54 protein-coding genes (1 of these 54 only partly in view) are annotated in these 57090 nt (G+C 69.1%); 27 read left to right on the top strand and 27 right to left on the bottom strand.

Going from position 1 to position 57090, the window contains the following annotated elements:
* Window positions 1-190: the 3' portion of a GNAT family N-acetyltransferase gene (locus tag ABFX36_RS16785; protein WP_346077481.1), read on the top strand. The gene continues 320 nt to the left of window position 1, outside the view; only the last 190 of its 510 coding nucleotides appear in the window; its start codon lies beyond the left edge, outside the window; the stop codon is at window positions 188-190.
* A gap of 258 nt (window positions 191-448) precedes the next feature.
* Window positions 449-1009: a hypothetical protein gene (locus ABFX36_RS16780; RefSeq protein ID WP_231875765.1), complete on the top strand. Its 561-nt coding sequence runs from the start codon at window positions 449-451 to the stop codon at window positions 1007-1009.
* On the opposite strand, the gene ABFX36_RS16775 is transcribed toward ABFX36_RS16780, so the two are convergent.
* Both ABFX36_RS16775 and ABFX36_RS16770 read right to left on the bottom strand, forming a co-directional pair.
* The gene (locus ABFX36_RS16775; RefSeq protein WP_346077479.1) at window positions 981-1916 is read right to left on the bottom strand and encodes an FUSC family protein; all 936 of its coding nucleotides are present in this window, start codon (window positions 1914-1916) and stop codon (window positions 981-983) included. The two genes, ABFX36_RS16780 and ABFX36_RS16775, sit on opposite strands and share 29 nt — an antisense overlap.
* 314 nt (window positions 1917-2230) lie before the next feature.
* Window positions 2231-2917, bottom strand: coding sequence for an FUSC family membrane protein (locus tag ABFX36_RS16770; protein ID WP_346077477.1), 687 nt, complete (start codon window positions 2915-2917; stop codon window positions 2231-2233).
* A 131-nt stretch (window positions 2918-3048) separates the two neighbouring features.
* Between ABFX36_RS16770 and ABFX36_RS16765 the strand changes: the two genes are divergently transcribed.
* The 4 genes from ABFX36_RS16765 (at window position 3049) to arsB (ending at window position 5027) form a co-directional block, all read left to right on the top strand.
* Complete coding sequence (locus tag ABFX36_RS16765; RefSeq protein WP_346077475.1) at window positions 3049-3360, top strand: AAA family ATPase; 312 nt, start codon at window positions 3049-3051, stop codon at window positions 3358-3360.
* Window positions 3335-3478 (top strand): hypothetical protein, encoded by a 144-nt coding sequence (locus ABFX36_RS16760; protein ID WP_346077473.1) that lies wholly within the window; start codon window positions 3335-3337, stop codon window positions 3476-3478. Before ABFX36_RS16765 ends, ABFX36_RS16760 begins: the two co-directional genes overlap by 26 nt.
* Window positions 3479-3555: 77 nt before the next feature.
* Entirely contained in the window at window positions 3556-3939 is a 384-nt protein-coding gene (locus tag ABFX36_RS16755; RefSeq protein WP_045538211.1) for an ArsR/SmtB family transcription factor, read from the top strand.
* Window positions 3936-5027 carry an ACR3 family arsenite efflux transporter gene (gene arsB, locus ABFX36_RS16750; protein WP_346077470.1) on the top strand — a complete coding sequence of 364 codons (1092 nt, stop codon included), beginning with the start codon at window positions 3936-3938 and terminating at the stop codon, window positions 5025-5027. The genes ABFX36_RS16755 and arsB overlap by 4 nt, the downstream gene beginning before the upstream one ends.
* 54 nt (window positions 5028-5081) lie before the next feature.
* Here arsB and aztD read toward each other — a convergent pair whose 3' ends face one another.
* The 4 genes from aztD to aztB are packed head-to-tail and all read right to left on the bottom strand — an operon-like array spanning window position 5082 to window position 9360.
* Entirely contained in the window at window positions 5082-6284 is a 1203-nt protein-coding gene (gene aztD / locus ABFX36_RS16745; protein WP_346077468.1) for a zinc metallochaperone AztD, read from the bottom strand.
* 49 nt (window positions 6285-6333) lie between these two features.
* The gene (gene aztC / locus ABFX36_RS16740; RefSeq protein WP_346077466.1) at window positions 6334-7266 is read right to left on the bottom strand and encodes a zinc ABC transporter substrate-binding protein AztC; all 933 of its coding nucleotides are present in this window, start codon (window positions 7264-7266) and stop codon (window positions 6334-6336) included.
* Entirely contained in the window at window positions 7263-8456 is a 1194-nt protein-coding gene (locus ABFX36_RS16735; protein WP_045538210.1) for a hypothetical protein, read from the bottom strand. Before ABFX36_RS16735 ends, aztC begins: the two co-directional genes overlap by 4 nt.
* Window positions 8457-8502: 46 nt before the next feature.
* Entirely contained in the window at window positions 8503-9360 is an 858-nt protein-coding gene (gene aztB / locus ABFX36_RS16730) for a zinc ABC transporter permease AztB (RefSeq protein ID WP_052692401.1), read from the bottom strand.
* A gap of 48 nt (window positions 9361-9408) precedes the next feature.
* On the opposite strand from aztB, the gene aztA reads away from it, so the two are divergent.
* From aztA to ABFX36_RS16715, 3 genes are all read left to right on the top strand, one after another.
* A complete protein-coding gene (gene aztA, locus ABFX36_RS16725) occupies window positions 9409-10041 on the top strand; it encodes a zinc ABC transporter ATP-binding protein AztA (protein ID WP_346077463.1) in 633 nt (210 codons plus the stop codon).
* Window positions 10042-10116: 75 nt separating this feature from the next.
* Window positions 10117-11031, top strand: a complete 915-nt coding sequence (metA, locus tag ABFX36_RS16720) for a homoserine O-acetyltransferase MetA (RefSeq protein WP_045538208.1) — start codon at window positions 10117-10119, stop codon at window positions 11029-11031.
* A gap of 172 nt (window positions 11032-11203) precedes the next feature.
* Window positions 11204-12322, top strand: a complete 1119-nt coding sequence (locus ABFX36_RS16715) for a linear amide C-N hydrolase (RefSeq protein ID WP_045538207.1) — start codon at window positions 11204-11206, stop codon at window positions 12320-12322.
* Window positions 12323-12353: 31 nt separating this feature from the next.
* On the opposite strand, the gene ABFX36_RS16710 is transcribed toward ABFX36_RS16715, so the two are convergent.
* The 5 genes from ABFX36_RS16710 to ABFX36_RS16690 form a co-directional block, all read right to left on the bottom strand.
* A complete protein-coding gene (locus tag ABFX36_RS16710) occupies window positions 12354-12725 on the bottom strand; it encodes a hypothetical protein (protein WP_375004041.1) in 372 nt (123 codons plus the stop codon).
* A gap of 49 nt (window positions 12726-12774) precedes the next feature.
* The gene (locus ABFX36_RS16705; RefSeq protein WP_039866831.1) at window positions 12775-13377 is read right to left on the bottom strand and encodes a TetR/AcrR family transcriptional regulator; all 603 of its coding nucleotides are present in this window, start codon (window positions 13375-13377) and stop codon (window positions 12775-12777) included.
* Between the two features lie 125 nt (window positions 13378-13502).
* A complete protein-coding gene (locus ABFX36_RS16700) occupies window positions 13503-15014 on the bottom strand; it encodes an MFS transporter (protein ID WP_346077460.1) in 1512 nt (503 codons plus the stop codon).
* A gap of 35 nt (window positions 15015-15049) precedes the next feature.
* Window positions 15050-16081 (bottom strand): Atu2307/SP_0267 family LLM class monooxygenase, encoded by a 1032-nt coding sequence (locus ABFX36_RS16695; RefSeq protein WP_039866829.1) that lies wholly within the window; start codon window positions 16079-16081, stop codon window positions 15050-15052.
* A 42-nt stretch (window positions 16082-16123) separates the two neighbouring features.
* Window positions 16124-16960: a mycofactocin-coupled SDR family oxidoreductase gene (locus tag ABFX36_RS16690; protein ID WP_346077458.1), complete on the bottom strand. Its 837-nt coding sequence runs from the start codon at window positions 16958-16960 to the stop codon at window positions 16124-16126.
* 207 nt (window positions 16961-17167) lie between these two features.
* On the opposite strand from ABFX36_RS16690, the gene ABFX36_RS16685 reads away from it, so the two are divergent.
* The 5 genes from ABFX36_RS16685 to ABFX36_RS16665 all read left to right on the top strand — a co-directional run bounded on the left by ABFX36_RS16685 (window position 17168) and on the right by ABFX36_RS16665 (window position 26818).
* Complete coding sequence (locus ABFX36_RS16685; protein WP_346077456.1) at window positions 17168-20428, top strand: arabinosyltransferase domain-containing protein; 3261 nt, start codon at window positions 17168-17170, stop codon at window positions 20426-20428.
* On the top strand, window positions 20421-23753 hold the full coding sequence (locus ABFX36_RS16680; protein ID WP_062367854.1) for an arabinosyltransferase domain-containing protein: 3333 nt from the start codon (window positions 20421-20423) through the stop codon (window positions 23751-23753). Before ABFX36_RS16685 ends, ABFX36_RS16680 begins: the two co-directional genes overlap by 8 nt.
* Window positions 23754-23790: 37 nt before the next feature.
* Window positions 23791-24870, top strand: coding sequence for an NADH:flavin oxidoreductase (locus ABFX36_RS16675; protein ID WP_346077453.1), 1080 nt, complete (start codon window positions 23791-23793; stop codon window positions 24868-24870).
* 108 nt (window positions 24871-24978) lie between these two features.
* Complete coding sequence (locus ABFX36_RS16670; protein ID WP_006894990.1) at window positions 24979-25485, top strand: hypothetical protein; 507 nt, start codon at window positions 24979-24981, stop codon at window positions 25483-25485.
* Window positions 25486-25534: 49 nt separating this feature from the next.
* Window positions 25535-26818, top strand: coding sequence for a flotillin family protein (locus ABFX36_RS16665; RefSeq protein ID WP_346077451.1), 1284 nt, complete (start codon window positions 25535-25537; stop codon window positions 26816-26818).
* A gap of 68 nt (window positions 26819-26886) precedes the next feature.
* Here ABFX36_RS16665 and ABFX36_RS16660 read toward each other — a convergent pair whose 3' ends face one another.
* Genes ABFX36_RS16660 through ABFX36_RS16650 form a run of 3 tightly spaced genes read right to left on the bottom strand, consistent with a single transcriptional unit; the run spans window position 26887 to window position 28849 of the window.
* On the bottom strand, window positions 26887-27216 hold the full coding sequence (locus ABFX36_RS16660; protein ID WP_346077449.1) for a GNAT family N-acetyltransferase: 330 nt from the start codon (window positions 27214-27216) through the stop codon (window positions 26887-26889).
* 16 nt (window positions 27217-27232) lie between these two features.
* A complete protein-coding gene (locus tag ABFX36_RS16655; protein WP_346077447.1) occupies window positions 27233-28219 on the bottom strand; it encodes a pirin family protein in 987 nt (328 codons plus the stop codon).
* A gap of 3 nt (window positions 28220-28222) precedes the next feature.
* The gene (locus ABFX36_RS16650; protein WP_346077484.1) at window positions 28223-28849 is read right to left on the bottom strand and encodes an LON peptidase substrate-binding domain-containing protein; all 627 of its coding nucleotides are present in this window, start codon (window positions 28847-28849) and stop codon (window positions 28223-28225) included.
* A 220-nt stretch (window positions 28850-29069) separates the two neighbouring features.
* Here ABFX36_RS16650 and sfnG point away from each other — a divergent pair, with 220 nt between their 5' ends.
* The 5 genes from sfnG to ABFX36_RS16625 are packed head-to-tail and all read left to right on the top strand — an operon-like array spanning window position 29070 to window position 34559.
* Window positions 29070-30242 carry a dimethylsulfone monooxygenase SfnG gene (gene sfnG / locus ABFX36_RS16645; protein WP_006894983.1) on the top strand — a complete coding sequence of 391 codons (1173 nt, stop codon included), beginning with the start codon at window positions 29070-29072 and terminating at the stop codon, window positions 30240-30242.
* Between the two features lie 43 nt (window positions 30243-30285).
* Window positions 30286-31503 (top strand): acyl-CoA dehydrogenase family protein, encoded by a 1218-nt coding sequence (locus ABFX36_RS16640; protein WP_346077444.1) that lies wholly within the window; start codon window positions 30286-30288, stop codon window positions 31501-31503.
* Between the two features lie 42 nt (window positions 31504-31545).
* A complete protein-coding gene (locus ABFX36_RS16635; RefSeq protein ID WP_062367849.1) occupies window positions 31546-32748 on the top strand; it encodes an acyl-CoA dehydrogenase family protein in 1203 nt (400 codons plus the stop codon).
* A gap of 19 nt (window positions 32749-32767) precedes the next feature.
* Window positions 32768-34039, top strand: a complete 1272-nt coding sequence (locus tag ABFX36_RS16630) for an LLM class flavin-dependent oxidoreductase (RefSeq protein ID WP_231875762.1) — start codon at window positions 32768-32770, stop codon at window positions 34037-34039.
* A gap of 22 nt (window positions 34040-34061) precedes the next feature.
* Window positions 34062-34559, top strand: a complete 498-nt coding sequence (locus tag ABFX36_RS16625; protein ID WP_062367848.1) for a flavin reductase family protein — start codon at window positions 34062-34064, stop codon at window positions 34557-34559.
* Between the two features lie 61 nt (window positions 34560-34620).
* On the opposite strand, the gene ABFX36_RS16620 is transcribed toward ABFX36_RS16625, so the two are convergent.
* The gene (locus ABFX36_RS16620) at window positions 34621-35322 is read right to left on the bottom strand and encodes a VOC family protein (protein ID WP_231875761.1); all 702 of its coding nucleotides are present in this window, start codon (window positions 35320-35322) and stop codon (window positions 34621-34623) included.
* An 80-nt stretch (window positions 35323-35402) separates the two neighbouring features.
* On the opposite strand from ABFX36_RS16620, the gene ABFX36_RS16615 reads away from it, so the two are divergent.
* Together ABFX36_RS16615 and ABFX36_RS16610 are read left to right on the top strand one after the other, a co-directional pair.
* On the top strand, window positions 35403-37169 hold the full coding sequence (locus ABFX36_RS16615; protein WP_346077441.1) for an alpha/beta hydrolase: 1767 nt from the start codon (window positions 35403-35405) through the stop codon (window positions 37167-37169).
* 60 nt (window positions 37170-37229) lie between these two features.
* Window positions 37230-38093, top strand: a complete 864-nt coding sequence (locus ABFX36_RS16610; RefSeq protein WP_278127351.1) for a crotonase/enoyl-CoA hydratase family protein — start codon at window positions 37230-37232, stop codon at window positions 38091-38093.
* Between the two features lie 21 nt (window positions 38094-38114).
* Here ABFX36_RS16610 and ABFX36_RS16605 read toward each other — a convergent pair whose 3' ends face one another.
* The 3 genes from ABFX36_RS16605 to ABFX36_RS16595 form a co-directional block, all read right to left on the bottom strand.
* On the bottom strand, window positions 38115-38399 hold the full coding sequence (locus ABFX36_RS16605; protein ID WP_006894968.1) for a hypothetical protein: 285 nt from the start codon (window positions 38397-38399) through the stop codon (window positions 38115-38117).
* Window positions 38400-38401: 2 nt separating this feature from the next.
* On the bottom strand, window positions 38402-39202 hold the full coding sequence (locus ABFX36_RS16600) for an adenylate/guanylate cyclase domain-containing protein (RefSeq protein WP_346077439.1): 801 nt from the start codon (window positions 39200-39202) through the stop codon (window positions 38402-38404).
* An 81-nt stretch (window positions 39203-39283) separates the two neighbouring features.
* The gene (locus ABFX36_RS16595; RefSeq protein WP_006894965.1) at window positions 39284-39565 is read right to left on the bottom strand and encodes a hypothetical protein; all 282 of its coding nucleotides are present in this window, start codon (window positions 39563-39565) and stop codon (window positions 39284-39286) included.
* Window positions 39566-39737: 172 nt separating this feature from the next.
* Here ABFX36_RS16595 and ABFX36_RS16590 point away from each other — a divergent pair, with 172 nt between their 5' ends.
* Complete coding sequence (locus ABFX36_RS16590) at window positions 39738-40082, top strand: RNA polymerase-binding protein RbpA (protein WP_006894962.1); 345 nt, start codon at window positions 39738-39740, stop codon at window positions 40080-40082.
* Between the two features lie 84 nt (window positions 40083-40166).
* Here ABFX36_RS16590 and ABFX36_RS16585 read toward each other — a convergent pair whose 3' ends face one another.
* The 5 genes from ABFX36_RS16585 to cobN all read right to left on the bottom strand — a co-directional run bounded on the left by ABFX36_RS16585 (window position 40167) and on the right by cobN (window position 48502).
* On the bottom strand, window positions 40167-40943 hold the full coding sequence (locus tag ABFX36_RS16585; protein ID WP_006894961.1) for a polyprenol monophosphomannose synthase: 777 nt from the start codon (window positions 40941-40943) through the stop codon (window positions 40167-40169).
* Window positions 40924-42543, bottom strand: a complete 1620-nt coding sequence (lnt, locus tag ABFX36_RS16580; RefSeq protein ID WP_045537364.1) for an apolipoprotein N-acyltransferase — start codon at window positions 42541-42543, stop codon at window positions 40924-40926. The genes ABFX36_RS16585 and lnt overlap by 20 nt, the downstream gene beginning before the upstream one ends.
* Window positions 42540-44156 carry an amidohydrolase gene (locus ABFX36_RS16575; RefSeq protein WP_346077436.1) on the bottom strand — a complete coding sequence of 539 codons (1617 nt, stop codon included), beginning with the start codon at window positions 44154-44156 and terminating at the stop codon, window positions 42540-42542. Before ABFX36_RS16575 ends, lnt begins: the two co-directional genes overlap by 4 nt.
* 64 nt (window positions 44157-44220) lie before the next feature.
* Window positions 44221-44760, bottom strand: a complete 540-nt coding sequence (locus tag ABFX36_RS16570) for an FxsA family protein (RefSeq protein WP_045537368.1) — start codon at window positions 44758-44760, stop codon at window positions 44221-44223.
* 106 nt (window positions 44761-44866) lie between these two features.
* Window positions 44867-48502, bottom strand: a complete 3636-nt coding sequence (gene cobN / locus ABFX36_RS16565) for a cobaltochelatase subunit CobN (RefSeq protein WP_346077434.1) — start codon at window positions 48500-48502, stop codon at window positions 44867-44869.
* Window positions 48503-48709: 207 nt separating this feature from the next.
* Between cobN and cobG the strand changes: the two genes are divergently transcribed.
* The 3 genes from cobG to ABFX36_RS16550 all read left to right on the top strand — a co-directional run bounded on the left by cobG (window position 48710) and on the right by ABFX36_RS16550 (window position 52104).
* Complete coding sequence (cobG, locus tag ABFX36_RS16560; RefSeq protein WP_045537372.1) at window positions 48710-49882, top strand: precorrin-3B synthase; 1173 nt, start codon at window positions 48710-48712, stop codon at window positions 49880-49882.
* 72 nt (window positions 49883-49954) lie between these two features.
* Window positions 49955-50578 (top strand): precorrin-8X methylmutase, encoded by a 624-nt coding sequence (locus tag ABFX36_RS16555; protein ID WP_006894954.1) that lies wholly within the window; start codon window positions 49955-49957, stop codon window positions 50576-50578.
* 11 nt (window positions 50579-50589) lie between these two features.
* Window positions 50590-52104, top strand: a complete 1515-nt coding sequence (locus ABFX36_RS16550) for a precorrin-2 C(20)-methyltransferase (RefSeq protein ID WP_346077483.1) — start codon at window positions 50590-50592, stop codon at window positions 52102-52104.
* On the opposite strand, the gene ABFX36_RS16545 is transcribed toward ABFX36_RS16550, so the two are convergent.
* From ABFX36_RS16545 to dprE2, 4 genes are read right to left on the bottom strand one after another with little or no spacing between them, the layout of a single operon-like run.
* On the bottom strand, window positions 52101-52865 hold the full coding sequence (locus ABFX36_RS16545; protein WP_006894952.1) for a cobalt-precorrin-6A reductase: 765 nt from the start codon (window positions 52863-52865) through the stop codon (window positions 52101-52103). The genes ABFX36_RS16550 and ABFX36_RS16545 overlap by 4 nt on opposite strands.
* Window positions 52858-53631 carry a precorrin-4 C(11)-methyltransferase gene (gene cobM, locus ABFX36_RS16540; protein ID WP_346077431.1) on the bottom strand — a complete coding sequence of 258 codons (774 nt, stop codon included), beginning with the start codon at window positions 53629-53631 and terminating at the stop codon, window positions 52858-52860. Before cobM ends, ABFX36_RS16545 begins: the two co-directional genes overlap by 8 nt.
* Window positions 53628-54872 carry a precorrin-6y C5,15-methyltransferase (decarboxylating) subunit CbiE gene (gene cbiE, locus ABFX36_RS16535; protein ID WP_346077429.1) on the bottom strand — a complete coding sequence of 415 codons (1245 nt, stop codon included), beginning with the start codon at window positions 54870-54872 and terminating at the stop codon, window positions 53628-53630. Before cbiE ends, cobM begins: the two co-directional genes overlap by 4 nt.
* The gene (gene dprE2, locus ABFX36_RS16530) at window positions 54869-55618 is read right to left on the bottom strand and encodes a decaprenylphospho-beta-D-erythro-pentofuranosid-2-ulose 2-reductase (protein ID WP_433820935.1); all 750 of its coding nucleotides are present in this window, start codon (window positions 55616-55618) and stop codon (window positions 54869-54871) included. The genes cbiE and dprE2 overlap by 4 nt, the downstream gene beginning before the upstream one ends.
* A gap of 80 nt (window positions 55619-55698) precedes the next feature.
* On the opposite strand from dprE2, the gene ABFX36_RS16525 reads away from it, so the two are divergent.
* Both ABFX36_RS16525 and ABFX36_RS16520 read left to right on the top strand, forming a co-directional pair.
* Window positions 55699-56115: a TIGR03618 family F420-dependent PPOX class oxidoreductase gene (locus tag ABFX36_RS16525; protein WP_346077428.1), complete on the top strand. Its 417-nt coding sequence runs from the start codon at window positions 55699-55701 to the stop codon at window positions 56113-56115.
* Window positions 56116-56807: 692 nt separating this feature from the next.
* Window positions 56808-56984 carry a hypothetical protein gene (locus tag ABFX36_RS16520; protein ID WP_346077426.1) on the top strand — a complete coding sequence of 59 codons (177 nt, stop codon included), beginning with the start codon at window positions 56808-56810 and terminating at the stop codon, window positions 56982-56984.
* Window positions 56985-57090: the final 106 nt, after the last annotated feature.

Raw genomic sequence — 57090 nt, 5'->3', positions numbered from 1 at the left:
AGCGCTCATCGACTCCACCGAAACCGCAGGAGTGTGGACCATCGAAACAGGAATCTTCCCCGAGAACCACGCCAGCCTCGCACTGCACCACGCCCACGGATTCCGCACCGTCGGAACACGAGAACGCATCGGCCAACACAACGGCCACTGGCGAGACGTCGTCCTCATCGAACGCCGCAGCAACGCCTAACATCGCCGGATACGCGCAATTTCGAGCGCACCAACCACAGCAATACGCATCGAAGTGATACGCAGGGTATCCAGTAGAATCCGGCAGCCCATACGACACGAGTCAACATCCGGCTTGGCACTTACGGGTCGGACTTCGAAGCCGAGTGGACCTCTAATACCCTCCTGCCCATCTTCTTTCGGGAGGTCGTACGACGGCTGGTCCATCAAGCCACGCGATGCCCGCTTGCACAACGCCCATGGCGGCTACGCTGGCCGCATGCGGGTGTCCCGATTGAACGACCTCGGGCTGGTTATCGGGCCGGCACTGTTCGCACTGTCGCCGGCATTCTGGAAGGACGGACACTACGGCGCGGTGGGCGGCATGCTGATCGCAGTGTCGACGGTGCCGTGGGTGTTCGGACTCATCGGCCAGTACGACCGGGTACGCTCGCGACTTCCTCTGGCGGCCGGACTGTGGCTCCTGCTGGTGCTGATCGGCATGTTCGGGACAGTCGCGTTCGGGTTGCAGGGGTTCTTCGAGGACGTGTTCGGAGTCGACGACGCATCCGCTCTCGCGGCATTCGACGGCTACCCGGCGGCTGGTACGGTGATGTTCCTACTGGCGGGACCGACGTTCCCGCTCGCACTCCTGCTACTCGGAATGATGTTGTGGCACACGAGACTGTCGCCCCGAGCGTGTTCAGGACTGCTCGTGATCGCCGCGATCGCGTTCCCGATTGCACGGGTGTCTCTCGATGACCGAGCATCGTGCGACTTAGACGAACGTCTCATGACGGACAGCGACCGGGTCAGCGTCCGTGCGGAACCAGCCCCATGACTTCAGCGAGTCTGTCGACAATCGCACCCAGACCGTCGCCTGTACGCAGATTCTGCTGATCGACAGCACTGGCGCGGGGGTCGCTCCCCTGTTCTGGGATCCGCCCGGCGGCTCGGACGGCGTCGGCGACATCGCGTGCACCGTCGGGATTCGCCGGCGCACGGTTGGAGAGCCTGTCGGCGGCGTACCGGGCGACCTCGTCGGCCAACTGCTGCGCCGCATCGACGGCCGGCAACCAGGCCGCGGCCACGGCGTCGCTCGGCGGTGGCTCAGCCAGCGCTCGGTGGAGCCGAGCGCTCAGCTCGGTGAGCGAGGCGGCGGCCGCACGTCGAGCACGGACAACGCCGTCGTGCCGTCGTCCGACAGGACCCGCATCGTCACGCGGAATCGGAGTTCCGGCATAGGTCAGTTCGGTCGCGATGGATCCCATCGCTTCGGCGAAGACCTGGTGCACCCACACTCTCCTGGAGTGCGGCCAGAGAAGGTAGCCGAAGACGATGACAACAGCTCCGCCGATGGCGGTCGCCGCGATGCGTTGTGCAGAGTAGTTGTCCTGTTCTGCGGGAGTGATCGCGGCGACGAGAAGAATCACCACCGGCGTGATGGCGACTGCCTGTAGAGAGTACGAGCGCATCATCAGCCACGGAATGAACACGGAGATCAGCAGGATGGCGATGCCGAAGCCGACGCCCTTCGGTACCAGCACGATGATCACGGTGGCAACGCCGGCACCGATGAGAGTCCCGATGATACGCAGGATCGCGCGCGAGAACACCGAACCGAAGTCCGGTTTCATCACGAGACAGACCGTCAGCGGCACCCAGAACCAGTGACTGAACGGGAAGTACCACTTGGCCCCGACGGCGATACCGAAGCACAGTGCCAGCCTGACCGCAGCGCGGATCACCTCGGAATCGATCGTCGCCGAGACCGGCGTGACCAGGCGACGCGGCTCTGTGCGCTGCGCTGCGGTGCGGTCAGCGCGTCCTGCAACCGGTCGATGCGCAGCGTGAGCGCCGACGCGCCGTCGGTGCGCACCGGCACCGGTGTCGAGATCGACTCGTGGCGGGTGATGCCGTCGGCAAACGCTTCGAGGCGTCGCGCAGCGGCCTCCGCGACGTCCGGGTCCTCTTCGCCGACCAGAAGAGCCTGAATCCCCTCCGCTGCGTCGAGGACGTCGTCAGTGAGCGACCACCACCTCGTGCGCCGGCGCAGCGGGAGTTACGCAAGTCGGTCACGCGCGGCATAGTAGGCGGCGTCGGTGCGGATACGTGCATCCGTGGTCTGCGCGCCCCCGACCAGCAGATCGCCGTGCCGAGCCCGGGCGAGTTCCGCCAGAGCTTCCAAGAGCGGTTGTAGCCCTTTGCGCTGCGGTCGGTCTGGGACGATCAGCGCCTCCAGCCCGAGCAGTACGGCATAGAGCGCTGCGCCGGCGAAGTACAGCCCCAGCGGCACCCACCAATTGTGAATCCCGTCGACACCGATCGCGATCGAAGAGGTGAGCAAGAATTGCATTCCGCCCACCGAGAAAGCAGGCCCGAGTCCTGCCAGCAGACCCATCAGGAGTGCGAGCATCGCCATGAGGATGGCGAGCGCGACGAGTGGCATGTCCTGCGAGTATCCGAGGATGTATCCGGCCGCCGCGATCGGTGTCGATACCGCGATGATCGTGAAGTTCAGCCGGTAGGTTCCTTCGCGCTCGCCCGCTGCGAGAAGCAGACAGGCCAGACCGATCCACATCCCGGTGACGATGTGGTCGGTGAGCGCTCCGACGATGAACGGCACGCCGACCGCCGCTCCGGACCGGATCGCATGTCCCACGGGGAATTCCGCCGGACGAACGCGTACGGTTTCGCGCATCCAGGACCATCGAGGATCGTCGGCGAGCGAACGCATCGGGGACAGCACCGGGACTCCTTGTGCCGAGCAGCACGGGGTGTGAACTGACTCTATCGGTGGTGTCAGACCCTTCAGTGCCATGGCGGACTCCGTTCCGTGCCAAGACGAAGTCCAAGCGAATTCAGAGCAGAGGAGAAGACATGTACGGCCGTCAATCGCGCGCAGTGGTTCTGTCGGGGTGCTCGGGTGGAGGCAAATCCACCGTGCTCGAGCATCTGGCGGCTCACGGATACCGCACAGTCGACGAGCCCGGTCGCCGAATCGTCCGGCAAGAACTCCGCACCGGCGGGCACGCCTTGCCGTGGGAGGACGCAGACCGGTTCGCGCGAGCGTGCATCGACCTCGCGCGCTGGGATCGCGAGGACGTCGTCGCCGACCGGTGGACCTTCTTCGATCGCGGGCTGGTCAGCGGACGACGAACGGCAGTTGGGGCTCGACGAGGCAGTCAGTGAATACGGCCGTCTACTGCGCAGGTACGACGAACTCGGTTACAGCGTCACCGTCCTGCCGAAAGTGGGCGTCGCCGAGCGCGCCGAGTTGATTCTCGCTGAGCTCGGTCTGCGTGGTTGATCGGTCGGCCCGGCCGGAGCTTCCGGGGAGCGCTCACCCGACTTGCCCACAGTATCGATGGACGTCAATATCGAAGTATGTCGAATCAGTCAACGGCCGCCGTCGGGACCGGAACGATGCAGCGGTGCTCCCCTCTCGTCCGCGAGCCGCTTTGCGTCGAGGACGCCGGCGAGGTGTCGTCGGTGTTCAAGGCGCTCGCCGACCCGATACGGTTGCGCCTCTTCAGCTTGATCGCCAGCCACGCCGGCGGCGAAGCGTGCGTCTGTGACATCTCCCCCGCCGTCGATGTCGCGCAGCCGACGATCTCGCATCACCTCAAGGTGCTCAAGGCGGCCGGCCTCGTGGCATCCGAGCGCCGCGCCTCCTGGGTGTACTACCGCGTCGTCCCCGAAGCGCTGGCGACGCTTACCGCGGTCCTCTCTCCGGTGGACCAGCCCACCGGCACCCCGTGCGCGTCATGACCGGCACCTCTACGGAACCGGTGGCCGCACGGCTCTCCGGACTCGATCGCTTTCTGCCGATCTGGATCGGGGCGGCCATGGCCGCGGGGTTGTTGCTCGGCCGCGCGGTCCCGGGGCTCGGCACGGCCATCGAGAAGATACAGATCGATGGCGTGTCCCTGCCGATCGCTGTCGGACTGCTGATCATGATGTATCCGGTGCTGGCCAAGGTCCGCTACGACCGGCTCGACACCGTGACCGGCGATCGCAAGCTCCTCGTCGCCTCGCTGCTCCTCAACTGGGTGGCCGGGCCGGCGTTGATGTTCGCCCTCGCGTGGCTGATGCTGCCCGACCTCCCCGAATACCGCACCGGCCTGATCATCGTCGGCCTGGCGCGCTGCATCGCCATGGTGATCATCTGGAACGACCTCGCGTGCGGCGACCGCGAAGCCGCCGCGGTCCTGGTGGCGATCAACTCGGTGTTCCAAGTGGTCATGTTCGCTGTGCTCGGTTGGTTCTATCTGTCGGTCTTACCCGGCTGGCTCGGACTGCCGCAGACGCGAATCGACAGCTCGCCGTGGCAGATCGCTCAATCGGTTCTGGTATTCCTCGGCATCCCGCTGGTGGCCGGCTACCTCTCTCGCCGGATCGGCGAACGCCGACGAGGTCGTCAGTGGTACGAGGAGTCCTTTCTCCCGAAGGCCGGACCGTGGGCTCTCTACGGTCTGCTGTTCACGATCGTGATCCTCTTCGCCCTCCAAGGCGACCAGATCACCTCCAAGCCGTGGGACGTCGCTCGGATCGCCCTGCCGCTGCTGGCCTACTTCGCGATCATGTGGGGCGGCGGCTACCTTCTCGGCGCGGCCATGCGACTGGGGTACGCGCGGACCACCACGCTGGCCTTCACCGCGGCAGGCAACAATTTCGAGCTCGCCATCGCGGTGGCCATCGGCACGTACAGCGCCACATCGGGCCAAGCTCTCGCGGGCGTCGTCGGCCCGCTGATCGAGGTCCCGGTCCTCGTCGCACTCGTGTACGTATCTCTCGCACTGCGCAGACGGTTCGCCGCCGACTCTCCCGGGGACGGAGACGGAGCCGAAAACGCTTGAGGCCCCGGCTGTTCCGAGACCGGAACAGCCGGGGCGTCGAGGCTCACACCACGGTCAGTGCTTGTGGAGTGTTCCGCTGATCTCGTTCGGTGTCACGTCGAGCGACGCCTCGGCACTCACCGTGCCGGTCGACAACGACACCCGCTTGATCGTCTTCGTCGCGGGATCGGTCACATAGGCGGTGTCGTCACGGACGAACAGGGACGGCCGCGGCTCCTGCCAGTCCATCGGTTCCTGCCACTTGCCGACCACCGGAATCGACTTGACGTTCGCGCCGGAGACGACGTCGAAGACATGCAGATGTCCGTCGGTGCCCAGGATCAGAGCTTCGCCGCCGGGTCCACGGCCGAGCGAGCGGAAGCTGTAACTGGCGCCGCCCGGCATCTGGATCAACCGCTGCTTCTGGGCAGCGGTATCGATCAGAGCGAACTGCGTGGGGAATTCGCGCTCGGCATCCGGGTCGGTCTTGTAGTCGCCGACGAGCACCGGCGACGCGTCGCTGCCGACCTGAGTGGACGTGGCGCCGTACTCCGGATCGACGGAGGGCACCTTCACGAACGCGCCGTTCTTGAACAGGAGGACCCCGTCCTTGCAGCCGAGCCCGACCACCTCTCCGGACGCCACCGCCTCTCCGTGGACTCCCGGGCACTGATCACTGTGAGCGATCTGTCTGCCCTGAGCGTCGACGGCCCGCGCTCCGCGCCGGTTCTCCTCGTCGCCCACCGAGGCGACGATAGTCCCGTCGGTGAGTTCCACGGCGACGCCGTGATGCGGACTCGCACTCGTGTATTCGCGTGTGGTCGGTGCGCCGTCCGACAGTTCGTGCGGATCGAACGAGAGCGCCGACCCCGTGGAGTCGGTGAACAGCACGGTCTTACCGCCGTGCAGCACGACGTGACCCGGCTTCTCCCCGGGATAGACGAGATCGGTCAATTCGGCATGGGAGGCGTCCATCACCGTGAACCCCTTCTCGTCGGAGACGATGAGATGGTCGTCATCTCCCGCCGGATTGACGCGAGTGAATCCGTCCATCGGAACCTTGCTCACCACGTCGAGGCTGGTGCCGTCGAGGAGCGCGATGCCTCCGTCGTAGGTGACGGCGATCGGTTCGGCGACTTCGGTTCCGTCGGGAGGCGTGCTCGACGACGCCGACTCGTCATCGGCCGACGAGCACGCGGTCATCGTGAGGGCGGCCGCGGCCGCCAGCGTGAGCACTACCCTGCTGTGCCGCACCCACTCTCGGTTGCTGAGCATCATTCACTGTCACCTTTCATTCACATGGGTGTCCGTCGAGGCCCGGGACGGGTCAACGCGACAGACCTGAACTGATACGAGAAGCGTTGGTTCGCATCATGGCGATGTAGCTGTCTGCCTCGGTGCCCCGCTCGTCGAGAGACTCCGAGTACAGCGGAACGATGGCGACCGCCGTCCGGGTCTCGGCTGCGAGGGCCTTCGCGAGGCGGTCGGGCTGGGACGTGTCGACGAAGATCGCCGACACCGCGGTGGTCCGGATGGCCGTCGCGAGCGATGCCAGGTCGGAGCTGCTCGGCGACGCGAGGGTGGTACCGCTCGGCACGACGGCGCCGATCACCTCGAAGCCGTAGCGATCAGCGAGATAGCCGAATACGTGGTGATTCGTCACCAGCTTGCGGCGATCCTGGGGAATCGCCGCGAAGAGCCCGCGCATCCACTCGTCCAGATCGTTCAGCTCCGAGAGATACGCCTCGGTGTTCGCGCTCAGCCGGGCCCGGTCGACGCCATCGATCTCCGCGAGCCGGTGCGAGACGGCACGGACCGCGTCGCGCATCCGGGTCGGGTCGGTCCAGAAGTGCGGGTCCGCGGCTCCGGAGGTCTCACCGGTGCGGAACGTGATCGGTCGGGCGGCCCCGCCGGCTTCGACGATCGGGACCCCGTCGTCGTGCGCGGCGCGCACATGATGCTCGATGCCTTCTTCCAGGCCCAGCCCGTTGTAGACGATCAGGTCCGCATTGCGCATGGCGCCCGCCTCGCGGGCCGAGACGGCGAACGAATGCGGGTCCGCGTTCGGCTTCATCAGGGTCGTCACCGTCGCCTGATCACCCACCAGCCGACCGACGACGTCACCCAGAATGTTGGTGGTCGCCACCACCTGCGGCTGGTCGTCGTGCGCGATGCCGCAGCCGGTGAGCGCCACTGTCCCGAGCAGGGTCCCGATCACCGCTGCGAGCAGTGTCGCCACGAGGCGACGCGGCGGCGTCATCGACCGACCTCGACCATGAGCTCGGGCTCGACGTCGACCGGGAGGGTGCGTGTCCTGCGCAGGGAGTCGCCGTAGTCGAACTCGTGAACGGCTCGGGCCGTGGGCTCGGAGAGGTACGCCCGGCCGGTGTCGGCGGTCAGCACCTTCCCGGCCATGCCCGCAGACGCACCGGCTGTCGCGACCGGCCGCCCGGCGCCGGTTGCGGGGTCGACGGCCAGGGTGCGCAGTTCACCGTCGTCGGTGAGCACGATCAGCGTCTCGTCGCGCCCCGGGGCCAGAGCGGCGGACAGCCGGTCGGCCGAGGGCACCCACCGAAGCGACCCTGCCGAGGAGTCGAGCAGCCACGAGCCGGCCGCGGTGGCCGCGACGGCCCGGTTGCTGCGTGGCCGAACGCCGAACGCACCCGCCCGCGGTCCCCTGCGTCCGTAGTCGAGTACCTGTGCGGCGACCTCGCCGCCCCTGTCGGTGAAGAGGATGATCGCCTCGGCGCAGGACACCGCGACCGCGTTGCGCAGCAGCGCCGGGCCCTGCGGGTCGACGCAGGGCTGGGCCGGTCGGCGGGGATTTCCGTCCCGATCGGTGAAGACGACTCTTGAGGCGGGGCGGTCCGGACCGTCGCCCAAGCCCAGCACCAGGCCATCTGCGTAGGGCACGGCGAAACCCGCACTGCTGCGGGTGTCGATGGTCGAGATCGGGCGCGGGGCCGAACCGTTCTCCAGACCCCGCCGGTCCAGCACGGTCACCGAGCCTCCGCGCGCGCCCACCGCGGTGATCTCGTCCGCTCCCGACACGGTCGTGACGGCCGCGGGCACGGTCAGCGTGCCGAGCGGCTCGGTCGTCGCCCGGTAGTAGTGAACGTGATCGCCGTGATCGACGGTCCAGCCGCCGCTGTCCACCACTTCCAGGGTGTCGCCGTCGATCACGTAGACGAAACGGCCGTCCTCGTCCAGGCGCTGCGCCTCCGTGGTCAGGTCCACCGTCACGGTGCTCTCCTCCGCCGGGTCGAGGAAGCTCAGCTTCTTCCCGTTCCGGGCGGCGACGGCGAGCGCGATCTGGGGTTCGGACTTCTCTTTGGCTCCTTCGACGTAGCCGTGCGGGCGGTCGCTGCCGGCTGACCCGTTCTGCGGAGCCGGTTCGTCGGCGCCGCAGCCGGCGGCCAGGATGACAGTCGACGTCGCGAGCGCCGTCATCGCTGTTCGGACTGTTCGCGTTCGATTGGGCAAAAGTGTTCGCCTTTCATGTCGTCGGGTCGGCGATGCCACGGGCACGCCGCAGCACCGCGCGTCCGATGGTGCGGAGTGCGAGGGTGAGGAAGAACAGGACGACCGCGGTCGCGGCGATGGTGGCACCGGCCGCCGTGGCCCGATGCCAGGAGACGAGCAGCCCGACGAAAGTGGCGAGGGCGCCGAATCCGAACGCCACGAGCATGGCCGCGGGAACCCGGCGCACGATCAGCAGTGCGGACGCCGACGGCGCCACCAGCATGCCGAAGGCCAGCAGGGTGCCGACCACGCTGAAGGCGCCCGCCATCGCGACGGCGAGTGTCAGGACCATCAGCAGATTGGTCGCGGTCGGCCGCAGACCGAGCGTGCGCGCCTTGCGGACATCGAAGGTCACCGCGAGGAATCCCCGGTAGGACAGCGTTGTCACCGCCAGGACCGCCGCGACGAGTACGCACAGCCGCACGAGGTCGCCGTCGTCGACGGCCAGCACGTCACCGAATAGGAAGCCGGTCAGGTCGGTCGCGAACGACGAGGAGTGCGAGACGATGATGACCCCGACCGCCAGCAGTCCGACGAACAGCAAGCCGATGCTCGTGTCCCGGCCGAAGTCGCGGTGGGTGCGCATGGACTCGACCCCGAGCACCATCACCACCGCGCTCGCCGCCGCGCCGACGATCAGGTCGACCCCCGTCAGCGCCGCGACCGCGACCCCGGGAAGCATGGCGTGTCCCATCGCCTCGCCGAGGAAGGTCATGCCGCGGGCGATCACCCACACCCCGACGAGTGCGCACAGCGCCGACAGCACCACGCCGGCCCACAGCGCGCGCGCCATGAACGCGACCGAGAACGGCTCCAGTATCGTTGGGATCACGCGTTAACAGTAACGGTTATCAATTTCATTAACTCGAAGGGGTCCCGATTGACTGCCACCGGCTACACCGTGCGCGGGCTGAGCTTCAGCTATGGCGCGACGACGGTCCTCGAGAATCTGACGACGACTCTGCAGCCGGGGGCGGTCACCGCCCTCGTCGGCGCCAACGGCACGGGCAAGAGCACGCTGCTGGAACTGATCGCCGGAGTGCGCACACCGGACGCCGGCGAGATCACGCCCCGACCGCGACGCCCCGCTCTGCTGACACAGCGCAGCGAGCACATCGACGGACTGCCGTTGACCGTCCGGGACTGCGTGCGAATCGGGACCTTCGGACAGGTGCCGTGCTGGCGCCCGATGGCACGGCGTGAGCGGCGCGCGGCAGAGGAGATGATCGAACGAGTCGGCATGACGCCGTTGCGGGAGTCTCGGATGCGCGACCTCTCGGGTGGGCAGCGCCAGCGGGTGTTGATCGCGCAGACGCTGGTTCAGCCGGCTGATCTCTATCTCCTCGACGAGCCCTCGACGGCGCTGGACGCCGGGACGCGAGAGCTCCTCTGCACCCTGCTGCGGGAACACGCGGACGCCGGTAAGACGGTGGTCGTGGCGTCGCATGATCGCGACGAGATTCGATTCGCCGACACGGTCATCGAGCTCGCGAGCCCGTCGATGTCGCGATGACCGTCGGGGCCGGCGCGGTCGGCTCCCGCACCGGTCCGGGGCGCGCCACGGGCATCCAGACTAGACTTATCGGCTATGCCCGTCACAGTGCCGCACGATCTCCCCGCCCGGGCCGTCCTGGAGGCGGAGAAGGTCTTCGTCATGTCCGACGAGCGCGCGGGGCATCAGGACATCCGCCCGATGCGGATCGCGATCTTGAATCTGATGCCGATGAAGGTCGCGACCGAGACACAGTTGCTGAGACTGCTGAGCAACAGCCCGCTGCAGGTCGAGATCACCTTGCTGCACATGTCCAGCCACGTCTCGCGGAACACGCCGCCCGGTCATCTCGAGTCGTTCTATTCGACCTTCGACGATGTGGCAGACAAGCACTTCGACGGATTGATCGTCACCGGGGCCCCGATCGAGAGGCTCGACTTCGAGGACGTCGACTACTGGCCCGAGATGACCAGAATCCTGGATTGGACACGCAGCAACGTGCAGTCGACGCTGCACATCTGCTGGGGCGCGCAGGCTGCGCTCTACCGGCACTACGGGGTCGGCAAGTACGAAGTGCGCCAGAAGATCTCCGGCGTGTTCACCCATCGCCTCACCGGCGCGAAGTCGCCGCTCGTCACAGGTTTCGACGAGGAGTTCCTGGCCCCGCATTCCCGGCACACCGACGTCCACGCCCGTGACATCGAGGCGACCGGTGCGGTCGAGGTGCTGGCCGTGAGCGACGAGGCAGGCGTCTTCCTGGCGGCCACTCCCGACGGTCGCGAGGTCTTCGTCACCGGGCATCCCGAGTACGACGCGGACACGCTGGCCCGCGAGTATCGGCGCGACAGTGACCAGCAGAGCGACGTCGCGGTGCCCGCACACTACTTCCCGGGCGACGACCCGACCGCGCTCCCGCTCAACCGCTGGCGCGGACACGGTCACCTCCTGTACACCAACTGGCTCAACTACTGCGTCTACCAGGAGACGCCGTTCGATCCGAACGGCGTCTGAGACCCGATCGATCGCCGACTTCGGCGCAGGGGCTCCGCTCTGTGCAGAAACCGGACTGATCCGTGCCGCCACGGCCTTGCGCGACGCGGGCCCCGCGGGGGCACCTTAGGCTGACAGTGACGCCTGAGCCCACTGCTCACCGCGCCTGAACTGCGACGAAAGCGATTGACGTATGTGTACACGTGTTATGTGGCCGGACGCGGGTGGTTCGGTGGTCGTCGGACGCAACATGGACTTCGCGCGCGATCTGCACACCAACCTCTGGAAGCTCCCCCGCGGTGTGAAGCGCGACGACCGGGTCGGCGGAGGCCTCTCGTGGACCGCGAAGTACGGCAGCGTGGTCGCCGGAGTGTACGACATCATCTCCGCCGACGGGGTCAACGAGAAGGGTCTGGCCGGACACGTCCTGTGGCTGGCGGAGTCGGATTACGGCACGCCCGATCCGGCGCGCCCGCAGCTCGCCATGTCCGTGTGGATGCAGTACTACCTGGACAACTTCGCCACCGTGGCCGAGGCCGTCGAGTGGACCCGGGCCAACGACCCCCAGGTGGTTCCGATGGCCGACCCGACCGGAGGCAGCAAGCCCGCGATCCACCTCGCGCTCGACGACGCCGACGGCGACTCGGTGATCTTCGAGTACATCGACGGGAAGCTGAACGTCTTCCACAGCAGGGATTACTGGGTGATGACGAACTCACCGTCATACGACCGGCAACTCGAGCTCGTCGAGAAGTACGAGGGACTCGGCGGTGAGGATCCGATCCCCGGCACCTGCCGCGCCGAGGACCGCTTCGCACGTGCCCTGTACTACGTGCGGAATCAGCCGCGGCCGTCCTCGCGGCTGGAAGCCGTCGCCGCGATGGGCAGCATCATCCGGAACTGTGCGCAACCCTTCCGGAACCCCGAGCCGGGGAAGCCGGACGCCTCCACCACCCTCTGGCAGGTGGTGATCGATCTGACGAATCTCCGCTATGTCTTCGAATCGACCACGCGACCGAACACCGTCTGGGTCGATCTGGCGGAGCTCGACTTCAGTGAGGGTTCGGGTGAGTGGAAGCTGAACCTGGTCGACCACCTCGAAGTGGAACACGGCCTCTCCGGCAACGTCACCAAGAAGTTCAAGAAGCACCGCAAGTTTCACCTCGTCTCGGTGAAGCAGAGTGAGCTGATCGGCGAACTCGTAGCGGAGGCTGCGAAGACCATCGATCCGCTCAAGTCGGCGGAGACGCGGGCGGAGCGGATCCAGGAGAAGGTGGAGGCGAAGATCGCCGAGTTCATCGCCTCAGAGTAGGAATCTCGACGAACCCCGTGGTTGTGTCCGGTCAGCGGTGGGGCGTGAGAGTGATCGCGCCGATGACGGCGCCGCCGAAATAGGCCGGGCCCCGGTAGCCGCCGTGACCGTCGCTGTTGAGAATGACGCGATGTCCCGGGAAGAGGTCGACATAGCCGCCGGTGGCAGTCCGATGAATCGGGTACCGCCCGATGAGTACCAGTTGATCGCCCTCGACGCGGGCATCACGTTGCAGAAGGACGATCCCGGACGACGAGGTCGTTGACGTGTAGGAGCCCGGAGCGACATCCGCGGCCGCCTGGCCGGCGGAGCCGAAGAGCGCCATGGCTCCGATCCCCGCCGCGATCGCGGCGGTCCGAACGACAGCGGTCCGAACGACAGTGGGGCTGGGGCGCATCGACATCGTCGTCTCCTGGCTGCTCGGGCCTATCAGCGTACGCCTCGCCGGTCGCTCAGCGCGAGCGAAGCCCGTCGGCGACGGTGGCGATGTACGTCGCGAGCAATCGGTCGAGCCGATCGTGGTCGGCACGCAGCGCCCCGGGACGCCAGGCCAGTGCCAGCAGTCCGTTGAGGGTGGCCCAGAAGGCTGTCGCCAGATCGTCCGGATCGAGATCGGAGCGTGCGCTGCCGTCGGCCATGCCCGCGCGGATGGTCGCCGCGAGCTTGGCGTTCTGCTCCCCCGTCAGCTCTGCGATGTGGGCGACGGCGTCCGGCTCGTCGGGCGGCTCCACAAGGATGCGAAACTCGTGCGGCCGTTCCCTGGCGAACTTGGCGTAGGCGGCGGCCGCCAGCAGGAGGCGTTCCTCTGCGGTCCCCTCCGCGTCGTAGGCGGCGTCCATGTAGACCCGGCTCTCCCTCATCGCCTGCTCAGCCACCGCCGTGAGCAACGCCGACCGCCCGCCGACCCTGTTGTAGATGGTCTGGACTGCGACGTCCGCGCTTTCGGAGACCGCATCGAGGGTCAGCGCATCGGTGCCGCGGGTGGCGACGAGTTCGCGCGCGGCGTCGACGATCGCCTGACGCGTCGCCGCGGCGCGCCGCTGGGTACGCGTCATCGGCGCCTGCCCGTCCCCCGGCTTCGACGCCGACTGCTTCCGTACGCCACTGGGAGTCACGGACCCACCCTATCGACTTCCAACGGTGGAATCGATTCCAAGTCGGCGGCGGCCCTGCGGCCCGCTCAGACCGGTGCGGCGGCCGGTTCCGGACTCGCGGTGTTCAGCCCGAGCGGGTGTCGGACGTTGATCAGCAATCCCGCCACGACTGCCACGAACGCGAGGATGGCGGCCGCGACATAGAAACCGACACTGTCGCCGTGCACCATGGCGAGAGCCTGGAAATGAGGAATGTCCGCGGGGCCGCGGACCGAGTCCCGGTGATCGGTGATGTAGCGCGCGGCCGCGTTCGCGGCGATCGTGTTCAGCAACGCCGTCCCGACGGCGCCGCCGACCTGCTGCGAGGTGTTCACCATCGCCGAAGCGACACCCGCGTCGTACGGTGCGACTCCGAAGGTCGCCAGGTTCATCGACGTCATGAACACCGTTCCCATGCCGAAGCCGAGAATGAGCAGACCGGGGAAGATCACGCTCCAGTATCGGGTGGAGTCGGCCGAGACCTGCGCGAGGATCAGCATGGCGCACGACCCGAGCAAGGCGCCGGGCACCAGCAGGTACCGTGGCGGGACGCGGGTGATCAAGCGGGCCGCCACCTGCGTGGACCCGATGAGCATGCCGAACACCATGGGCAGGAACGCGAACCCGGCACTCAGCGGAGTGTAGTGATGCACAGTCTGCATGTAGAGGGTCAGGAACAGGAACGATCCGAACATCGCGATCACGGACAGCGCGACGGTCAGGTACGCGCCGCCGCGCGAACGGTCTGCGACCACGCGCAGCGGAAGCAGCGGATACGAGTACCTCCACTGCCAGCCGACGAACAGAGCGAGCAGCACCACCGCCGCCACCAGACAGGTCAGCGTCCCGCCGTCGGCCCAGCCCTTCTCCGCGGCCCGGCTGAAGCCGTACACCACCAGCGCCAGCCCGGAGCCGCCCAGCACCACGCCGAGTACGTCGAGCTTGACGACGTGGTCGGTGTTCCTCGGCGGCTCCTTGATTTCGAAGACCGCGCCGAGCAGCGCGACGGCCGCGATCGCGACGTTGATGTACATCGTCCAGCGCCAGTCGAGCACCTGCGTCAGCAGGCCGCCGAGGAGCAGGCCGACGGCGGCGCCGCCGCCGGCGATCGCGCCGAAGACGCCGAACGCGCGTGCACGTTCCTTCGGTTGCGTGAACATCACGGTCAGGAGGGAGAGCGCCGCGGGCGCCAGCAGGGCTCCGAAGGCCCCCTGCACGGCTCGCGCGGCGAAGAGCATCGCCTCATTGACCGCCGCGCCGCCGACCGCGGATGCGCAGGCGAATCCGACCAGGCCGATCATCAGCGCCCGGCGGCGGCCCCACATGTCCGCCACGCGGCCGCCGAACAACAGCAGTCCGCCGAAGGCGAGGGCGTACGCGGTGATCACCCACTGCTGGTTCGCGGTGCTGATTCCCAGATCCCGCTTGGCATCGGGCAGGGCGATGTTGACCACCGTGCCGTCGAGAACCACCATCAACTGTGCGAGACAGATGAAGACCAGGGCCTTCCAGCGGCGGGGATCGGGTTCGGTGACGGGTTCGGCTGCGGGCACTGACATCGGGTCGCTCGATTCGTCGTCGCTATCGTGCAATCTCAGGCAAGGTCAGCCAGAATCCTACGCACCGCGGGCACCACCTTCTCGCCGTACAGCCGGATGGACTCCTGCTGGTCGTCATGGGTGACCGGTTGGTCGTATTTGAGGTCGAAGCGGTCGACCTTCAACGTGTGAACAGTCGCCGCGATCTTCTCTGCGACCGTCTCGGGGGAGCCGACGTACAGCGATCCGGTCTCGATCTCGCGCTCGAAGTCGCCCGCGGCCGGCGGCGGCCATCCCCGCTCACGCCCCATCCGTTCCCGCATCTCGAACCAGCCGTCGCGCACCAGATTCCGGGCCGCTTGGTCCGTATCGGCGATCAGGCCCGGCGAGTGGACCGCCACCGGCCTGCGTGGAACGCCGAACTGATCCTGCGCGCGCTCGAACAGGTCGACGTAACCGGCGAAGCGGTCGGCGGGTCCGCCGATGATCGCCAGGAACAGGCCGAAGCCGTATCGTGCGGTCCGGACCACCGATTCGGGACTGCCGCCGACGCCCACCCACGCGGTGATGCCGTGGGCGGTGGCCGGGTAGACGCGCTGGTCCGACAGCGAGGCGCGGGTGCTGCCCGACCAGGTCACCGGCTCCTCGGTCAAGAGCGCCGAGAGCAGGGCGAGCTTCTCCTCGAACAGCACCTCGTAATCGCGGAGGTCGTACCCGAAGAGCGGGAACGACTCGGTGAAGGACCCGCGGCCGGCGACGATCTCGGCTCGGCCGTTCGAGACCGCGTCGAGCGTCGCGAACCGCTCGAAGACGCGGACCGGATCGTCGGAGCTCAGCACCGTCACGGCCGAACCCAGCCGGATCCGTTCGGTCCGCGAAGCGATGGCGGCCAGGACCATCTCCGGACTCGACACCGCGAAGTCGGGCCGGTGATGTTCACCGACGCCGAAGAAGTCCAGGCCCGCTGCATCGGCGACCACCGCATCGTCCACCAGATCACGGATCACCTGCGGGTGGGGCACCGGCTCTCCGTGTGCGTCGCGGGTCACTCCGCCGAAGGTGTCCAGGCCGAATTCGATGTGGTTCACGGTTGGGTCAACGATCACCGTGGACCGAATGATTCCCGCACGTCAGCTCGAGACCCGGGCGGCGGCGCCCGCGTCGACGGGAAGCACGGTGCCGGTGATGTGGGCGCTGGCCTCCGCGGCGAAGAACAGGACCGCGCGAGTGACCTCCTCGGGTTCGAGGAAGGCGATCGGCTGCGCGTGCAGCATCGCCATCACCGGCTCCACATCCGCGCGCGTGGGTGCGTCCAGGTCTGGCCGCACCACCGAGTACAGCGCGTCGTTGTGCACCATCGGCGTCGAGATATTGCCCGGCGCAATGGCGTTCACCGTGATCCCGTGAGCGGCGAGATCGAGCGCCACGCTCTTGGTCATGCCGATGACGCCCCATTTTGACGCGCCGTACGCGGCCTGACCCTGTGCCGCGCTCCGCCCGAGCATCGAGGAGATGGTGACGATGCGCCCGTAGCCGCGCGCGATCATTCCGGGCGCTACCGCGGCGAGCGTGTTGTACACACCGGTCAGGTTGCTGCCGATGACCTCCTCCCAGACGGCCGCGGACGCCTCGGTGATCGGCGACGTGCCGGAGACGCCTGCGTTGGCGACTGCGACGTCGACGCGGCCCAGCTCGTTCTCGGCGCGCACGACCAGCGCCTCCATCGCCGCCCGATCTGCGGTGTCCGCCTTCACCGCGATGCATCGCCGCCCGGTGGCCTCCACCAGTCGGACCGTCTCGGCGAGATCCTCCTCGGTGCCCATCGGGTAGGCGATCGCGGGGCTGTCCGCACACCGATCGCAGACGACGACGTCCGCGCCCCGTTCGGCGAACGCGATCGCGTGCGCACGTCCCTGACCACGTGCGGCTCCGGTCACCAATGCCACGCGATTGCTGAAGTCGTCCATGCCGTCTCCTTGCCGCCGGACGTGCGTCCGGATCGTCGATCGAAACTCGTCTGTCCAGAGGACACACCACATCTATCAGTCGCGGCGAGTCCGTGCGCCCACTGAGCGGGATCGCGTCCCGCGACAGTGCCTTCGGCCGCACCGCCGGTGCGGCTCGCCCCGCGGCTCTTGGTGAAGGTTAAGAGACAGCGCCTATCCTCACTCCCGATGAGTACTTCACACAGGGTGACCGCGCGCGGGTACGCGGTCATCGCCGCCGTCGCGGGTCTGGTCGCCCTCGTAGCTGCCATCGCCACACCGTTCCTGCCGGTCACCGAGCGGACATCGTCGTTCGACTGGCCGCGGGGCCAGAGCATCTCCGCCGACAATGCGTCGGTCACGGCGCCCCTGGCGACGCAGACCGCCCGGCGGCTCGACGTCACGGTGAATTGCCGGGTGCTCCGGGAGGCGGGGGCGGAGGGCTCCACCGCGGTCGTCGTGTCGACGGTTCCCGCTTCGGCACCGCGCGACATCCGCGACACCGCCCTCGTGGTCACGTCCGGTTCTTCCGGTGCGACGGTCAACGTGCGCGGATCGGCGTTGACGAGCATCGACCGCGCGGGCCTGAACAACTGTTCGCAGCTGCGCTTCTGGGCGTCGGAGGACTCCTTGGGAGCTCAGTTCGTCGGGGCCGGCGCAACGGTGCACGGTGATCCCGCCACCCGGCCGGCGGTCGCCGGAGTCTTCACCGATCTGTCCGGGGACACCGTGCGACGGGCACAGCAGGGTCTGACCGTGCACGTCGACGTCGACAACGCCTTCGACGTCGCCCGAACCGCGCTCAAGACCGCGGTCATCGTCATCGGTGTTCTGGCCGCCCTGGTGGCGCTGTTCGCGTTGAGCCGCCTCGACGCCGTGTCGCGCTTCCGGGCGCCGACCGCCGGGCGCCGACCGCTCCGCAGGCTCGTCGCACCGAGCGTCACCGATCTCACCGTCACCGCCGCCCTGCTGATCTGGCACGTCCTCGGAGCGGGCACCGCCGACGACGGCTACGTGATGGTGATGGGCCGCAACGCGACCGACGCCGGGTATCTGTCCGACTACTATCGCTACTTAGGTGTCTCCGAGGCGCCGTTCGACTGGTACTACTCCTTCCTCTCCCACTGGGCCACGGTGAGTTCCGCGGGCGTCTGGATGCGTCTGCCGGGCCTGGTGGCCGGGCTGGTGTCGTGGTTCATCCTCAGCCGCGTCCTGCTACCCCGTCTGGGCGCCGCCGTCCGGTCCTCACGGTGGGCGGTGTTCAGCGCCGCCGCGGTGTTCGTCGCGTTCTGGATCGCCTTCTGCAGCGGCCTGCGGCCGGAGCCGATCATCGTCGCGGGATCGCTCGCGACCTGGTGGCTGGTCGAGACGTCGATCGCGACGCGCAGGCTGCTGCCCGCGGCGCTCGCGACGTTCGTCGCGTTGCTTACACTCGCCACCGGACCGCAGGGCGTCATCGCCGTCGCCGTTCTGATCGTCGGCTCCCGGCCGATGCTGCGAGTGGTCCGGACACTGCGCGGGCAGTACCGTCTGCTGCCGCTGTTCGCGCCCGTCGCCGCGGCCGTCTCCCTCATCTGCTTTCTGGTCTTCCGCACCCAGACCCTGGGCGCGGTCGTCGAGGCGATCCGGGTCCGGTACGTCGTCGGCCCGACGCTGTCCTGGTACCAGGAGTTGATGCGGTACTACTTCCTCACGCTGGGGACCCCGGACGGTTCCCTCGCCCGTCGTGTACCGGTGCTGCTCCTGCTCGCCACACTGGGGTTGACGACCGCGGTCATGATGCGGCGCGGCCGCCTGCCGGGCTTCGCACGCGGCCCGGTGTGGCGACTGATCGGCAGCGTCCTCCTCACGATGGGTCTGCTCTCGTTCGTGCCCATGAAGTGGACCGTCCAGTTCGGGATCTTCGCCGGGTTGGCCGCCGCCTGTGCCGCCGTTGCCACCGCGGCGATGATCCGGGTGTCGGCGCATGCGCCGCGCACCCTCTGGACGTACGTCACCGTGCTGGTCGGCGCGTGTGCCGTCGCGACGGCCGGCGACAACGCCTGGGGATGGTCGTACGACTACGGCATCCCGTGGTTCGACAAGGCTCCCGTCCTCGCCGGACGACCGGTGTCGACGCTGTTCCTCGTGCTGACCGCGCTCTCGTTCCTCATGCTGGTCTGGGTCAGCGTGCGGCCGCACACCGCACGTCCCCCGTCGGCCGCAGCGGTCCGCCGGCGCCGCATCGTATCGGCGGTGCCGGTCCTGCTGATCGCCGCAGCGCTGGTGCTCGCCGAGTTCGCACTCTTCGGCAAGGCTGCGCTGAGCCGCTCGGACACCTATACGGCGTTCAGCGCCAACGCGCGCGCCCTGACCGGGAGCGCCTGCGGGATGGCCGACCGCGTGCTCGTCGAGAAGGATCCGAATGTCGGGATGCTGCAGCCGGTCGGGGCCGTCGACGCGTCGCGGGCGCTCGCCGGGGAGTCGACGGGGTTCTCCCCCGACGGCGTCGCCGACGATCTGACACCCGATCCGGTCCGGCTCGGCGCCGGCACCCTCCGCACCGCGACGCCCGGCCACTCGTACTCCGGCGACGGCGCTCCAGCGGGTACCACCGGGGGTACCGGTCCGGAGACCGCGAACGGCGGCACCGTGGCACTGCCCTTCGGTCTCGATCCGGCCACCACTCCGGTGCTCGGCAGCTACGGCTTCGACAACGGCCGGGCGGAACTGACCACCGACTGGTACCGGCTCCCCGACCGGACTACGTCTCCGCTGATCGTCATCACCACGGCGGGTTCGGTCTTCTCCGTGGGACAGGACGGGGCCGTGACCGCCGGCCGCGATCTGCATGTCGAGTTCGGCGTCGACACCGACGGGGAGTTCACCCCGGTGGGTGCGCCGTTCGTTCCCATCGATCCGGGTCCCGACCACCCCAACCGGCCGTGGCGCAACCTGCGGATCCCGATGGCCGCGATCCCGCCGTCGGCGACCGCGATGCGGATCGTCGCCGTCGACTCGAACCTGAGTCCCGACGAGTGGCTGGCGATCACCCCGCCGCGTGCCCCGCGGCTGCAGACCCTGCAGAACGTCGTCGGCAGCCGGGAACCGGTGCTGTTGGACCTGTCGGTCGGCAGTCAGTTCCCCTGCCAGCAGCCGGTGACCGCGCGCGACGGGGTGTACGACGTTCCCCGATGGCGCATCACACCCGACCGGACCGCGACCTATTCGACGTCGAAGAGCTGGCAGGCCGCGTCCTCCGGCGGAATCCTGTCGGTGTCGGAGTCGCTGACCAGGCCGTCGACGATGGCCACCTACCTGGAGAACGACTGGTACCGAGACTGGGGCAACCTCGTGAGACTCGAACCGCTCGTGCCGGATGCACCGGCCGCTGCGTTGACCACCGCGACAGTCCGGCAGGCCGGCTGGCGCAATCCGAGCACAATCGTGGCTGGAGGTACCGATGAGTGATCGGACACCGAGCCCCCGGACGGTCCGCATCGCACGGATCGTCGCCGTCGTGGCCGGCGCCATCGGCATCCTGCTCGCCCTCGCGTCGCCGTTCCTGCCGGTCACGTACGCCAAGACCGAGATCACCTGGCCGCAAGCCACGTCGTCGACGTCGGCGCCGACCGTGGCGAACATCGCGGCGCCCAACGTCTCGTACAACCCCGTGTCGATGGATGCGACCGTGCCCTGCTCGCTGGCATCGCTGCTGCCGGCCGACGGCGGCGTGCTGCTCTCGACCGTGCCGAAATCCGGTGTCGACGCGCGCAAGGTGGGCCTGTTCATCAGCGCCACCCACGACAACCTCCTGGTCACCCAGCGCAACGCCGTGCTGATGACGATCCCGCGCGAGCAGGCGCAGCGCACTCCTGAATGCCGCATCGTCGTGCACGCCGACACCGCCGGCACCCGCGGCGAGGTCGAGGGACTGACGGTCCCCGACTCGGCCTTCGACATCCGCGATCCGAACGCGCGGCCGCAGATCATCGGCGTGTACACCGACCTGCCGGCCACCGCCCCCACCGCCGGGCTGAGCTTCCGCTCCACCGTCGACACCCGGTTCAGCACCAGCCCCACCCCGCTCAAACGCACCCTGCTGATCGTCGGCGTGGTCGCGACGATCCTGTCTCTCATCGCGCTCGCCGTGCTCGATGCCCGGGACGGGCGACGCCTGCGCCGACTGCTGCCTCGGCGCTGGTGGCGACCGACCGTGCTCGACGGATTCGTCACCGCGGTGCTGCTGATCTGGCTGATGATCGGCGGCAACACCGCCGACGACGGCTATCAGGTGACGGTCGGGCGCGTGGCGCCCGGCGCGGGTTACCTCGACAACTATTACCGGTACTTCGGTGTCCCCCAGGACCCGTTCGGCTGGCATTACCAGTACCTGGCCAAATGGATGGAGGTCAGCACCGCGATCCCGTGGCTGCGCCTGCTGCCGTTCCTGTTCGCGATCGTCGGATGGTTCCTGATCAGCCGCGTGGCGATCCCGCGACTGGGTCGGACGATCGCCGGTTCCGGTGTCGCACGCTGGGCCGCGGCCCTGGCCTTCCTCGCCGTGTGGCTGCCGTTCAACAACGGCCTGCGCGTGGAACCGGTGATCACCGTCGGCATCCTGCTGACCTGGGTGCTCGTCGAACGCGCGATCGCCACCGGCCGACTGCTCCCCTTCGGTCTCGCGATCGTTTCGGCCGCCTTCACCCTGACCATCCACCCGGTGGGCGCGGTCGCGGCGGTCGCGCTGCTGGCCGGGCTCCGGCCGATGCTCAAGCGGGTGCTGTACCGGCGGCGTCGCGACGGGCTGGCGCCGATGCTGGTGCCCCTTGTGGCGGCGGGTCTGGCCGTCCTGTACGAGATCTTCGCCGACCAGCCGCTCGCCACGATCGTCGAGGGCGTGCAGGCTCAGGGCATCGTGGGTCCGACCAATCACTGGTGGACCGAGGCGATGCGGTACTACATCCTGCTCAATCCGACACCCGACGGCTCCATCGCGCGCCGGGTCGGGATCTTCGTGACGATCCTGTCGGTGCTGCTGGTCGTCCTCGTCCTCGTCCGCAAGCACAGCGTGCCGGGTGTGGCGACCGCGGCCCTGTGGCGGCTCGTGGCCGTCACCGGCGGCGCCGTGGCGGTGCTGGCCTTCGTCCCGACCAAGGCGACCCACCAGATGGGCATCTTCGCCTGCCTGGCCGGGCCGCTGGCCGCGGCCGCGACCGCCTTCCTGAAACCGAGTGTGCTTCGGCGCCCATGCAACCGGACGTTCTTCGCCGCGGCGTCGGCGTACGCGCTCGCGGTGGCCTTCGCCGGCCGCAACCAGTGGTGGTATGTGGGCAGCTACGGCATCCCGTGGTCGGACGACACGCCGCATATCGCCGGCATCGGTTTCTTCTGGCCGATCTTCGCCGTCGCCGTACTGCTGACGGCCGTCGGACTGTGGCAGTACTACCGGGACGACGGCCGAGCACAGTTCGCCGACGCCGCCGAACCCTTCCGGCGCCCGGAGCCGAGCCGTATGGCCGACCTGCCGATGTACTCCCTCGTGATCGTCTCCGCGGTGATCCTGGCCTTCAACATGATCTCGTTCGGCAAAGCGGCCAGGACGCAATCGGATTCGTGGACCTGGGCGAGTTCCAACATCGCGTCCCTGCAGGGGCGCCCGTGCGCACTCGCCGACGCCGTGCTGGTGGAGGCCGATCCGAACACGGGTCTTCTCGCGCCGGCGCAGTTGGCCGGCCAGCGGCCCGCGAGCGCCGGCCAGGCCCTCGCGGGCGGAGCGACGCCCCCGGCCGGGTTCTCACCCGACGGCGTGCCGACGCACTTGGAGACCGACGACAGCGACACGTCCAGCAGTGACACCGACGCTCATCCCGCCCAAGCGGTCGACCAGGATCAGACCGGGCAGTCGACCACCGGTGATTCGACGACCGCCGACACCACCTCCGACACCAGTGGCGGCACCACGGTCAGCCGTGGTGTCAACGGTTCGTCGGTGAAGCTGCCCTTCGGTCTCGACCCACAGCGGGTGCCGGTGCTCGGGAGCTTCGGTGCGCCCGCCGGGACCGGCCGCCTGACCTCGGACTGGTACCAGCTACCCGAACGCTCCGACGATCGGCCTCTGATCACCCTGTCGGCCGCGGGTGCGGTGGAGTCGATCGACGAACTGGCGGTCCGGCATCCGGGCCAGCAACTGCGGCTCGAAGCCGGACGGGTGCAGCCGGACGGCACCGTTGCAACCGTCGCGTCCCTGACCCCGTACGACGCAGGCGGAGCACCGCAGTGGCGCAATCTGCGGTTCCCGATGGCCGAGATTCCTCCCGGCGCGTCCGTCGTCCGGATCGTCGCCGAGGACACCTCGCCGGGCTACGATGCCTGGCTGGCCGTCACACCACCGCGTGCCACACGACTGCAGACGCTCAATTCGCTCGTCGGCAGCGATGATCCGGTACTGCTCGACTGGGAAGTCGCGTTCGCGTTCCCCTGCCAGCGCCCGGCCGGCGTGGTGCACGGCATCCTCGAGACGCCGAAGTGGCGCATCACCCCCGATGCGGTCGGTGAACGGGTGAACTCGGCGCAGTGGATGGCCGGCGACTACGGCGGCCCGCTGGGCATCACCGAGAACGAGCTGCGACAGACGGAGGTCCCGGCCTACCTCGAGAACGACTGGGGCCGTGACTGGGGTTCACTGCAGCGGTTCACCCCGCTCCTGCCGCAGCACGACGCCGAACTCACCGTCACCCACGAGGACCACACCGGTCTCTGGACTCCCGGGCCGATGCGGGTGATCCGCAACTGAATCGGGACAGTGGAAGGCACCCCGGTAGCCTGGGTCGGTGATCACACCCGCCTCTCCCCTGGATTTCGCACGCGGCCCCGCCTGGGCCAACCGCATCGCCCTGGCTCCGCTGACGAATCTGCAGAGCAATGCCGACGGCACTCTCTCGGACGACGAGTACCACTGGCTCGTGAGGAGAGCCGAGGGCGGCTTCGGCATGGTGATGACATGCGCGGCATGGGTGTCCGGCCGGGGGCACTCGTTCTCCGGACAGCTCGGCGTCGCCGGCCCCGAGCACCTCGACGGACTGACCCGGCTGGCGCACGGGCTGCGCGCGGCGGGAGCGGTCTCATCGATCCAGCTGCAGCACGGAGGGCGACGCGGCGACGGACAGTTCGACCCCGTCCGGGTGGCGCCGTGGAACGATGCCGCCAAGCAGGCAGTGGAACTGAGCACCGCCGAGGTGGAGGCGATCGTGGAGGAGTTCGCCGAGGCCGCAGTCCTCGCCTCCGAGGCCGGTTTCGACGGGGCCGAGATCCACGGGGCCCACGGCTACCTGCTCTGCCAGTTCCTCGACGCGCGCAGCAATCACCGCGCCGACAAGTACGGCGGCAGCGCCGACAACCGATTCCGCATCATCCACGAGGTGGTCGATGCGGTCCGTCGCGCCACCGGACCGGATTTTCAGCTGGGCCTGCGACTCTCGCCCGAGCGTTACGGCGTTCCGCTCGCCGAGTCGCGTGAGCTGGCGGCTCAGGTTCTCGCCTCGGGACGGCTCGACTACCTCGACATGTCGATGTGGGACGCGTTCAAACACCCGGCCGAGGAGGAGCACCGCGACCGCACTCTGCTCGAACACTTCACCGATCTGCCGCGCGGGGGCACCCGTCTCGGCGTCGCCGGGAAGATCCTGACCGGTGCTCAAGTGCGCGAGAGCCTCGACGCCGGCGCCGACTTCGTCCTGATCGGGACCGCCGGGATCCTGCACCACGATTTCGCGGCCAGAGTGGTCGCCGACCCCTCGTTCACGTCGACGCCGCAGCCCGTGTCTGCCGATCACATGCGCGCCGAGTCCGTCGGTCCGGCGTTTCTCGAGTACCTGTCGACGAACTGGGACGACTTCGTGCTCTCCTCCTGAGGCCGGCGTCCCGCGGTTCCGGCCACACGCGCCGGTCGCCCGTCCGAATGGTCGGCTCTGAACGGTGTGTCACACTGGGGGCACAGGTGACTGCAGACGGGGGTATGCGTGCTGGGAATCGTGCTGTTGATCGTCGGCGGCGTCGGTCTGGTGTTGACGTTGCTGTCCGTCCTCGGTGTGGATGCCGGCGGCGTGGACGTTCACCTCGGCGACTCCGGCGCCGGACTGCTGTCCATCGTCACCCCGTTCGCCACTGGGTTCGGCCTGCTCGCGGGCGGGCTCCTGACGTTCACCGAGACGGCGACCTGGCCGGCACTGCTGGTCGGTGCGCTCGCCGGCGTGGTGCTCTCGGTCGCGGCCGTCGTCGTTCTGGGGTACCTCGTCGGCGCCGAAGCCGAACTGCCGAACGTCGACCTCATCGGTTCGGCGGTACGCATCGTGGAACCCGTCACTCCCGGCCGCTTCGGGATCGGTGAGGTACGGACGCCGCTCGGCACCCGCCAGGTGACGGTCACCTCCGACGCCCCGCTCGAACACAACGATGAGGCCGTGATCGTGGACCGCATCGACGGCGGCGACAACTACGTCGTCGCCCGCATCTCCCTCACCGACTGATCCCCACCCGGTTCCCTGCAGAACCGGGGCAACGAAAGGAACCCGCAAGATGGGAGCCGTCATCGGCGCCGTAGTGGCCATCGTGGTGCTACTCGTCCTCATCGTCCTGCTCGTGCTGTCGCGCTACCGCGTGCCGGGAGCGGAAGAGGCGTTCATCGTCACCGGCACCGGCAAGGGGCACGAGGGCAAGGTGTACCGCGGAACCGGAACCTTCGTGCTTCCGGTGGTGCAGCGCGCCACCCGAGTGCAGTTGTCATCGGTCAAGGCCGATCTGGACACCTCGACCCCGGCCAACGACGGCATCGAGCTGAAGGTCCGAGGCGTCGCGGTCGTCAAGGTCGGCGACACACCGGAAGCCATCCTCAAGGCGGGTCCGCGTTTCGGCGACGACCTCAACCGGGTCAAGGCCCTCGTCACCGAGCAGCTCTCCGGTGAGCTGCGGTCGATCGTCGGCACAATGACCGCCAAGAGCATCCTCGTCGATCGGCAGCAACTCGTCGACCAGGTCGCGCGCTCGATCAAGGAGATCCTCGGCAACCAGGGATTGATCCTCGACAGCTTCTCGATCAACGACGTCCAGGACTCGGACGGCCAGTACTTCTCCGACCTCGCCGCCAAGGAGCGATTGGATCAGGCCGCGATCGCAGCACGGTCGCGCGCCGTGGCCCACCGCGTGGCCGAACAGAGCCGCATCGAGAACGAGCAGGCGATCATCGAGCAGCAGCGCGAGCTCGACATCGAGCGGGAAGCCGCCCGCCAGGCCACCGACCGTGCGGCGGCCGAGGCCGACGCGGTCCGCCCGCTGGTCGAGGCCGAACGCCGGCGCATTCAGGTGGAGAAGGACAACGAGGTCGCCGAGCAGACCGCACGACTGCGCGACACACAGCTCGACGCCGAGGTGCGCCGCCCCGCCGAAGCCGAGCTGTATGCGGCGCAACAGCGGGCCGAGGCCCGTAAAGCCGAGATCATCGCCGAGGCGGCGGCCAAGGCCGAGGGTATCCGGATCACCGGCGAGGCCGAGGCCGACGCCCTGGAGAAGCGCGCCGAGGCGCTCGGCAAGCTCGACGAGGTCGGCCAGCTGGAACTGGTGCTGAGCAAGCTCCCCGACATCGTCCGCGCGGCCTCGGCACCGCTGGCCGATGCGAACATCACACTGGTCGGCGACTCGGTGAGCCCGGTCGCCAAGGGCGCGGGATCGAGCCTGGTGAGCACCATGGAGCTGATCCGCGGCGCCACCGGTATCGACGTCGCGCAGATGCTGTCCGACCTCGGGACCAGTGATACCGACGGAAGCGGGCGCGCCGCGCCGGCGGAGCCTCACCAGGATCACTGACGGGGATCACTGACGGTGGATCACTGACGGGCCACCGGGCCGGGGCAGCGCTGCCCCGGCCCGGTGGGCTATTCACCCCGCAGGAACTGCAGGATGTCCGGGGTCACCGGATCGACGAGATCGGCCACCTCCTCATGCTTGCTCACATACTTGGCCACGAGCGGACAGACGGCCACCACCCGCCGGCCCGCGGCCCGGGTGTCGTCGAGCGCCTCACGGACCAGGACGGAGCTGAGACCGCGACCGGAGAACCGGTCGTCGAGTTCGGTGTGTGGAAAGATCCGCTGGTCTCCACGGTCGATGAATCGGGTGAATCCGGCGGTCTCACCGTTCACCAGGATCTCGTAACGGCCCAGCGCGTCGTTCCGGACCACCTCCGTGCGTTCTGCGTCGGTCATCGCCCGTCCCCTCTTGTCATGGTCGAGTCCGCCTGCGCGGCTTCAGCCGAGTGTTCGGCAGCGGCGGCGCGGGGATCCATTCGTCGGCTCCCCAGCCGCCCACTGTTCCGAAACGTTCCGACCGCCGCTGCCATTCCTCGCGGTACTCGGCGATCTCGTCGTGGTCGCGGCCGACGAAGTTCCACCACATGACGATGTCCTCGGCGAAGGGCTCGCCGCCGAGCAGCACCGCGCGTGCCGGTCGGTCCGTGGGATTGTGCACTTCGAGCCGGCTGGACCCCGGGCCCACATAGGCGAGCGAAGCGCGCCCGATCCGGACTCCGCCGACCTCCGCGGCGGCCGTGTCGAGCAGAACACCGTGCTCGAAGGACTCGTCGACCTCCAAGACCGCACACGCGCCCGGGTCGATCGACAGTTCCGCGCCGAGCAGCGGTGTTGCCGTGACGATCTCCGCCGACGATCCGCCCGAGTCGCCCACGAATACCTTCATGCTGCCGACCACGGCTCCCGACGCATCGGTCAGGTCCACCGAGGGTGCACGATAGTGCTGAAAGCCGTTCTCCCCGTGGCGGGCGCCGTCGGGCAGCGCGACCCACAGTTGCACCCCGTGCAGCGTCTCCACCCGGCGTGTGGAGACCTCGGAGTGACTGATCCCGCGGCCGGCGGACATCAGGGTCATCTCTCCCGGCAGCACCATCGCGTGCACCCCCGCGCTGTCGCGGTGCTCGATCTCTCCTTCGAACAGCCAGCTCACGGTCTGCAGTCCGGTGTGCGGATGCGGCAGCACCCGCATCCCGCCCGACTGCGAGACCGGCTCGGGACCGTAATGGTCGGCGAAGCACCAGGCGCCGATCATCGATCGATCACGTGTCGGCAACGTCCGGTTCGCCTTCATCGCCCGGATGCCGCCGAGCGGCACCAGGCGAGGTTCGATCACTTCCACACCGGCCGCGGGCGTCGCACCGCACTCCACCTCGGCGGGCTGTGCCTCCATGTTGCTCATCGATCAACCCCTCAATCTGAATCTGAGCGCTGCGATCAGGTCGTCGAGCGCGGCGTCGATCACATCGATCCGCGATCCCGGATCGGGGCTCTCCAGCACGCTCTGCCGGTCGGCCGGTCCGAGTGGAAGATCCGAGGCGGCGCGAAACGTCTCCGTGACCGGGTCGCCGTCGCCGTAGTCGACCGGCGCGGCGAGTTGCGAGGCGATCCACCGCAACTGCGGATCCTTCCGGCCGCCCTGCCCGCAGAGCAGTTGCAGCTGAGCCCGCTTCTCCAGGACGTCCGACCACTCGACGGGGCCGGTGTCCGGCTCGGGGAGATCCTCGACCAGAGCACGCGGATACGGATCGTCGGGCAGCCACTCGGTCACCCGGATGCGCGAGGTTCCGCTGCAGAGCAAGGAGTAGCGGCCAGGTCCCGCGTCGGTGAGGCGGTCGATCCTCGCCACGGTGCCCACCATCGAACGCACGTCGCCGCCGCCGACTTCCGAGCCGCGCTCGATCAACACGACACCGAACTCGCCGCCGTTCTTCTCCACCACGGGAAGCATTGCCGCATAACGGGGTTCGAAGATCCGGAGAGGCAGCTTCTCCCCTGGCAGGAGCACAGCGCCCAGCGGAAACATCGGCATCTCCCTCACGCCGATCACCCTACCCGCGGTCGGTCAGACCCACCCTGATTCGAATGGTTGTCGGCCTTCCCGTGCGAACAGCACACTGTCAACGTGCTCGCGCCGATGTACTCACCCCGCCGATGTCGCTGATCGGTCCCGCCTGATCCGCTCCGCCCGATCCGGCCCCGTCCTGCTTCACCGAACTCTCGTCACCAACCTCACCGGAGGTCTATTCGTCATGTCCACCAACAGTTCCGACCGTCGTCTCGAGACCGCGTATCAGCCGCTCCAGTTCGCGTACTGGGTGCCGAACGTCAGCGGCGGTCTGGTCGTCTCCCGTATCGAACAGCGCACCGACTGGGGGTACGACTACAACCGCACTCTCGCCCGGCTCGCCGAGAACAACGGCTTCGACTACGCACTGAGCCAGGTCCGCTACACGGCCTCGTACGGTGCCGCGTACCAGCACGAGTCGACCAGTTTCTCGCTCGCTCTGCTGCTCGCCACCGAGCGGCTCAAAGTCATCGCCGCGGTCCATCCCGGGCTCTGGCACCCGGGCGTCCTCGCCAAGTTCCTCGCCACCGCCGACCATCTGTCCGGGGGCCGCGCCGCGGTCAACGTCGTGAGCGGCTGGTTCAAGGATGAGTTCACCAAGCTCGGCGAGCCGTGGCTCGAGCACGACGAACGCTACCGCCGCGCCGAGGAGTTCATCACCTACCTACGGCGGATCTGGACCGACGACCACGCCGACCTCGCGGGCGACTTCTATCGTCTCCATGATTTCGATCTGAAGCCGAAGCCGCTCGACCTGCCCGGACGCCCGCATCCGGAGATCTTCCAAGGCGGCAACTCGACCGCGGCTCGAGCGATGGCCGGTCGGGTCTCGGACTGGTACTTCAGCAACGGTAGAGACTTCGACGGTATCAGCGAGCAGGTCAGCGACGTGCTAACCGAAGCGGCACTGCACGACCGCACGGTCAAGTTCGGCCTCAACGGCTTCCTCATCGGACGCGACACGGAGAGCGAGGCCCGCGACGTGCTCCGAGAGATCGTCGACAAGGCGGACCGCGAGGCGGTAGAGGGATTCGGATCCGCGGTCAAGCAGGCCGGCTCGTCCACCTCGGACGGCAAGGGCATGTGGCAGGACTCGGAGTTCGCCGACCTCGTCCAGTACAACGACGGTTTCCGCACCGGACTGATCGGCACACCCGAACAGATCGCCGAGCGCATCGTCGCCTACAAGACCCGCGGCGTGAATCTGCTGCTCCTGGGCTTTCTGCACTACCACGAGGACGTCGTCTACTTCGGCGAGAAGATCCTGCCGATCGTTCGCGATCTCGAGAACGACCTCGCCGTCAGCGGCCGCCTCGAATCCGAGCTCGCCCGTCACGGCGTCCTCGCCGCCCGGTGAGCTCCCACCTCCTCATTCCATCCGGATCGAAAGAAGGCAACCCATGACCGTCACCGACCACACCGCACCGCCCGCGTCCGACGACCTGGCCCGGTTCGACGCCGCACTGCGCCGCGCCGACCTCGTCGCGGCGCAATTGCGGGCCACCGCCGCCGAGCGTGACCGCGCGAACAAGCCGCCGCTGGCCGAGATCGAACTGCTTCGCGAAGCCGACCTGCTGCAGGTCGGTGAGCCGGTGGAGTACGGAGGCTCGGGACTGGACTATTCGCAGTCGCAGCAACTGACCCGACACGTCGCCCGCGGCGACACCTCGATCGCGCACCTGCTCGGTTACCACTACGCACAGCAGCGCATACCGCACCTGTTCGGGACCGCCGATCAGGCCGACGAACTCTCGCGCCGCAACGCACAGTTCAAGCCCTTCTGGGGCGGCGTGCAGAATCCGCGCGGCGCATCCGGTCTGACGCTCACCCGTGACGGGTCCGGTTTCCGGCTCGACGGCCGGCGCACCTTCGCCTCGGGAGCCGGTGTCGCCGACCAGCTGTCGGTGACCGCCGAACTCGACGGCGACCTGGTGTTCCTGTCCATCCCGGCCCGGCGCGAAGGGTTCACACCGCTGAACGACTGGGACAACATCGGCCAGAGACTGACCGACTCCGGCGGAGTGGTCTTCGACGGTGTGCGCATCGAGCGCAGCGAGATCCTCGGCGAGGATCCGCTGACCGGACGCGTGCCGAGCGCATATCAGACTCTCGTGACCCCGCACTGGCAGCTGGCCTTCGTCAACTTCTACATCGGCACCGCCGAAGGTGCACTCGAGGAGGCACTGGACTGGACTCGCCTGCACGCCTCACCGTGGGAGACCTCCGGTCTGGAGAGCGCGACCGACGATCCGTACATCCTCGAGCTGGTCGGCGCGCTGCGCTCCGAGGTCACCGCCGCGGCGCTGCTCGCCGACCACGCGGGTGAGGCGCTGCAGAGCGCACTCGACATCGGCCCGGACCTCACGCCCGACCAGCGTGCCGAAGCCGCGATCGCGATCGCCGAGGCCAAGTACGTCACGACCAAGGTGTCCCTCGACGTGGCTTCGCGGCTGTTCGAGATCCAGGGAGCTCGCGCGACGACGACCTCCTACGGCTTCGATCGGCACTGGCGCAACCTGCGAACGCACACGGTGCACGATCCGGTCGCATACAAGGCCCGCGAGGTCGGCGATTGGACGCTGAACCGCCGCGCCCCGCAGTTCACGCTGTACAGCTGAACCGACCACCGTCCGCCGTCGAACCCAGAGGTCCTCTCCACCATGAGTCCCGTCTCGAGTCGAGCCGCAGAGACCACCGCCGTCACAGCCGATCCAATCGCCACCGTTCTGCCGGGCCTGCTGCCGGAGATCGCGCGCACCGCCTCGGACCGCGACCGCGACCGCGTACTTCCCCGCGCGGAGCTCGATCTCCTGGCGGGGGCGGGATTGCTGGCGGTCACCGTTCCGGTGGAGTACGGCGGACACGGTCTGGGCATCGGGTCGGCGGCGGGGCTCATCGCCGCACTGGCCGCCGTCGACCCGAGCCTGGCGCAGATCCCCCAGAGCCACTTCACCTTCCTCGACGCCCTCGCGCGGCTCGCGCCGCCCGGACTCGCCGAGGAGGTCTTCGGACGGGTCGCCGGCGGTGCGCGCCTGGCCAACGCCCAGAGCGAGCGCGGCGGCGCGACAGCCGTGGACGACGCTACGAGCGTGGTTCGGACAGCGCGCGGACTGCGCCTGTCGGGCAAGAAGTTCTACTGCACCGGTGCGGTCCTCGCCGATCTGCTGGCGGTGCGCGCCCTCGGCCCCGACGGCGGTCGCGTTCTGGTCTATCTGCCGGCCGAGACCGAAGGCGTGTCGATCCTCGACGATTGGGACGCGGTCGGCCAGCGGACCACCGCATCGGGGACGGTCGAGTTCGACGATGTTCCTGTCGAGCCGGAGCAGGTGGTGGCTTTCGACGAGCTGTTCGAGAGACCGAGCACGTATGGCGCTCGCGCGCAGCTGCTGCACGCCGCCGTCGACGCCGGTCTGGCCTCCGGTGCGCTGGCGGCCGGAGCCGAGGCCGCGCAACGCGCTCGTCCCTGGTTCGAGGCCGGCGTGGAGCGCGCGGTCGACGATCCCCTCCTGCTGGCCTCGGCCGGCGAACTCGAACTCACGGTCCGCGCGGCGCGGGCTCTGCTCGACGCCGCGGTCCGGGCCATCGAGACGGCCGAAGTCGCAGGCGAGCCGCCCGAACTCGTCGCAGAGGCGTCGCTGGCCACGGCCGCGGCCAAGGTCGCCGCCGGGCGTGCGGCCCGGCATGCGGGCGAGGCGCTGTTCGACTTCGGCGGCACCAGGGCGGCCGCGGCGGCGTCGAACCTCTCGCGGTACTGGCGCGACGCGCGAACCCACACCCTTCACGATCCCGAGCGATGGAAGCTCGCTCATCTCGGCCGATGGGCGCTCGCGGGCACCCGGCCCCCCGCCCACGGCAACATCTGATCCTCCACAGGAAGAAGACATGGCACAGACCCCCTCCTCGACCACCGTGACGGCCAACCGGTCCGCGATCCCGACAGCTCCGGTCGCGAGTCCGTCAGAGCAGTCGAACACCGAGCGCCCCGCACTGAAGCTCCACTGGTTTCTGCCGACCTACGGCGATTCCCGGTTCATCGTCGGCGGCGGACACGGGCTTCCGGCCGGGGCCGCCCGCGGCGATCGGCCCGCCTCGATCGGCTACCTGAGTTCGATCGCCCGCGCGGCGGAGGACTTCGGATTCACCGCGGCACTCACGCCCACCGGTGCCTGGTGCGAGGACGCCTGGCTCACGACGGCGATGATCGCGCGGGAATCGGAGCGCCTGGGATTCCTGGTCGCCCTCCGTCCGGGGCTGGTGAGCCCGACTCTTGCCGCACAGATGGCTGCGACCTTCAGCAGGCACGCGCCCGGCAGGCTCCTGCTGAACGTGGTCACCGGCGGCGAGCCCCATGAACAGCGGGCGTTCGGCGACTTCCTCGACAAACCCTCGCGCTACGCCCGCACCGACGAGTTCCTGACCGTGGTCCGCGGACTGTGGCGCGGCGAACGGGTGACGCACCGCGGCAGGCACCTGCAGGTCGACGACGCAGCGCTGCATCGGCTGCCCGCAGAGGAGATCCCGATCTACTTCGGCGGATCCTCTCCCGAGGCCGGTCCCGTCGCCGCGCGGCACAGTGACGTCTACCTGACCTGGGGCGAGCCGCCGGCGGCGGTGGCGGCGAAGATCGACTGGATCCGCGGCCTCGCCGCGCAGCGGGGCCGAACGGTGCGATTCGGCATTCGGCTGCACGTCATCTCCCGGGACACCGCGGACGAGGCGTGGACCGCGGCAGCCGGCCTGCTCGCAGCGCTCGACGAGGACACCGTTCGCGCCGCCCAGGAGGGCCTGGCACGCAGCGAGTCGGCGGGACAGGCGGCGATGCGCGATCTGCACGCCGCCCACCGCGGTGACGGATCGTGGCGCGATCCGCGGGCTCTGGAAGTGGCCGAGAACCTATGGGCGGGTGTCGGTTTGGTGCGCGGAGGCGCGGGCACCGCGCTAGTGGGCAGTCATGCCGAGGTGGCCGACCGCATCGCCGAGTACGCCGCGCTGGGCATCGATGAGTTCGTCCTGTCGGGTTACCCGCACTTGGAAGAGCTGTACTGGTTCGGGGAAGGCGTGATACCGCAGTTGGTGCTGCGCGGTCTGTTCGCGGTGCCGGGAAACAGTCCCGGACGCGTCGCTGCCGCGCCTTTTCTGACGGCCGCACACTGACGCCGCGGGGAGGACTCTGGTGATGACCACCGCGTTCGAAACCGAGCCGACGTTGCGGGCAACCATGGCCCGCTACCCCACCGGGTTGGTCACCGTGGCCGCCGTCGATGCGGACGGACCGTTCGGCCTGATCGCGAGTTCGTTCACCTCGGTGTCACTGGACCCGCCGTTGGTGTCGGTCAACATCGCTGCGACGTCGACCACGCTCCCGCGGCTCTCGGCTGTGCCGCAGTGGGGAGTGAGCGTGCTCGCCGCGGACCAGCCGCCGGTGGCCGACGCCTTCCGTCGAGCGGCTCCGCGCAGATTCGACGGTCTTGGTTGGCGCCGTGAGGCCGGCGGCGCCGTTCTGCTCGACGGAGCCGCCGCAGTGTTCGTCACCCGGCCGCGGCAGATCGTCACCGCGGGCGACCATGTGATCGCGGTGCTCGCCGTCGATCGACATTCCGGTGACCCGACTGTCGATCCGCTGGTCTTCTACCGGAGCCGGTGGCACCGCGTGTCCGCGCTCGAAGCGGACTGAGCCTTCGGCGCGGAAGTCGCTGCTGCTGGCTGACTACTGCGCGATCCCTACTGCGCGATGCCTACTGCTCGATGAGCAGGGTGGCCGTGCCCAGTGCCGGTTCCCGGACGGTGCATACGCGAGTGCCTCCCTTGCGGCCGGTGCGGACATCGCTGACTTCGAGGCCGGCGCCCGCCAGGCGATGCCGTTCGGCGACGATGTCGTCGGTGCGCCAGGCCAGTCCCATGAGTCCGAGGCGGTCGCCGGCGTCCGGGGCTCCGGCGACGACCTCGATCACGACGGTGCGTGTCCGGAAGAAGAGCTGGCACATCCCGTCGCCGAGCTCGCGGACGAGGCGCAGGTTGATCCCGAGCCGGCCGCCGAGGAGCGCGACGGCCCGGTCGGCATCGGGCGCGGTGAGGACGATGTGGTCGAGCATCCGGCCGGTGGGCCGGACCTGCGGGCCGGCGGTGATGCGCAGCGGCGAGGCGCCGACGATCGCCGCAGCGCCGTCCGTATCGTCCAGGGTCAGGCCCCGCCGACGCAGGAGCGCTGCGGCACCGTCGTAATCGGCGACAGTCAAGTCGACCGTCGGTTCGACGGCGTGCGCGTCGGCGTCGGTCCGCCCGTCCCGGAGTGCGACCGTCGCATTCGACGCCGCCCAGCGCAGCCCCTCGGATTCACCCAGGAGAAGGTCGTACATCCGCGACGCGGCGTCGAGATCGGCCACCGGCAGGCTCACGTGGACGTCGGCGATGGACAGCGGATCAGGGATCGAGTTCACGAAACCATCGTGGCACACGCGATCTCGGCACTCCTGCTTCTAAAGTGAGGGGTCACATCAGGCACATGGAAGGCAGGCTCATGGCCGCTGAAGAACCGACCGACGCGCCGCCTGCGACCGAAGCCGACGCCGTCGAAGAGACCCGCGCCGACGCCACGCACGCCGGCGATGCGGAATCGGACGCCTCGTCTCCGAACGCCGTGGTGCGTCTGTGGTCGCGGTACTCCAGACGATTGTCGTATGGCGGTCTGGTCGTCGCGACGGTCCTGCTGTGGCTGTCGGTGACACCGTCGCTGCTGCCGCGCGGACCCCTGTTCCAAGGCCTCGTCAGCGCCGCTGCCGCCGCGATCGGCTACGCGATCGGAGCCTTCTTCACATGGCTGGCTCGATACCTGGTGTCCCGTCGAGAACCCTGGCCGCGTCCGCGCGGATGGTGGTGGGTGGGACTCACGATCGTCTTCCTCGCAGGCACCGTCTTCATGCTCTACTGGTATCACCGCTGGCAGGAGGAACTGCGTGACCTGATGGGCGTGGAACACCTCAACTGGACCGCGTACCCGATCATCGTGGTGGTGGCGGTGGTGGTCTTCGGGGTCCTGCTCGGCGTCGGGCAGGCGTGGGGTGCGCTGCTGCGGATGCTCGCGCGCCGCATGAGCCGGCGCATCCCACCCCGGATCGCCGGGATCACCGCGGCGACGGTGATGGTCGTCGTGAGCGTCCTGATCCTCAACGGCGCGGTCGCCGACTACGGCATGTCGGCGTTGAACAACTCCTTCGCGGCGCTGAACAATGAGACCAATCCCGATTCGGCTCCCCCGACCTCCACACTGCGTTCCGGCGGACCGGAGTCGGTGGTCAGCTGGGCGAGCCTGGGCCGCATGGGTCGCACCTTCGTCTCGACCGGCCCGACGGTCGCCGAACTCGAGGCGTTCAACAAGGCGCCGGCGAAAGAACCCATCCGGGTCTACGCCGGGCTCGATTCGGCGGACTCGATCCAAGACAGCGCTGAACTGGCGGCCCAGGAACTGGTCCGGACGGGCGGTCTGCAGCGCAAACTGATCGGCATCGCTGGGTCGACGGGCACCGGCTGGGTCAATCAGGCCAACCTCGACTCCCTGGAGTACATGTACAACGGCGACACCGCGATGGTGTCCATGCAGTATTCGATGCTGCCGAGCTGGCTCTCGTTCCTCGTCGACCAGGAGCGCGCGCGCCAGGCCGGACGCGCGCTGTTCGAGGCGGTCGACCGGCTGGTGCGGCGTATCCCCGAGGCGCAACGGCCCAAGGTCGTGGTCTTCGGCGAGAGCCTCGGATCGTTCGGCGCCGAGGCCCCGTTCGGCTCTGTCGCGACGATGAGCGCCCGGACCGACGGCGCCCTGCTGACCGGCCCCACGTTCAGCAACCAGACGTGGGTGGACACCACCGCCGACCGTGACGCTGGTACCCCGGAAGTGCTGCCGATCTTCAATGACGGTGAGCAGGTCCGATTCATCAACACGGCCAAGGACCTCGAGCGCCCGGCCGGTGTGGAATGGGACCGCGGTCGCATCGTCTACCTACAGCACGCGTCCGATCCCATCTCGTGGTGGAATCCGGATCTCGTGCTCAACAAGCCCGACTGGCTCAAGGAGCCCCGTGGCTCCGACGTGCTCTCAGCGGTGAACTGGATCCCGTTCGTCACCTTCCTGCAGGTCGCCGCCGATATGGCGGTGGCCGTCGACGTCCCCGACGGACACGGTCACAACTATCTGCGAGAGATTCCGACGGCGTGGGCAGCGATCCTCACCCCCGAAGGGTGGACCGATCAGAAGACGGCCGAACTGCTGCCGCGGCTGCATCGCGACTGACGACTGCCGGATCCACCCGGGGTTACTCATGAGTAACCCCGGGTGGGTAGCATCGGGTCCGTGACTCAGGACAAGACTCTCACGGACTCCCCCGCATACCGGACGCATCCCTACAAGGCGTTCGAGGTGACCGTCGCCGATCACGTCGCCGAGGTGACGCTCATCGGCCCCAGCAAGGGCAACGCTCAGGGCCCCGACTTCTGGGCCGAGTCCGCCCCGCTGTTCGAGGCGATCGACGCGGACCCGGATGTGCGCGCAGTGGTGCTCTCCGGATCGGGCAAGCACTTCTCGTTCGGCCTCGACCTGCCCGCGATGATGGGCGACTTCGGCAAGGTGCTGGCCCCGGATGCGAAGGCCGGTCCCCGCACTGAGTTCCATCACACCATCAAGCGCATGCAGCGGGCCATCGACGCCGTCGCCGACTGCCGCAAGCCGGTCGTCGCCGCGATCTCGGGCTGGTGCATCGGCGGTGCCGTCGACCTGATCAGCGCCGCCGACATCCGGGTGGCCAGCGCCGACGCGAAGTTCAGCGTGCGCGAAGTCAAGGTCGCCATCGTCGCGGACATGGGTTCGCTCGCCCGCCTGCCGCTGATCATCGGCGAAGGTCACACCCGTGAACTCGCGCTGACCGGCAAGGACATCGATGCCGCTCGCGCAGAGAAGATCGGCCTCGTCAGCGACGTGTACGACGACAAGGACGCCGCCCTTGCCGCCGCGCGGGGGATCGCGGCCGAGATCGCGGCCAACGCTCCCCTCGTAGTGCAGGGCGTCAAGGATGTCCTCGATCACAGCCGGAGCGCGCGCGTCGACGACAGCCTCCGCTACGTCGCGGCGTGGAACGCGGCCTTCCTGCCGAGCGACGATCTCACCGAGGCGGTCACCGCCGTCTTCGAGAAGCGTCCGCCGAACTTCCGCGGGCAGTGACGCCGTCGCCGGGCACCCGGATCACCGGCTGCCCGGCGGGCGGGGTATGGCACTCGTGAGATGCCATGCGCCGCACACACATTCGTATGACCGTAGGCTGGGGCGACCTCGAGAGTTGCGAGCCACCGCCAGGATCGCGCCGGTCACCGCCGCCTGCGACGGATAGGCGATCTTCTCCGGCGTCGGACAGGCGAACTGCACGCGGGGCACCTGGCGCCTGCGCTTGCGCGGACGCGCATTCGCCGCCGCGGTCCGCGACTCGATGCGCCGGTAGAACTCTTCCAGCTCGTCGTCGTCGAAGGGCATCGTCAGTACCGCGGAACGACGCGGAACACCTGGAGTTCGCGCGGTACGCCCTTGGCCTTGAACCGCTTGCGGCGGAGCATGTAGTCATCGGGATCGAGCTGGTCGAGGGCGGACTCGCTCGCATACACCTCGCCACCGCCCGCCGCATCGCAGACCCGCGCCGCGATGTTCACGTCCACACCGAGGAAATCCGAACCGACCGCTCGCGGGGTGCCGGTGTGCAGTCCGGCGCGCAGAGCCGGCCGGAAGCCGCCGACGACGATCGCGCTCACCGCACCCACCGCCTCGTGAGCTGCGGCGATGGCCTCCCCCGGATCGAGGAAGACCGCCATCGTGCCGTCGCCGAGCGTTTTCACCACCTGGCCGCCGTGCGCCCTGATCACCTCCTCGCACGCAGCGTTGACGGCGGTCAACAACTCCAGCACCTGGTCGTCTCCGGCGCGCAGCGCCCAGGACGAGAAGCCGACGAGGTCGGTGAAGAGAATCGTGGCCGGGATCGGACCGGCCGGGTCGGGGCGTCTGCGTTCGATGAGCGACTGCCAGACGGCCACCGAGGCCAGACCGAGTTCCCGGATCGCGCTGGGACGGTCGGGCCGCACGTCGTTGAGGAGGCGGGCGACCCGGTCGGAGGTGCGGTCGCCGGACGGGAGTCTGCCGTCCACCGGCGCGAGCCTGCGCGCGATCTGAGCGGCCCGAACAGCCGCCTGGCTCTCATCGGTGCGCGCGAGCAGTTCCCCCGCCCGGTGAAGCGGACGCACGGAGACGACGTCGGGAGCCGAGTCGTCGCGCCGTTCGTCGTTCACCCTGACGATCTTAACGGCGTTCGCGCGCGCCGCCGGCTCCGGAAGTCCGTGACCTGCCTCTCCCGGCTCGGCAGCCGGCGGTCAACGCAACCGTTCGGCCTCACTCGCCAGCCGCAGGACCTCGGCGGCCAGGTCGGTCAGCGTCTGACGATCGGCCTTCTCCCCGAGTGCGGTCGACAAGTCCTCCGCAGCGCAGCGGAGCGCGAACATCCGGTCTCCGAGGTCTTCGGCCTCCGCGTGGCTGAGGATGATCGCATCCTCGGGAATAGAGGTGCCCTCGAGGAGCGTTCTCTGTTCGTAGGCGCGCTGCCGGCACGACCGCTTGCAGTACTTGCGTCTGCGCCCCCGCTCCGAATCCACCATCTGACGACCGCACCAGGCGCATGCGTACGGGCGGCGACGAGACTGCGGTTCGTTCGCAGGGCTTTCGGGAGCCGGGGATTCGGACACATCACGACGGTACCGTGGAACGCCGTCCACGTCGTGGACCGCGTAGAATGGACACCGTCACCCGACCGTTTGAGAGGAAGACTTCATGGCTGATCGAGTCCTGCGTGGTAGCCGGCTCGGGGCGGTGAGCTACGAGACCGACCGTGATCACGACCTCGCGCCGCGTCGGCTCGTCCAGTACCGCACCGACAACGGTGAGATCTTCGACATCCCGTTCGCCGACGATGCGGAGATCCCCGCGACGTGGCCGTGCAAGAACGGCATGGAGGGCAAGCTCCTCGAAGGCGGCGTGCCCGAGGAGAAGAAGGGCAAGCCGCCGCGCACGCACTGGGACATGCTCCTGGAGCGCCGCTCCGAAGAGGAACTCGAGGTGCTGCTGGCCGAGCGTCTGGACCTGCTCAAGCAGCGCCGGCGCGGCGGTTCGGCATAACCGCGACGCAATACGACGTCAGCCCCCGGAGAAATCGATTCTCTGGGGGCTGATTCGTTTCCGGGTGCGAGCCCGTGCCGAATACTAGCGTCCGCGGAGCCTGTCGAGGCGGCCGCGGATTCCCCACCGGGCGACGTTGAGGAACGATTCCGCGATCACGCCGCCGTCCATCTTCGACTCGCCGATCTCGCGTTCGGTGAAGGTGATCGGCACCTCACGGATCGTGAAGCCGTTCTGCAGCGAGCGCCACGCGAGGTCGATCTGGAAGCAGTAGCCCGCCGACTCCACCTGATCGAGACCGATCTTCTCCAGCACCTCTCGGCGGAAAGCGCGGTAACCGGCGGTGATGTCTTTGACCTTGGCGCCGAGCGCCAGCCGCGCATACGTGTTGGCGCCCTTGGAGAGGAGCTCGCGGCGCTTGGGCCAGTTCACCAGCTCGCCGCCGGGAACGTATCGCGAACCGATCACCAGGTCGGCGCCCTCATTGATGCCCTCCAGCAGCCGGAACAACTGCTCGGGAGCGTGACTGCCGTCGGCGTCCATCTCGACGATGACCGCGTAGTCACGCTCCAGACCCCACGCGAATCCGGCCAGATAGGCCTTGCCCAGACCGTCCTTGACGGTGCGATGCATGACGTGAATGCGGGCCGCCGCGTCGTCCGCTGCGAGCCGGTCGGCGACCTCGCCCGTGCCGTCCGGGCTGGAGTCGTCGACCACCAGCACGTGAATGCCCTGCTGAGCGGTCAACAGGCGACCGACGATGTGTGGCAGGTTCTCGCGCTCGTTGAAGGTCGGGATCACCACGAGGGCGCCCTCGCCGTTCGCCCCTACGATGCGCGATTCAGGTTGCCTGCTGGCCATCGTGCTCCTTCTTCGTGGCCGGTCCCCTCCGACCGGCGAACACATCGAGGCTAATGCGTCCGCGCAGCGCGTACAAAAATGCCACCACCGTGGCGAGGATCGCGAGCCGCTGCGGCCAGGGGCCGAGCCTGACGGCGAGGGTCTGCCCGGACCGCAACTCCATGCGGGCCTGCAGGACGTCGGGTGTGAAGATCTCGCTCTCGGCGATCAGCGAACCGTCCGGCGCGATGAGCGCGCTGACTCCGCTGGTGGCCGCCACGACGACGCTGCGACCCGTCTCCACGGCACGGACCTGCGACATCGCCAGCTGCTGGTAGGTCATGTCGGTCTTGCCGAAGGTCGCATTGTTGGTCGGCACGAACAGGATCTGTGCGCCTTCGCGAACCGATTGCGCGGGTGCGCGGTCGAAAGCCACCTCCCAGCAGGTCGACACGCCCATCACCACGTCTCCGTGACGGGTGTGCGCGGTGAGGACCGCGGGTCCCGTGCCCGGCCGGAAGTCGCCGGCTCGATCGGCGTACGACGAGAAGATCCGGAAGAAGCTGCGCCACGGGAGGTATTCGCCGAAGGGCTGGACGATGTGCTTGTCGTACCGTCCCGAGGGCTGGTCGTCGGCGAATCCGCCGTGTTCGCCCCAGAGCAGCACGGTATTGGTGGTGCCGCCGCCGTCGAGGGGAATCCAGGTGCCGAAGGCCACCGGGGCGCCCACCGCCGTGACGGCCGCCCGGATGCTCTCGGCGGAGTCCCGGTACACCGTCGGAGGCGCGTCGGCCGCGTTCTCCGGCCACAGCACCAGGTCGGGCCTGCTGCGCCGGCCGGAGTCGATCTCGGCGGCGAGCCCGAGCGTCTCCCGGACGTGATTGTCGAGGACGGCGCGGCGCTGGGTGTCGAAATCGAGGCCCAGTCTCGGCACGTTTCCCTGCACGGCGGCGATGTCGCTGGTGCCGGCCGGCGACGTCAGCGGGCTTCCGATGCGCGACAGCGCCGCACCGGCGGCCAGGGGCACGACCACCGCCGCGATCGCCAGAGCGGCACCCGCCGATCGGGCGGTCCTGGTCGGTCGATGCAGGAGCCTGCCGATGACCTCCACCGCGGAGGCCCCGGTGAGCGCGATCACGAAGGCGACGCCGGGAACGCCGATCACCGACGTGAGCGGCAGGTACCAGCCGTCCACCTGGCTGAAGGCGGTACGCCCCCAGGGAAAGCCCCCGAAGGGGAAGGCGGAGCGGACGGCTTCGACGGTGACCCAGCTGAGTGCGAACCACAGCGGCCGCGCGCGCAGCCGCATGGTGACCGCCGCAAGAGCGCCGAAGAGCGCGAGATAGCCGGCCATCACGGCGGCGAGCGCGAGCCACGGCAGTGGTCCGACGTACTCCCCGATCCACGGCAGCAGCGGGACGAAGAAGGCGAGGCCGAAGACGAAGCCGGACCCAGCGCAGCTCTTCACCGACGGGCGGCCGACCGTCATGACGGCGTACAGCAGCCCCAGTGAGACGGGCGCCAGCCACCACACATGGTGCAGAGGCGGAAACGACGCGTACATCAGGCCGCCGGCCGCCGCGGCGACCGGGACCCGCTGCCACCAACGGACGGCGGTCACGCGCGACGGAAGATGGTCCGGCCTCCGGCGACGGTCTCGACGCACTCGGGCAGTCGAGCTCCCGGTGCCACATCCGGCAGGGCCGGCACCCGCGAGCGCGGATCGGTGGACCACCGCTGCACGTTCTCGGTGGCCGCTGCGACCACGAGTTCGTCCACCTCCCACACGGCGTAGTGCGCGGGCGCACCGGGGACCAGCGTTCCGGTGAGGCCGTCGTTGACCCCGCCGGCGCGCCAGCCGCCCCGGGTGCACGCCGCGAAGGCGGCGCGCGGCGAGATCGAACTCGAGGCCGTGCGATGGTGCGCCGCGGCCCGGACGGTGGACCACGGGTCGATGTCGCACACCGGGGAGTCGCTGGAGAAGGCGAGGGACACTCCGGCCTTCGCGAGCATCGCGAAATCGTTCAACCCGGTACCCCGATCGCCGAGGCGCGTGGCGTACAGATCCTCGGTGCCTCCCCATGCGGCGTCGAACAGCGGCTGCATGCTCGCGACGGCGCCGCACCGGGCGAAGATCTCGGCCTGGGCGCGGGTGACCATCTCCGCGTGTTCGAGACGGTGAACGCACCGCGCCAGGGCCGGTGTGCCGAGTTCGGCCGCCAGCACCTCCATCGACTGAGCGACGGCGGCCGCGGCGGCGTCACCGATCATGTGGAAGCCGGCCTGCACGCGGGCCTCGGTGGTGGCGCGCAGGTGATCGAGGATCACCTGCTCGGAGAGGTAGCTGACACCGCTGGTGCTCGACCAGTCGCTGTAGGGCTCGCACAGCCAGGCGGTGTGGGAGCCGAGCGCGCCGTCGACGAACAGGTCGCCGCCGATGGCATCGGCCCCGGTGCGGTCGAGGATGTGCCGCACCTCGTCGACGGACGACGCCGCCTCGCCCCAGTACCGCCGCACGCCGACCCCGTGGTCGAGGTCGGCGAGCGACCGGAAGTCGTCGAGCCCGCTGATGTCGGGGCCGCCGTTCTCGTGGACGGCGACCACACCGCGGGCGGCCGCGTGGTCGAGGGCCCGCAACTGGGCGCGCCTGCGCGCGGTGGCACCGATCAGATTGCGCGCTGTGGTGCGGACCCGGTGGTGCGCGTCCGCGACGAGCGGCTGTTCGGGCGAGTACCCGTGCTCGGACTCGAGTCCCGGAACCAGGCGGCGCAGCCCCGACGACGCCGCGGCCGAATGCTCATCGATCCGGGCGAGGTACACGGCGCGGCCGCCGGCGACGGCGTCGAGGTCGGACGTGGTCGGCGGCGAGTCCTGGCCCGGCTCGTCACTCGACCACGCCGATGCGTCCCAGCCGAGCCCCCAGACGAGGTCCTCATCGTGCTCGGAGAGGTACTCGGCCAGCATCCGCAGGCATTCCGAGCGGCTGGCGGCTCCGGACAGGTTGAGGCCGCCGAGCGCGATGCCGGTGTCGGTGAGATGAACATGGCAGTCGACGAACGCGGGGCTGACGAACCGTCCCTGCAGATCGATCACGTGCGCGTCCGGGTGCAGGGCCCGGCCGACGTCGTCGGTCCCTACCCATACGACCGTCCCGTCGGTCACCGCCATCGCGGTGGCGTCGGGTACCGCCGGCGAGGAGTAGACCATGCCTCCGAGGAGCAGCTGCGTCGTCACGCCGTCATTCTCCCAGACGGGTCTTCTGCCGCGCCGGTCGCGGTTCGCCAAGGTGACGGACTACTCAGTCGCGGCGGGTCGGCGGCAGCGACGGTAGGTCGGCGTGAACCGAGCCGTCCGGGTTGCGCACCGTGGTGTCCACGACCACGCCTTCGACCGTCCCGTCGACGTAACCGTGCCCGCCGAACCCGAAGCCTCGGCCGCCGGCGGGCCGGCCCCCGAGGTCGATCACCGTCATCCGGCCGGCCATCGCCGTGGCTCTGCGGGCAGCGGTGGCGGCGACCACCGGTCGCAGCAGGCGGCGCGCCGGCGGAGTCATCAGCAACAGTCCGACGATCGTCGACACGATCCCGGGAAGGATCATGAGCGTGGCGGTGACCGCGAACAGAGCGGAGTCGGTGATCGGGCGGCCCGCGCCGATCTCGTTCCGCATCGCCTTGCGCATGTCGGTGCCCAAGGTGCGGGCTCGGCGCCCGAGCACCGCGAACCCCACGCCGGCGGCGAGCACGGTGATGAGGAATGCCCAGGCGAATCCGAGGAAGTGCGCCATCGCCCAGAAGGCCGCGATCTCGGCGATCACATAGCCGACGAACAGGTATCGCATGTCAGGTCCTCTCTGCGCCGGTGCAGTCACCGGCGCTCACACAGCGTTCAACGAACGAGGACCCGGTTTTGCTCCCCCGCTGCTCAGCGACCTCGGCGCAGGCGGCTCACTCCTGTTCCGAGCGCGCCTCGATGTCGCCCTCGGCTTCGAGGTACACGCGGCGGAGTTCGGTCAGCATGTCGGCGGGTGGCTCGTGCCACATCTTCCGCTCCACCGCCTCGAGAAGCCTTTCGGTGATGCCGTGCAGGGCCCAGGGGTTGGCCGCATCGAGGAACTCGCGGTTGGTCTCGTCGAGCACGTACTGCTCGGTGAGCTGCTGGTACATCCAGTCGGCCACCACATCGGTGGTGGCGTCGTATCCGAAGAGGTAGTCGACGGTGGCGGCCATCTCGAAGGCCCCCTTGTATCCGTGCCTGCGCATTGCCGCGAGCCAGCGCGGGTTGACCACCCGAGCGCGGAACACGCGGGAGGTCTCTTCGTGCAGGGTGCGGGTGCGTACCGAGTCCGGGCGCGTGGAATCGCCGATGTAGGCCTCCGGTGCGGTGCCGGTGAGCGCCCGCACGGTGGCGACCATCCCGCCATGGTACTGGAAGTAGTCATCCGAATCGGCGATGTCGTGTTCGCGGGTGTCGGTGTTCTTCGCCGCCACCGCGATGCGTCGGTACGCGGCCCGCATGTCCTCGACGGCGGCGACTCCGTCGAGACCGCGGCCGTAGGCATAGCCGCCCCACTCGGTGTAGACCGCGGCCAAGTCCTCGTCGGTGCGCCACTGCTTGGAGTCGATGAGCTGCAACAGGCCGGCGCCGTACGTGCCGGGCCGCGAGCCGAAGACGCGCGTGGTGGCGCGGCGGGCGTCCCCGTGTTCGGCGATCGCGGCCCGAGCGTGCGCGGCGACGTAATTCTGCTCGTCCGGCTCGTCGGCGTCGGCCGCGAGCTGCACGGCATCGTCCATCATCGCCACGACGTGGGAGAACGCGTCGCGGAAGAAGCCGGAGATCCGCACCGTCACGTCGATCCTCGGGCGGCCGAGTTCGGCGAGCGGCACGAGCTCCAGATCGACCACGCGGCGCGAGCCCTCGTCCCACACCGGCGTGACGCCCAGCAGCGCCAGGACCTCCCCGATGTCGTCGCCGGAGGTACGCATGGCGCTGGTCCCCCACACCGAGAGCCCGACGGACTCCGGGTACTCGCCGTGGTCGGCGAGATAGCGTTCGAGAAGCGAATCAGCCATCGCCCGACCGGTCTCGGCGGCCAGCTGCGACGGGACGGCCTTCGGGTCGACGGAGTAGAAGTTGCGACCCGTGGGGAGCACGTTGATCAGGCCTCGCAGCGGCGATCCGCTCGGACCGGCCGGGATGAACCCGCCGGCGAGCGCATGCAGGACCCGGTCCGTCTCGCACGTGGTCTGGCGCAGTCGCGGGATCACCTCGTCCCCGGCGAAGGCCAGGATCCGGTGCACGTCGTCGGGTTGGCCGTCGGCCGCGGCCGCGACGGCCTCGGGGGTCCAGCCCCCCTCGGCGCAGGTGCTGACCAATCGCCTGGCTGTCGCCTCCACTCGGTCGACCTCCCCGCGCGCCGAGGCGTTCTCGGTGAGTCCGAGGGCCTCGCGCAGTCCGGGCAGCGTCTGCGAGCCGCCCCAGAGCTGGCGGGCGCGCAGCATCGCGAGCACGAGGTCGATCTCCATCTCGCCGTCTGGCGCCTGCCCGAGGACGTGCAGGCCGTCGCGGATGGCGGCGTCCTTGATCTCGCAGAGCCATCCGTCCACGTGCAGCAGCATGTCGTCGAAGACGTCCTCGTCGGGCCGCTCGGAGAGCCCGAGGTCCTGGTCCATCTTGGCCGCGGTCAGCAGTGTCCAGATCTGTTGCCGGATGGCGGGGAGTTTGGCCGGGTCGAGCGCCGAGATGTTGGCGTGCTCGTCGAGCAGTTGCTCGAGACGGTTGATGTCGCCGTACGTCTCGGCTCGCGCCATCGGCGGGATGAGGTGATCCACCAGGACCGCGTGCGCGCGCCGCTTGGCCTGCGTTCCCTCGCCGGGGTCGTTGACGAGGAACGGGTAGATCAGCGGCAGATCGCCCAGCGCCGCGTCGGTGCCGCAATCGGCCGAGAGCGCCACCATCTTGCCGGGCAGCCACTCCAGATTGCCGTGTTTTCCGATGTGCACCACGGCGTCGGCTCCGAAGCCCCAGCCGTCCCGATCGGGTCGCGACGCGAGCCACCGGTAGCTGGCGAGATAGTGGTGCGAGGGCGGAAGGTCCGGATCGTGGTAGATCGCGACCGGGTTCTCACCGAACCCGCGGGGCGGCTGCACCAGCAGCACGATGTTCCCGAAGACCATCGCAGCGATCACGATCTCGCCGTCGGGGTCGTGAGAGCGGTCCACGAACAGTTCGCCCGGAGGCGGACCCCAGTGCTCGACGACGTCGGAGCGCAACTGCTCCGGCAGCGTCTGGAACCACCGCGAGTAGTCGGCGGCGCCGACGCGGATCGGGTTCGCCGCGAGCGCCTCCTCGGTGAGCCAGTCGGCGTCCTGCCCGCCGGCGTCGATCAGCGCGTGCATCAGGGCGTCCGGATCGTCGTCGTCGGGCCGTGATCCCAAGCCCGGGACGGCCGCGTCGCCGCCGGCCGGACCGATGTCGTAGCCCGCATCCCGGAGGGCGCGCAGCACTCCGACCAGGCTGCGCGGTGTGTCGAGACCGACCGCGTTGCCGATGCGGGCGTGCTTGGTGGGGTACGCCGACAGCAGCAGGGCCACCTTCTTCTCCGCCGGTGTCACGTGCCGCAGCCGCGCATGGGCGACGGCGATGCCGGCGACGCGCGCGCATCGTTCGGGGTCGGGTGCGTAGAACGGGAGCCCGTTGTCGTCGAATTCCTTGAAGGAGAAGGGTGCGGTGATGATGCGGCCGTCGAACTCGGGCACGGCCACCTGGCTGGCGACGTCGAGTGGGGTCAGACCGTCGTCGTTGGCTGCCCAGTCGGACCGGGAACTGGTGGAGCAGAGCCCCTGCAGGATCGGGATGTCGAGCGCGGCGAGGCGCTCGACGTTCCAGGATTCGTCGTCGCCGCCGGCCGAGGCGAGCGCCGGCGTCGACCCGCCCGCGGCCAGCACCGTCACCACGAGCGCGTCGTATTCGGCGAAATGCTCGATCAGTTCATCGGGTGCGCTGCGCAGGGAGGCGCAGAAGACTCCGGTGGCGCGGGCCCCGTGGGCCTCGATCGCATCGCAGAGGGCGGCGACGTAGTCGGTGTTGCCCGCGAGATGCTGGGCGCGGTAGTACAGCACCGCCACCGCGGGCGCGTCGTCCGGGACGGCGGCCGCCGGCCGCTCGAGTACCCCCCAGTCCGGTGTCTGCGTCGGGCTGTCGAAGCCGAGCCCGGTGAGCAGCACGGTGTCGGAGAGGAAGTTGTGCACCGCGAGGAGGTTCTCGCGGCCGCCGGCCACGAAGTACGCGTGCGCCTGCGCGGCGACGCCGGCCGGCACCGTCGACAGTGCCATCAGATCCGGATCCGGATTGTGCTCCCCCGACAGCACGACCACCGGCGCCCGGCCGGCGAGGACCGCTGCCAGCCCGTCCTCCCACACCTGCTTTCCGCCGAGCAGCCGGACGACCACCAGGTCGGCGCCGTGGAGCAGGCCGGGCAGATCGTCGATCAGCGTGCGGGCCGGATTCGCGACCCGGAAGTCGGCACCGCAGGTGGCGGCCGTGCGCAGGTCGGTGTCGGAAGTGGAGAACAGGGTGATCACGGTGATACTCCTCGCCGGGAGTGCGCGCCCGGCGTCGTACGGTCACATCGGCCCGGTGGACCGAAGGTCGCCTGACGCTGCGGGTCTGACTCAGGACACACGCCGGCAGTGGCGGGCGGTGTCCCACACAGTGGCGCGACCGTGCCGGACTCGAACCGGCTTCCGCGCGGGCAGGCTGGGCTTCACTGTAGGCCATATCCTGGAGGGGTGAACAAACCCGCCGACCGCTGTCCCGGCGTCTTCCGCACCCATCCGGCCGACGACGGCCGGCTGGCCCGGATCCGGTTGTCGGGCGGGCAGGTGGAACCGGCCGCGCTGGAGGCGCTGGCCCTGGCCGCCGAGGAGTTCGGCGACGGCCACATCGAGATCACCGTCCGCGCGAACCTGCAGGTGCGCGGGATCGCCGACGACCGCGTGGACGCCTTCGCCGACCGCATCCTGGCGGCCGGACTCGCCACCGACCGGGCTCACGACCGCGTCCGGAACATCGTGGTGTCGCCTCTGAGCGGTCGGATCGGCGGTCTGGCCGATGTCCGGCCCGCTGCTCGCGAACTGGAGGCCGAACTGCATCGGCATCAGTGGACCCGCGACCTCTCGGGCCGGTTCTGGTTCGGCTTCGACGACGGCCGCGGTGACGTCACGGTCCGCGACGTCGACGTGCTCGGCGCGGCCGTGAGTCCCGACGAGGCGGCGATCCATCTCGGCGGCGTCCCGACCGGCCGGGTGGTGCCGCTGCCCGAACTGCCCGCCGCGATGGTCGCCGCCGCGGCGTCGTTCCACGAGCACCGTGCCGACGAGTGGCGGATCCGGGAACTCGACGATCGGGCCCGCGCTGCGGTGTCGGACGCCGTGGCGGGCTTCGGGCGTCTGGCACCGACCGAAGCCGCGGCCTCCGCGAATGGCGGCCGGCCGGACGTCCGAGAGCCCATCGTCGGATGGTTCGAGCAATCGGACGGACGGGTGCTGCTCGGTGCCGTCACCGAGTTCGGCCGGCTCTCGGCACGGCAGGCGCAGTTCGCCGCCGCCATCGGCACGCCGATCCTCATCACGCCCGAGCGCGAGATCCTGATTCCCGACCTCACCGAGGCCGTGGCCGAGACCGTGGTGCGCGTGCTCGCCCCGCTCGGGTTCATCTTCGATTCGGCCAGTCCGTGGACGAGATTCAGCGCATGCACCGGCTCGCCCGGATGCGGTCGGTCGCATGCCGACGTCCGCGGCGACCTGCTCGCGCACCTCGGTGCCCCGGATGCGGCGCCCGGTCGCGAACGCGAGCATTGGCTCGGCTGCGACCGCGGGTGCGGATCCCCGAACGGTCCGCACGTCCGGCGGATCGCCACGGGCGACGGCTACCGCACCGACCGTCGCGTCCCGGGCGGCTGATTCTCACCGGCACGGCGCGGGGCCGTACCGGGTCCACCGCCGCCGCCTCGGGTGCGTAATCTTGGGCACACCATGACCGAGTATGTCCGCGACGGAGCCGAGATCTACCGTCAGTCGTTTGCCATGATCCGCGCCGAATCCGATCTGACGGGCTTTCCCGCCGACCTCGAGCCGGTGGTGGTCCGGATGATCCACGCGTCCGGACAGACCGACCTCACCGACGACGTGGTGGCGACCCCGGGAGTGGTGACGGCCGCTCGCGCCGCCTTGGCAGCGGGCGGGCCGATCCTCTGCGACACCAACATGGTCGCGTCGGGTATCACGCGGCTGCGGCTTCCCGCCGACAATGCGGTCCGCTGTCACCTCAAGGAGCCGGGGATCGCCGATCTCGCCGAGCGGATCGGCAACACTCGGACCGCCGCGGCGCTGCAGTACTGGCGCGACGACCTGGACCGCGCCGTGGTCGCGATCGGCAACGCTCCCACCGCGTTGTTCGCGCTCCTCGACCTGATCGACCAGGGCTGGCCTCGTCCGGCCGCGATCGTCGGCGCACCGGTGGGCTTCGTCGGGGCCGCCGAATCATGTGCGGCGCTCGCCGAACGCACTGATCTGGAGTTCATCACCGTCACCGGCCGACGCGGCGGCTCGGCGATCACCGCGGCCGCGGTCAACGCTCTCGCGAGCACGGCGGAATGAGCGGTCCGGTGATGTCGACGACGGGAGCGGACTCCGCTGTGAACGGAAAACTGTGGGGTGTCGGCCTGGGGCCGGGCGACTCCGAACTGGTGACGGTGAAGGCTGCGCGGATCATCGGCGAGGCCGACGTGATCGCGTATCACTGTGCACGGCACGGTAATTCGATTGCCCGCTCGGTCGCGGAACCGTATCTGCGCGAAGGCCAGATCGAAGAACGGCTGATGTACCCGCTCACCGTGGAGACCACCGATCATCCCGGCGGCTACGCGGGCGCGATGGCCGACTTCTACGCCGAGAGTGCCGAACTCCTCGCCGGGCACCTGGCCGCCGGACGCGATGTGGCGCTGCTCGCCGAGGGCGACCCGCTGTTCTTCAGCTCGTACATGCACATGCACAAGCGGCTCGTCGACCGGTTCGAGGCGCAGATCATTCCCGGGGTGACGTCGGTGAATGCGGCGTCCGCGGCGCTCGGCATCCCGCTCGTCGAAGGCGAGGAGACGCTGACGGTCCTGCCCGGAACCGCCGAGGCCGGCGAGCTGATCGCGCATTTCCGGTCCGGCGAGGCCTTGGCGATCATGAAACTCGGCCGCACCTTCGTGAAGGTGCGCGACGCTCTGGCCGCCGCCGGGCGTCTCGACGAGGCCTGGTACGTCGAAAGGGCGTCCACCGACCGCCAGCGCGTGGAGCGCGTGGCCGACGTCGACCCGTCGTCGGTGCCCTATTTCTCCCTGATCGTGGTACCCGGGCGACGCAACAATCCGCTCGCCGCGGGAGGCGACCGTCCGCGCGGTGAAGTGGTGGTGGTCGGCCTCGGTCCCGGACCGGTGGACCAGACGACGCCGCAGGTGGCCGCGGAGTTGGCGGCGGCGACCGATTTCGTCGGATACAAGACCTACCTGAACCGGGTGGTGGCGCGCCCCGGACAGCGGGTCCACGCCAGTGACAATCGAGTCGAGGCCGAACGCGCGGAGTTCGCCCTCGACCTGGCCTCGCGCGGCGCCAGGGTGGCCGTCGTGTCGTCGGGCGATCCGGGGGTGTTCGCCATGGCGACTGCGGTGGCGGAGGCCGCTGCGGAGGAACGGTGGGCGCATGTGCCGGTGCGAGTGACGCCGGGGGTGAGCGCCGCGCACGCGGTGGCGGCCGCTGTCGGTGCGCCGATCGGCCACGATTTCGCCGTGATCTCCCTGTCGAATCTGCTCAAGCCCGGATCGGTCATCGAGGAGCGGCTCCGGCACGCGATCGCCGCCGACCTGGTGGTCGCGATCTACAATCCGGCGTCTCCGAAACGCGTGGAGCAGATCAATCGCCTCAAAGAACTCCTGACCGAACTGGTTCCGGCCGACCGCGTGGTGATACAGGGCCGTGACGTGGGCGGCCCGGGACAGCGCCTGACGGTGACCACGGCCGCGGACTTCGATCCGTCGACGGTGGACATGCGCACGCTGTTGATCATCGGCTCGTCGATGACCACCGTCGCCCACCGACCTGCCGGCGACCTCGTGTACACCCCGCGGCATTACTCCTAGCGGATCTCTCCTCGGCCGGCCGGCCCGGACAGCCAGTCGAGGGCCTCGCTCGGGGTATTGACGCGCGCGATCCCGCCGGGTTCCGCGGGACGGTCGACGACAATCACCTCGACACCGAGCCGCGCGGCGGCGCGGAGTTTGGCGACGGTCATCTCTCCCCCGCTGTTCTTCGTGACCAGCACGTCGATGCGGTGCTCGCGCAGCAGCGCCGTCTCATCGGCGAGACGGTACGGGCCGCGGGAGCGGAGAACCCGGTGATGCGGCGGCAGCGGCCCCTCGGGCGGATCCACCACCCGAATCAGGAACCACGCGTCGTCGATCTCCGCGAACTCGGACACGTCCTGTCTTCCGGTGGTGAGGAATACCCGGCTCCCGCCCCTCTCGGCGACCGCGGTCGCGGCGGCGGCGATGTCGGGCACGCGCGTCCAGCGCTCGCCGGCCCCGGGTGACCACGGAGGTCGGGCGAGGCGCAGATATCCGACCCCGGTCAGTTCCGCCGCCGCGACGGCGTTCGGCGTGATTCTGGCGGCGAACGGGTGCGTCGCGTCGACGATCGCGGTTATTTCGGCCTCGCCGATCCACGCGGCGAGACCGTCGACGCCGCCGAAGCCGCCGACGCGCACCCGGCCGACCGGCAGACGCGGATCGGCGACTCTGCCCGCGAGGGAGGTGACGACCGGAACACCGGACTCATCGAGCAGGCGTGCGAGTTCGCGCGCCTCGCCGGTTCCGCCCAGGATCAGCACGGACGGCTCAGGCATGGCGGTCCTCACGCAGCTTCGTCATCCGGGCATGCGAGTAGAGATAGCTGTCGGTGACGGCGGGATGCGTCCGGGCGTCCAAGACGCGCCCGACGAAGATCACGGCGGTCTTGGTGATGCGCGTCGCCGACAGTTCCGCGGGCAGTTCGTCGAGCCGGCAGCGCACGATCCGCTGATCGGGTCGCGAGGCGTACGCGACCGTCGCCGTCGGGCAGTCGGCGCCGTAGTGCGGCGCCAGTTCGGCGACGATCTGCTCGGTGCGGTGTGCGGCGAGGTGGAGGGCGAGAGTGACGCCGCTGCGAGCCAGGGAACCGAGGTCCTCCCCCGGCGGCATATCGGTCGAGAGCGTCGAGACGCGCGTCACCATCAGACTCTGCCCCACTCCCGGGACGGTCAGCTCAGTGTCGAGGGCGGCCGCCGCCGCCGCGAACGCGGGCACCCCGGGAATCAGTTCATAGGCGATGCCCAGTTCGCGCAGACCGCGCTGCTGCTCGGTCAACGCCGAGTACAGGGCGAGATCGCCGGAGTGGAGTCGGGCCACGTCGTGACCGGCGGCGTCGGCGCGTGCGAGTCTGCTCAGGATCTCCGTCAACGGCATTCGCGCGGTGTTCACGATCTCGGCACCGTCGGGCAGACGACCGAGGAGTTCGTCCGGCACCAGCGATCCCGCGTACAGGCACACCGTGCATCGACTGAGGATCTCGGCGCCGCGAACCGTGATGAGGTCGGCGGCCCCCGGGCCGGCGCCGATGAAGTAGACGGTCATGTGTCCTCCCGCGCGGCGTCGTCTTTCACCGCGACCCATTGGACGATCGGCAGAGCGGGTCGCCACGCCGTGAGGCGGCCCAGTGGTGCGGCACGTTCCACGGACAGGCGGGTGAGGCTCCCCCCGTACCGCTCCTGCGCGTCGATGAACAAGTGCTGGGTCTCGATCGCGACCGCGTTTCCGACGATGCGTCCGCCCGGCATCAGCGCATCCCAGGCGGTGTCGAGGACGTCGCGGTCGACGCCGCCCCCGAGGAAGACCGCGTCGGGGTCGGCGGCTCCGGCCAGCGCCTCGGGCACCGCGCCGGCCAGCGTGAGCCGGTGACCGACGCCGAGCTTCTCGGCATTGCGTCGCAGGGCGGCGGCCCGGAGCCGGTCGGCCTCGAAGGCGACGGCCCGGCCGTCGCGCGTGCACCGCAGCCACTCGATGCCGATGCTTCCGGCGCCCGCGCCGACGTCCCACAGCAGTTGTCCGGCGGCGGGAGCCAGGGCCGAGACAGAGAGTGCCCGCACGGTCTGTTTCGTCAGCTGGCCGTCGTGCTCGTACGCCTCGTCGGGCAGTCCCGGGCAGTGCGACGAGCTCGGGCCCACACAGTCGAGCGCGGTGATGTTCAGCGGCGCGCACGGGCGGTCGTCCCATGAGCGAGCCAGCCCGGTCCGGACGGCCTGCGTCGCGGCTCCGAGATTCTCGAGCACACGCATCGTGGTCCAGCCGTACCCGTGCGCCCGGCACAGCTCCGCGATTTCGGCCGGTGTGGAGCCGTCTCTGGACAGGACCAGAAGGCGGATGCCGTCGCCGAGTTCGGGAACCACCGCCGAGGCGGGTGCGGTGACTGTGCTGACGATGGTGGTGGATGCCAGGTCCCAGCCCAGTTCGGCGGCCGCGAGCGAGACGCTCGACGGTGCCGGGACGATGGTGACGCGGTCGCGACCGACCTGTCGGACGATGGTGGAGCCGATGCCGTGGAACATCGGATCACCGCTGGCCAGCACGTGAATCGTGCCATGTGCCGAACTGTCGCACAGCACTTCGCGCAGGTGCTCGGACATCGGCGAACGCCACGGCACGGTATCCGCGGTCAGGTGTTCGGCGACCAGGTCGAGTTGGCGCGCCGAACCGTACACCGTCGTCGCCTCGTCCAGCGCTGCTCGGGCGCGGGCGCTCAGTCCGCTCCATCCGTCGGCTCCGATTCCCACCACGACGAAGCGGGCGGGCTGCTTCGGCCCGGACTCTCCCGTCATCGCGGCAGCCTCCGCCAGACGGGGCGGGGAAGCAGGCGCATGCCGAAGAAGATGGGCCGGAGCACACCGGGGATCCACACCTCGCCTCTTCCCTTGCGATAGGCCTTGGCGACGGCGTCGGCGACCTGGTCCGCGGTCCTGGCGAAGGGAGCGGGCTCGACTCCGGAGGCCATCAGCTCGCGTGTCATCGCACCGACCACGAATCCGGGCCGCGCGAGGAGGAGGCGGACGCCGGAACCGTGCAGCGCGTCGGCCAGCCCGCTCGCGAAGCCGTCGAGCCCGGCCTTGGTGGAGCCGTACACGTAGTTCGCGCGGCGCACGCGGACACCGGCGACCGACGAGAACACGATGATCGTGCCCGACCCCTGGCGTCGCAGGGCCACCGCGAGAGGAGTCATCACGCTTATCTGCGCGTAGTAGTCGGTGTGGGCGATCTGCAAGGCGTGGGCCACATCGGTCTCCGACCGGGCCGCGTCGCCGAGAATCCCGAACGCCACGATCGCGACGTCCACCCGGGCACCGTCGCGGAACAGCGATTCGACGAGTGCGGTATGCGAGGCGATGTCGTCGGCGTCGAACGCCACGGTGTCGACCGCGGTCGCGCCCGCCGACAGCAGTGTCTGCGTCTCACCGGCCAGGTCGTCGGGTCGGCGCGCGGCGAGGACCACGCGGTTTCCCTCGGCCAGGCGCGCCGCCGTCGCCACCCCTATCTCGCTGCGTCCACCGAAGACCACGATCGTTCCCACCGAACCAGTATCGCCGGTGCTGCCGGACCGCGACGCGGCCGGGTCGATGACGGCGCGGCGTCGCCGATACCGTGGGGACTATGAGCCGAACCGTCGCCGAACTGTCCGCCGAAGCCGCCCAGATGCTGTCCGAGTACCACCTCGCGACGCTGGCGACCACCCGAGCCGACGGAACGCCGCATGTGGTGGCGGTCGGCTTCACCTTCGACGGCGACGCCCGGAAGGCACGGGTGATCACCTTCGAGGGTTCGCAGAAGGTACGCAACGCCGATCGGGGCGGATACGCGGCGCTGACGCACGTGGACGGCCCACGGTGGCTGACCCTCGAGGGTCCGGTGACCGTCCGCCGCGATCCGGTCTCCGTGGCCGACGCCGAGGCGCGGTACGCGGCGCGCTACCGGACTCCGAAGCCGAATCCCCGCCGCGTCGTGATTGAGATGGACATCGCGCGCGTGCTCGGGTCGGCCGGAATGTTCGGCACTGCTCCTGCCGGATGAGTCGCGGGCCGAGGTCACGGAGACCTCGATGACGCGAGGTCTTCTCCGAAGATGCGGGGACCGGCGCCGCGCTGCGTCAGATGCAGGGCGCGGACCATGTTGGTGCGTTCGTCCTTCGGGATCGCGATACCGTCGCCTGCCAGGACCGCGCGGGCCGCGGCGACAGCATCAAGCGGGTCGGACTTGCCCCTTGATTCGTTTCTTGTCCTTGCCGCCGCCGTACACTTCGGCCACCGACAGCCCTGCCGCCTGGAGCACGCTGGTGATTCCCCGCCCGTAGCTGCTGGTGCATTCCACCCCGACGGCACTGACGTCGTGACCATCGAGGCACGAAGTCACCGCCCGGTACCCGGCCGAGGTCGCCGGGAACTCTCGCCTCGGCCGGCTCGCCGCCGACCGAGGTGATGACTGCGACGGCGCTCGGCGGGCGGCGGCGGTCAGACAAGACATCGGTTAGGCAACCGGCCAAGCTCCTGATCAGGTCATGGCCACCGCCGCTCGTGAACATTCGACGCCCCACACCGACCGGACAGACCAATTCGTGGACAACCCAGCAGGGCGTCAGTCGTACCCGGAGTCACGACCGTCGTGGAACTACCAACCATCATCAATGTCATACCTCGTTGGTAGAGTTCTGGTAGGTCAAGAGAACATGGTGTGACCAGCTGAAACACTCGGGGGAGGTGGCAGCGATGACCGATCCGATCACCGATTCGATCGCCACTGTCGTTGCCACCGGTGCGCTGCCGGACCAGCCCGCGGACTTGTTGGCGTTGATCGATGCCGCGGCGGTCAAACTCGCCGAAACCTCCCTGTCACCGGAGACCGAACCGGAACTGCTGGCCCACACTGAAGCGCCCTGGGTTTGATGGAGACTCGCGCTATTTGATTCCGACCAGCTGTTCGCGGTCGGCTTGGACAGCATAGAACGCGTGCTCGAACTCGGCGGGCGGGACGTCGCCGAGGTATCCGTGG

Source organism: Gordonia cholesterolivorans, assembly GCF_039531975.1.
In the GTDB taxonomy this organism is placed as follows: domain Bacteria; phylum Actinomycetota; class Actinomycetes; order Mycobacteriales; family Mycobacteriaceae; genus Gordonia; species Gordonia sihwensis.
The sequence above is the reverse complement of the archived record's forward strand: the minus strand, read 5'-3'. Positions and strand labels throughout refer to the sequence as shown.

Bases quoted from the DNA above. Each gene is read 5' to 3' on its own strand.
- ABFX36_RS16765 (WP_346077475.1), top strand. From the start codon at position 3,049: ATGTACGGCCGTCAATCGCGCGCAGTGGTTCTGTCGGGGTGCTCGGGT.
- sfnG (WP_006894983.1), top strand. From the start codon at position 29,070: ATGTCCACCAACAGTTCCGACCGTCGTCTCGAGACCGCGTATCAGCCG.
- ABFX36_RS16640 (WP_346077444.1), top strand. From the start codon at position 30,286: ATGACCGTCACCGACCACACCGCACCGCCCGCGTCCGACGACCTGGCC.
- ABFX36_RS16630 (WP_231875762.1), top strand. From the start codon at position 32,768: ATGGCACAGACCCCCTCCTCGACCACCGTGACGGCCAACCGGTCCGCG.
- ABFX36_RS16525 (WP_346077428.1), top strand. From the start codon at position 55,699: ATGAGCCGAACCGTCGCCGAACTGTCCGCCGAAGCCGCCCAGATGCTG.
- ABFX36_RS16650 (WP_346077484.1), bottom strand. From the start codon at position 28,849: ATGCCGATGTTTCCGCTGGGCGCTGTGCTCCTGCCAGGGGAGAAGCTG.
- cobM (WP_346077431.1), bottom strand. From the start codon at position 53,631: ATGACCGTCTACTTCATCGGCGCCGGCCCGGGGGCCGCCGACCTCATC.
- ABFX36_RS16585 (WP_006894961.1), bottom strand. From the start codon at position 40,943: ATGGCCAGCAGGCAACCTGAATCGCGCATCGTAGGGGCGAACGGCGAG.
- ABFX36_RS16705 (WP_039866831.1), bottom strand. From the start codon at position 13,377: ATGACGCGTACCCAGCGGCGCGCCGCGGCGACGCGTCAGGCGATCGTC.
- ABFX36_RS16715 (WP_045538207.1), top strand. From the start codon at position 11,204: ATGTGTACACGTGTTATGTGGCCGGACGCGGGTGGTTCGGTGGTCGTC.
- ABFX36_RS16685 (WP_346077456.1), top strand. From the start codon at position 17,168: ATGAGTACTTCACACAGGGTGACCGCGCGCGGGTACGCGGTCATCGCC.
- cbiE (WP_346077429.1), bottom strand. From the start codon at position 54,872: ATGACGGGAGAGTCCGGGCCGAAGCAGCCCGCCCGCTTCGTCGTGGTG.
- ABFX36_RS16655 (WP_346077447.1), bottom strand. From the start codon at position 28,219: ATGAGCAACATGGAGGCACAGCCCGCCGAGGTGGAGTGCGGTGCGACG.
- ABFX36_RS16545 (WP_006894952.1), bottom strand. From the start codon at position 52,865: ATGCCTGAGCCGTCCGTGCTGATCCTGGGCGGAACCGGCGAGGCGCGC.
- ABFX36_RS16590 (WP_006894962.1), top strand. From the start codon at position 39,738: ATGGCTGATCGAGTCCTGCGTGGTAGCCGGCTCGGGGCGGTGAGCTAC.
- ABFX36_RS16665 (WP_346077451.1), top strand. From the start codon at position 25,535: ATGGGAGCCGTCATCGGCGCCGTAGTGGCCATCGTGGTGCTACTCGTC.
- ABFX36_RS16555 (WP_006894954.1), top strand. From the start codon at position 49,955: ATGACCGAGTATGTCCGCGACGGAGCCGAGATCTACCGTCAGTCGTTT.
- ABFX36_RS16690 (WP_346077458.1), bottom strand. From the start codon at position 16,960: ATGGACGACTTCAGCAATCGCGTGGCATTGGTGACCGGAGCCGCACGT.
- ABFX36_RS16755 (WP_045538211.1), top strand. From the start codon at position 3,556: ATGTCGAATCAGTCAACGGCCGCCGTCGGGACCGGAACGATGCAGCGG.
- aztC (WP_346077466.1), bottom strand. From the start codon at position 7,266: ATGACGCCGCCGCGTCGCCTCGTGGCGACACTGCTCGCAGCGGTGATC.
- arsB (WP_346077470.1), top strand. From the start codon at position 3,936: ATGACCGGCACCTCTACGGAACCGGTGGCCGCACGGCTCTCCGGACTC.
- ABFX36_RS16660 (WP_346077449.1), bottom strand. From the start codon at position 27,216: ATGACCGACGCAGAACGCACGGAGGTGGTCCGGAACGACGCGCTGGGC.
- ABFX36_RS16595 (WP_006894965.1), bottom strand. From the start codon at position 39,565: ATGGTGGATTCGGAGCGGGGGCGCAGACGCAAGTACTGCAAGCGGTCG.
- ABFX36_RS16710 (WP_375004041.1), bottom strand. From the start codon at position 12,725: ATGTCGATGCGCCCCAGCCCCACTGTCGTTCGGACCGCTGTCGTTCGG.
- ABFX36_RS16625 (WP_062367848.1), top strand. From the start codon at position 34,062: ATGACCACCGCGTTCGAAACCGAGCCGACGTTGCGGGCAACCATGGCC.
- ABFX36_RS16615 (WP_346077441.1), top strand. From the start codon at position 35,403: ATGGCCGCTGAAGAACCGACCGACGCGCCGCCTGCGACCGAAGCCGAC.
- ABFX36_RS16635 (WP_062367849.1), top strand. From the start codon at position 31,546: ATGAGTCCCGTCTCGAGTCGAGCCGCAGAGACCACCGCCGTCACAGCC.
- ABFX36_RS16570 (WP_045537368.1), bottom strand. From the start codon at position 44,760: ATGCGATACCTGTTCGTCGGCTATGTGATCGCCGAGATCGCGGCCTTC.
- metA (WP_045538208.1), top strand. From the start codon at position 10,117: ATGCCCGTCACAGTGCCGCACGATCTCCCCGCCCGGGCCGTCCTGGAG.
- ABFX36_RS16520 (WP_346077426.1), top strand. From the start codon at position 56,808: ATGACCGATCCGATCACCGATTCGATCGCCACTGTCGTTGCCACCGGT.
- ABFX36_RS16735 (WP_045538210.1), bottom strand. From the start codon at position 8,456: ATGACGGCGCTCGCGACGTCGACTGTCATCCTGGCCGCCGGCTGCGGC.
- ABFX36_RS16550 (WP_346077483.1), top strand. From the start codon at position 50,590: ATGTCGACGACGGGAGCGGACTCCGCTGTGAACGGAAAACTGTGGGGT.
- ABFX36_RS16700 (WP_346077460.1), bottom strand. From the start codon at position 15,014: ATGTCAGTGCCCGCAGCCGAACCCGTCACCGAACCCGATCCCCGCCGC.
- ABFX36_RS16680 (WP_062367854.1), top strand. From the start codon at position 20,421: ATGAGTGATCGGACACCGAGCCCCCGGACGGTCCGCATCGCACGGATC.
- ABFX36_RS16605 (WP_006894968.1), bottom strand. From the start codon at position 38,399: ATGCCCTTCGACGACGACGAGCTGGAAGAGTTCTACCGGCGCATCGAG.
- ABFX36_RS16780 (WP_231875765.1), top strand. From the start codon at position 449: ATGCGGGTGTCCCGATTGAACGACCTCGGGCTGGTTATCGGGCCGGCA.
- aztD (WP_346077468.1), bottom strand. From the start codon at position 6,284: ATGATGCTCAGCAACCGAGAGTGGGTGCGGCACAGCAGGGTAGTGCTC.